The following is a 54,853-nucleotide window of genomic DNA, read 5'->3' on the forward strand; positions in this document are numbered from 1 at the left end:
TGTCGTGCTTCTTGTGGTCTTTTAAGACCAACCGCTGCTGATGGGTGGGCGGGGCGCCGGGGCGGGGGGGGGCGGGCGCGGGGTGCGGCCCGCCGGCCCGCGGCGGACCCCTCCGGCGCGGACGACCGATCTGGGCCGACCGCGTTCGGAGGCGGCCCGCCGGGTGGTGCGCCGCCTGGACGCGGGGGTCGACGACGCGGCACGCGCGGGGCTGGTCGCCGCGCTGTGCGAGGAGTACGCGACGGCGCACGGCAGCGTTCCGCTCGGCTTCGTCGCCGTCTGCCGCCTCGGGCCGCCCTACGTGGACCACACCCTCAACCTGCTGGGCAGCATCGTGCGGCACTACGGCCCGACCGAGCCGATGCCGGCGCCCTTCGAGTCGGCTCGGATGCTCGTGCGCACCGGCGCCTATGCCTGGGTCGAGGTGTTCGACGACGGGCTGCTGCTGCCCGTGCACGAGGACGGTCAAGTGGTGGGGGCGCGACGCGGACCCGGGGGCGGGGCGGGACGATGACCGTACGGGTGGAGGAACGATGAGCGAGGTGGACCACGTCCTGCGGGCCCAGGTCCGCGAGGTCAACAACCGGGTGTTACGTCTGGGCGAGCAGGTCAACCTGGTCTCCGGCCAGGTGTCCGCGGTGGACGCCAGACAGGCGCAGACCCAGGACGAGTTGCATCGGCTGCGCGCCGACTTCCTCGCCTTCGTCCAGGAGGCGCAGCGGGCGAGCAACATGCAGCGGGCCGAGACCCGGATCGGCGTCGTCAAGGACGACCTGGAGCACACCTTCGGGCACCACAAGGTGGTCCGCCGCACCGCCGTCGGCATGCTGCAGGCCTTCGACGTCGGGCTCGTGTCGGAGCAGGCGGTGCGGTCGGTCAGCGAGGAGCTGATGCTCAGCGCCCCGCGCTACTGGCTGGCGCCCGTGCTGGTCGCGCTGGCCGCCTGGGCCGCGGACGAGAAGGACCTGTGCGCCCGCGCGGTGGACGAGGCGTTCCGTCGTTCCGCCGGCCGCACCTCGCTGTTCTTCGCGCTGGTCCTGCGCCGCCAGGGCCGTCAGGAGGCCGCGACCCGCTGGCTGCGGCACTTCCTGAACGCACAGGACCCGAGCCGGCTCGGGCGCGAGTTCGCGGTCATCCTGGAGTCCATCTCCCAGGGCGCGTTCGGCGGTGCCGGCCGCGAGATGCTGCGCGAGCGGACGCGGACCTGGCGGGAACGGCTGCTCACCGACGAGACCACCGCCGCGGGGCAGGTCGACCTGTGGCGCGCGGAGATCGAGTCGCTGCGCGCGCCGAGCGCCGCGGCCGACTTCCCCCGGCTCGCCGCCCTGTCGCCCGAGTGGGGCGCCCTGGACGCGGTGTTGAGCGGCGCGCGGGCCCAGCGGGCGTTCCAGGACAAGTACCGCGCCGTGATGGACCGCGAGGTGACGCCGATGGACCGGCTCGAGGACGCGGTGGACGACATCCTCGACCGGCTGGTCTCCGAGTACGACACCGAGGAACTGCCGCTCCGCCGCGACCTGGCGTTCAACGAGGCGATCATCGACGCGGGCGGCGACCTGGCCGCCGCGCGGGCCGCCGTCGACCGGGAGTCGGCGGCACTGGGAACGACGCTCGACTACCTGACCGTCCAGACGACGTCGGCCCTCAGACCGGACAGCATCGGGGTGTCGCCCGCGACCCAGCGCATGGCCGTCGCGGCCTGCCACCCCTTCGTCTCGCAGGCGTTCGACGAGTTCGGCCTCGCCTACCGCAGCGCCATCCCGGCCGACGTCCGCGTCATCTTCAGCGCCTCGCACACGGTCGGTGCGCGGACGTTCGCCCTGCCGCCCTGGACGGGCTCCTTCGTCCAGCCGCTGGAGGCGCTCCAGGCCGATCTCGCGGCGCACTGGGACCGACACGGCCAGCCGTTCGTCGAGTCGCTCCGCTACCAGTGGCGGGGGCCCGCGATCGCCCTGGGCGCCGCCCTGGTCCTGATCCTGTTCGGGATCGGCCAGTTCAGCCTCGGCTTCGCCGCGCTGCTCGCCGTCGGGGTCGGCGCCGCGGGAGGGCTGGTGCTACGGGGGCGTGTCGACCGGGCGGCGAAGGCCCTTCGCCTCGCAAGGGAGTTGTTGGACAAGGCCAAGGGCGAGTCGCTGCGGCAGCTCACCGAGGCGCGAGCCGAACTGACCGACTGGCAGTCGCGGTTCCAGGCCGCCGACGCGGTCGGCGCGGAGGTCAGGGCGTTCATCGCCTCGCTCCCGACCGCCGACCAGGCGCCCACCCCGTTCGAGAAGCGAACCGTCACCTCTCCGCAGGGAGCCGGCCGATGACCTCGCCCACCACACCCCGCCGCCCCGCGGCCAACGACACCTGGGCCGCCGGGGCCACCCGGGCGTCGTCCGGGGCGCCCGAGGAGCGCCTCACCAGCCGGCTCCGGCGCGTCGTCGACAGCCTGCCCGATTGGTCTCCCGCACCGCCCGGCGAGATCCTCGTGCGCCGACCGGGAGCGGACGACGCGTGAGCGAGCTGTGGGGACGCGGTGGCGGATACCAGGCGTGGGCCGACCACCTGGAGCAGTGGGCGCGTGGCGCGCGGCCCGACCCGGACCGGCTTCCCGCCCTGGCCCGCGACGACTTCACGGCCGGCACCTGGGCGCGGCTCGCCAACCGACTGACCGAGGCGATCTCGACCAGCCTGCAGACCTGGGCCGACGGGTTGACGGCGGCCATGAGCGCGGAGACCGACGAGTTCGCCGTGGGCCGGGCACTCGCCCAGGCGCGGGAAGGGCTGCGCGGGGTGCGGGCGCTGGCCGCGCACCCCGGGCTGCCCGCGGAGCTGCGCGAACGCCTCCTCCGCTTGGTGGACGGCCAGGTGGCTCGCCTCCAGGAGGAGTTGGAGCGCGACCTGGCACGCCGCCCCGAGACCGCGACCGAGCCCCGTTGGGTGGAGGCGCGGTTGCGGACCCTGCGCGACAACCCGCTCACGGCCGTGCTCGCCGAGGACACCGACCGGCCGTCGGCCGCGGCGGGCTGGACCTACGACCCGGCGGCGCCGACGCGCCGTCGGGTGATCCGTCCTTGATCCCGGGGCGCCGGCCCAGGGAACCACACATGACGTTGGAACGAAGGCGACGATGACCAACTACGCCGAGAGCCGGCGCGATCTCGACAGCTTCCTCAACGCCCGGGTGCCGGTCATCGGCGTCCGCACCATCGAGCAGCAGCGGGCCCTGCGGCTGGTGCGCGAGGTCGCCACGGACAGTCGTCGTGGGGCGATGCCGTTCTGGATCTACACGCGGGCCACGGGCCTGCGTGACCTGCGGTCCAACGCCACGGTGCAGGACGACCGTTCGCTCACGGGGGCCATGGAGTTCGCCGCCGCCCAGTTCACCAGTCGCCCGAACGCCACGCTGATCCTCGTCGACCCGGACGATCTGGACCTGGACACGCAGTTCACCCGGCATGTGGCGGAGCTGGCACGGCTCGCGGACGCCAACGCCGGCAGCCTCGTGCTGATCACGGACAAGCCGATCTGGAGCGGGCTCCAGCGGCTCGGCATGAGCATCCAGCTCGACCTGCCGGACGCCGACGAGATGTACGGCACGCTGCGGAGCTTCCTCGACGACCACGAGGGTGTCGTGCCCATCGAGTGGGACGAGCAGGACAGGCGTCGCGCCGCCGAGTTCCTCCGGGGGGTGACCGAGGCGGAGGCGATCAACCTCGTCGCCACCATCGTCTCCAAGGGCGCGGTCACCAAGGACGACGTGCTCACGGTGGCCCGGCACAAGGACCGCATCTTCAGCGACCTGGCCGGGCTCGAACGCATCCACCTCCAGGAGGCCGACTACCAGGTCGGCGGGCTCGTCAACCTCCGCACCTGGTTGAGCAGGAAGCACGAGCTGATGCACGCCGACCTGCGCGGCACCGGACTCCGCCCGCCGCGCGGGGTGTTGTTGGTCGGTGTGCCCGGATGCGGCAAGTCCCTGTCCGCCAAGGCCATCGCCACCGAGTGGCAACTGCCGCTCTACCGACTTGACATGGCCAGCATCCACGGCAAGTTCCTCGGCGAGTCCGAGGGGCGGATGCGGGAGGCTCTGCAGACCGCGGACCGGGTGGCGCCGTGCGTCCTGTGGATCGACGAGATCGAGAAGGGCCTGGCGGGGCGCGACGACTTCAACGGCGTCAACCAGCGCGTGGTCGGGCAGTTCCTGTTCTGGCTCCAGGAGTCCACCTCCCGGGCGTTCGTGGTGGCCACCGCGAACGAGGTGCGCAGCCTGCCGCCCGAGCTGCTGCGCAAGGGCCGGTTCGACGAGCTGTTCTTCGTCGACCTGCCGGACGAGCAGGACCGGGCCGAGATCATCGAGCTGTACTACCGGCGTTATGTCAGGACCGAGCCGGACCCCGAGCAGGTGGCTCGACTGGTGGACCTGTCGGAGGGGTTCGCGGGCTCCGACATCGAGTCGGCGCTGCACGACGTGGGCGCCGAGGTGTTGCTCGGTGGTGGTCCCGAACAGCTGCGCCCGTCGTTCGTGGAGGACACCTTCGCCAACACCTCGCCGCTCAGCCGCACCAACCCCGAGCAGATCGAGGAGATCCGCTCCTGGGGCCGTGATCGCGCCGTGCCGGCCGGCCGTTCCCGGGGGCTCGCCTCGGCCGGCGCCGCCCCGGCCACGACGCGCCGGGTGGTGCACTGGGCGGACTGACCGGCCCGCGGTGTTCGGTTCTGTGCGAGTCCTTGCGCGAACAATCTTGACCGTGGTCATTCAGTTCGGATACTGAGCGGTATGCCCCCCACACGACGGTCGTCCCGGCTCGGCGCCGCGTTCGTCGGCGCGTTGGCGTTGATCGCCACCCTGCTCGCCCTCCCCGCACCGGCCCAGGCCACCTCCGAGGCCGAAGAGCCGTACGCCGGCTACCTCTTCACCTACTTCACCGGCGAGGGCACGGCCGACGGCGAGCAGGTGTACTTCGCCCTCAGCCGTGGCAACGACCCACTGCGCTGGCAGGAGTTGAACGGCGGGAACCCGGTGCTCAGCTCCACGCTCGGCGACCTGGGGGTGCGCGACCCGTTCGTCATCCGGGCGCCGGAGGGCGACCGGTTCTACCTGATCGCCACGGACCTGCGGATGCACGGCGACGGCGACTGGGACCGGGCGCAGCGGCACGGCAGCCGGTCGATCATGGTGTGGGAGTCCCGCGACCTGGTGAACTGGTCCGCGCAGCGGTCCGTCGAGGTCGCGCCGCCGACCGCCGGCAACGTCTGGGCGCCGGAGGCGTACTGGGACCCGGAGCGGGAGGCGTACGTCGTGTTCTGGGCGTCCAAGCTGTACGCCGAGGACGACCCGGACCACACGGGCGACACCCACAACCGCATGATGTACGCGACGACCCGCGACTTCACGACGTTCAGCGAGCCCGCGGTGTGGCACGACCCCGGCTACTCGGTGATCGACTCGACGGTGATCGAGGAGGACGGCGTCTTCCACCGCTTCACCAAGGACGAGCGCGACCCGTCCTCCGCGAACCCGTGCGCCAAGTTCGTCACCCAGGAGTCCTCGACCGATCTCCTCGACCCCGCCTGGGACTTCGTCGCCGACTGCCTGGGCAGCGGCGCGCTGGCCCGGGGCGAGGGGCCGACCGTCTTCCGGTCCAACACCGAGGAGAAGTGGTACCTGTTCATCGACGAGTTCGGCGGGCGCGGCTACGTGCCGTTCGAGACCACCGACCTGGCGTCCGGGCGGTGGACCGAGTCCGCCGACTACCGGCTGCCGGCCTCGCCCCGGCACGGCACCGTGCTGCCGGTCACCCAGGCCGAGTACGACCGCCTCGCCGAGCGCTGGGGCGTGCCGCCGGTGCGGGCCGACGAGGAAGGACTGGTCGCGCACTGGCCGCTGGACGGCTCGGCGGCGGACGCCTCGGGGCACGGCTATGACGGCACCCTCGCCGGTGACGTGAGCTGGGCGGACGGGGCACTCGCCTTCGGCGGCACGGACGGGCACGTCCGGCTGCCCGACGACCTGCTGGCCGGCGTCGACGCCGTCACCGTCTCCGCCGACGTGTGGGTGGACCCCGCCCAACGCACCCCCTACTTCCTCTTCGGCCTCGGCAACACAGCCGCCGACGGGCGCGGCGACGGCTACCTCTTCGCCACCGGCGGCACCGAGGACGGCGGCTTCCGCGCCGCGCTCTCCGACGGCGACTGGACCCGCGAGCAGCAGGCCGCGTCCGACGGCGGCCTACCACGCGGCCGTTGGGTGAACGTCGCGTACACGATCGACGGGACGAGCGCCGTGCTCTACCGCGACGGCGTCGAGGTGGCGCGCAACGACGCGATGACGCTGCGCCCCTCCGACATCGCCGGCGGCCGCACCACCGCCAACTACCTGGGCCGCTCGCTGTACACCGCCGACCACCGCTTCACCGGCCGGATGCGGGACGTCCGGCTCCACAACCGGGCCCTGTCCGCCGACGAGATCGCCGCGCTGCCCGGCAACGCGACCGCCGTGCGCGCCGTCGACCTCCGCCAGCTGCGGGTGCCGGCCGTCATCGACACCGCGAGCGACACCGTCACCCTGCCCGTGGTCCCCGGCACCGACCGGCGGCGGCTGCGCCCCGAGTTCACGCTCGCCCCCGGCGCGCGGATCTCCCCGCCCGGCGGCCGGCCGGTCGACCTGCGCGAGCCGGTGACCTACACCGTCACCTCGGCCGAGGGCGCCACCCGGCGCTGGACGGTGCGCGCCGTCGAGATGCGGAGCCCGGTGCTGCCCGGGTACACCGCCGACCCCAACATCGTGGCGTTCGGGGACCGTTACTACCTCTACGCCACCACCGACGGCTTCCCGGGATGGGGCTCCACCACGTTCAGCGCCTGGTCCTCCCGGAACCTGGTCGACTGGCGGGACGAGGGCGTGATCCTGGACCTCGGGCCCGACGTGTCCTGGGCCGACTCGCGGGCCTGGGCGCCGACGATCGCCGAACGCGACGGCCGCTACTACTTCTACTACTGCGCCGACGCCAAGATCGGCGTGGCCGTCGCCGACTCCCCGACCGGCCCGTTCGTCGACTCCGGCGCGCCGCTGATCGCCGCCAACCCGGACGGCGGCGGCCAGCCCATCGACCCGGCCGTCTTCACCGACACCGACGGCCAGCCGTACCTCTACTGGGGCAACGGCTCGGCCTGGGCGGTGCCGTTGAACGACGACATGGTCTCCTACGACCCGAACCAGGTCCGCCGGATCGAGGGACTGACCGACTTCCGCGAGGGCCTGTTCGTGGTCGAGCGCGACGGCCGCTACCACCTGACGTACTCGATCGACGACACCCGCAGCCCGAACTACCGCGTCGGCTACGCCACATCCGACAGCCCGCTCGGCCCGTTCACCTCGCGTGGCGTGATCCTGCGGCGGGACGACTCGCTGGGCGTCCTCGGCACCGGCCACAACTCGGTGCTCAACGTGCCGGGCACCGACGACTGGTACATCGCCTACCACCGCTTCGCGATCCCCGACGGCGACGGCACCCACCGCGAGACCACCCTCGACCGCCTCACCTTCTCGCCGGACAACCTGCTCAAGACCGTCCGCCCGACGCTGGAGAGCGTGCGCCCGCGGCGGATCGAGTAGCCGCACGGCCCTCCGTCGTCGAACGGGTCAGGCGGCCGGCTCCGGCGCCTCGGCCGACCACCGCCACCCCGCCGACCCCCACGCCGCCCGCCGCCCGATCCGGCCGGGCTGCGCGACGACACGTTCGCCCGCTCAACCGGCGTCGGACGCGTACCACTCGGTGCCGCCGAGCGGGAAGGCCCACTCGGGCTGCCCGCTGGTGGCGCTGGTGTGGAACGGCTGCCCCTCGTCGTCGATCACCAGCACCCCCTCGCGTTCGCCGCTGGTCCACGCCAGCTCCAGGTACCACTCCACGTCCCGGGTATCGGTGTGCGCGGTGACGTACACGACGAGCGGGTCCGTCTCGTCCACCCAGAGCGGCAGTTCCGGCTGGCCGCCCGCGGCGGTGGCCTGGGGGGTGGCCGCGTCCAGGTCGACGTCGTAGGCCGTGGTCTCGACGGGGCCGCCGCCGCAGGCGCTGTACCCGGTGTACAGGTTCCAGGGCAGCGGGTCGCCGGTGCGGGTCACGCGGACGCTCAGGTCGCGCAGCACCACCGTCTCGTCGGCCGCGGCCTGGACGGTCAGCTCGATGTACTGCTGCTCGGCCGAGACGGCGCCCATCGCGCGGGCCCAGCCGGGGGCGCCGGGCTCGTCGGGCGGCGGCGGGACGGACTCGGGCTCCGCGTCGACCAGGTAGTGGTTGCCACAGGGGTTCTCGAACGCGTGGGCGCGGGTGGCCACCGTCACCGGCGCCGGCCCTTCGCCGCCGGGGGGTGGCTGCTCCCCCGCCGGATCCTCCGTGCCCTCCGCGTCCTCCGCGTCCGCCGCGTCGTCCGGGCCGGTGGGGGCCGCCGCCGTCTCCTCCGGGCTCGCCGCCTCCGTCGGATCCGCCGGCGCCGTCTCCCCGGTCTCCGTCGTCTCCGTGGTCTCCGTCGTCCCCGCCGCGTTCGTCCCGTCCGACTCGTCGTCGCCGCCGGCGGCGAGCAGCAGCCCTCCGCTCACGGTCAGGGTCGCGGTCAGGGCGAGGGCGCCGGCGACGAGGGCGGGACGCCAACGCCGCCGGGCGGATGGCGCGGGCGGCTCCCGCGGCGCGGGTTCCTCGGCCACCACCGGCGCGACGGCCGGGGACTCCTGTGCGGGGACCCGCTGTTCGCGTTCCCGCTCGCGCGCGGTGTCGGCCGCGATCCAGCGCCGGTGCAGTTCGACCAGCTCCTCCGGCCTCGCCTTGCAGAGCCGCGCGAACCGCTCCACCGTCGCGAACTCCGGCGGCAGCCCGTCCCCCTTGCAGTAGCGGTGCACCGTCGAGGCGCTCAGGTGCAGCCGCTTGGCGAGCGTGCCGTAACTCAGCCCCGAGCGCCCCTTCAACTCCTCGAGCAGCGCGGCCAGATCGGCGATCTCCGTGTCCGCGGACATGTCTCCCCCTCGTTCCACCGTCCCGGCGGGCCATTCGATGCGCCTCACATCCTCCCAGCTCACCGGGGGTTCGAACGTCCCATCCCCCCGTCCCGGCCATCGTCGCTGGTGGGCGGGACGAAGACCGGCAGAAGCTGTGGTCGTCCGGCGGGCCACCCGCCGGGATCGAACGACAGACCACACGAGAAAGCAGCACCCACATGAACGCCTTCACGCTCCGCCGCCGCACCCGCACCCTCGTCGCAACCGTCGCCGCCGTGGCCGCCCTCTCGCTCACCGCCTGCCAGGACGACGAACTCGTCGGGGGCGGCGACGCGGGTCAGGAGGAGTCCGGCTCCTCCGCGGGGCAGGACAGCACCACGGGCGGCGCCACCGGCGGCACCACCGGCGGCGGCAGCGACCAGGTGGGCGACGGCGACGGCACCGAGGACGGCGAGGACCTCGTCGAGGGCGGCGGGCAGGGCGAGGACGGCGAAGCGGGCGACGAACTGGCCGTCATCCCCTGCGCCGACCAGAACACCCAGGTGACCGTCTCCCCGGTCGAGCGGCCCATCAACCACCTGCTGCTCACCGTCACCAACACCGGCGACGAGCGGTGCGAGGCCTTCAGCTACCCCCTCCTGGGCTTCGAGAACTCCCAGTCCACGCTGCCGTTCGTCGAGGACAGCGTTCCGCAGGCCGTGGTCTCGCTCGAGCCGGGTGACTCGGCGTACGCGGGCGTGATCACCTCGGCCGCCGACTCGGCGGAGGGCTACACCTCGACCTCCCTCAGCCTCACCTTCATGGACATCAACGGCAACCCGGTGGGCGAGCTCGTCGACCTGCCGCTGCCGGGCGGCGAGGTGTTCGTCGGCGACGCGGCGGCCGTCACCTACTGGCAGACCGAGATGGACGCCGCCCTCATGTGGTAGCCGGCCCGAGGGGGTGGTCGGGGGCACGCGCGAAGTGCCCCCGGCTCGGCCGGCCGAGCCCGGTTGTGCTTCCCGTTCCAAAAACACCGTTCTCGAAGTTCGGTACCGTTTCCTCATGGTGCTCAACCGCGCAGGTGCCGAGAAAACCCCTCTCAGCAGCCTGGAACCCTCGCTGTCGCGAGTGCAGCGGCCAACAGGGAGGTCTCATGCGCACTGCCAATGCGCATTACCCGTGGCGTCTTCGACTGCTCTAACGTCCTTTCAGAGCCGACACCGAACGCGTGTGGCAGGAAGGGCATGTCGATGAGTGAGTCGGGCCATGAGGAGCGGTTGATGACCAGGTCGGAGATCGCGAGGGTCGCCGGCGTCGGCCGGCCAACGGTCACCAACTGGCAGCGCCGTCACCCGGGCTTCCCGCGCCCTGAGCGCAACGGCGATGACGAGTACTTTCACCGGTCCGCCGTACTGAGCTGGTTGGACTCCCGGGTGGTCCCCATCCACCTGCGGGCGGAAGAGGACGCGCCTGGCGGCACCTACGGTGATCGGGCCCGCCGCGCGATGGGCCTGGCGGTCACGCTCTCGCCGGCGCATGAGACGAGCGGGCCCGAGACCGTCGTCACGGATCCGGAACCACAATCGGCTCAGTCGGCGAACGAGCAGGCCGTGGCGGAACTGCTGGGCGGGCTGGCCGACCGAGTGCGTGGGCCCGCGACGATGGTCGACTACCTCAGCCTGCTCCTGTCGCTCAACTTCCTGTGTGCCAAGGGCGGCCCGCCCTGGGCCACCGTGGAGACGCTCGTGGACACCGGATCGGGCCGGGATGGCGCTACCGCGCTGCTCCGTCACATCGGGACCGCGACTGACGGCGAGTTGCGTCGGATCGGGGTGTTGCCCGGTATGGCCCAGGTGTTTTCCAGGCTGGAGCCCCGGTCCATGGGTGATCTGGTTCGCGCCGTGCGCCTCGTTGAGCGGTGTGGTCGGGGCGCCTTTCGGTTGATCCTGGACGAGTACGAGGGGCAGGCCGGGCTGCGAAGCACACAGTTCTTCACCCCACGGGGCGTCGCACAGTTGATCGCTGACCTGACGGTGGCGGGCTGGCACGGCCCCCCGCCCACCTTGTACGACTTCTACACACGCGGAGGTGAGCTGCTGGCCGAGGCGACCGCGCGCCTGGTGGCCAAGCCAGGATCCCCAGCGCCCGTCGTGGTGGGAGACAGCCCACACCAGGACACCCTGCGCCTCGCGACCATGAACCTGGCGTTGCAGGGGGCCCGTCCGCGCCTGCAGTTCACCCGAGATTCCTGGCGCCCTCACACGCGGGCACGGGTGTCAGCGGACCTGGTGCTGACCAACCCGCCCTTCAACATGAGCGACTCGAGCGGGGAGGCCAGGGACGGCGCGGACTGGGCCTACGGGGCGCCGCCGGTCGGCAACGACAACTTCGCCCACGTGCAGCATGCGTTGGCGGCGCTTCGCGAAGGCGGGCGAGCCGTGATCGTGATGCCCAACAAGGCCGGGAACTCGGTAAACCGGGCGGAGCGGTTGATCCGCGGGAACATGGTCGAGGCCGGAGTGGTCGAGTCCGTCCTGGCGCTGCCGCCGCGGCTGTTCTCCAGCACGGACGTGCCGGTCTCCCTCTGGTTCCTCCGGCATCCCGCTCAGCCCCGCGACGAGGTGCTGTTCCTCGACGCCCGTGACCTGGGCACGCGGCGGCGAGGTCGGAACGTGCTGGCGGAGGGGGACAGGGAGGCCATCGTCGCCGCGATGCGGAGACGTGGTGGGGAGGGCGTCGTGACCGGCGGAGTCGTCGGGCGGGGACGCCTCCGCGAGCAGGGCTACTCGCTGACGCCGTCGGATTACACGTCGGTGACCCGGCAGCCGCCCGCCCACTCCTTCACCTGTAAGCCACCGACCCCCTCCCGGAAACCACCTCTGACCGAGGCACTGGACGAGGTGGCACGCCAACAGGCCCACGCGGCGGAGGCCGACCGGGAGGCGGCGGACGCTGGTGTCCCGCCCCTCGAACTGATCCTCCCCCCGGAGGGCCAGCGAGTCGGGCTGCCCCGTGGCTGGAGCAGGGTGGAGCTCAGGCAGCTCTGCCACATCAAGGCCGGCCCGTCCTACACCCGGCTGCCCGCCGACAGGCGGATCGCCCATGGTGACGTTCCGGTCGTGTTTCCGAGGCACTTGAAAGGCGGGCGCATCAGCGACACCGACCAGGTCCGGGTGTCGGCCGAGGACGCCCGCAGGCTGGACGGCTTCCGGCTGGTGACCGGGGACATCCTGTGCGTCAGGACCGGGTCCCTGGTTCCGCCGGCCATGGTGCGGTCGGCACAGGACGGCTGGCTGCAGAGCACCAACCTCCTGCGGCTTCGCCGTCATGACCACGCTGAAGTGGACCCCGGCTACCTGCTGGACTACCTCGCACGCCCCGACGTCATGGAATGGATCCGGAACCGCTCAGCTGCCACGGCCGCGCCGTCCATCAGCGCCGACTCGCTCGGACACCTGCCCGTCCTGCTGCCACCCCTGGCCGCCCAAAGGGACATCCGTCGGTCGCTCGCCAGCCTGGAGGCCCAGGCCCGGGCACACCAGCGGCTGGCGCTAGCCGTGCGCCACGCCCGCTTGACACTGGCCGAGCAGTTCGTCGCTGGTGGGCTGGGGCATGAGTGACGCACAGCCGCCCGGACGGGCGGGAGAGAGCGTGTCCGATGCGGTCGCCCGCCGGACCACGAGCCACGCATGGGTGCTGTGGATGCTGATCGTGGGACTGTTCTCCCTGGTGGTGGCACTCTGCGCCGGCATCCTCAGCTCGGCGGACGGAGCGTCCCTGGCGCGGGCCGTGCTGCACGGTGGTGCGGCGTTCGCCAGCACGGCCGGGTTGAGCCTGGGGGCGCTGGGGGCGGCGTCCACCCTGCGGAGAGCGCGGTAGGTGAGGGCGGACGTGGGCCGGGATGCTTGGTCGGCACCGGTGATGGGCTCACAGCCTCACCGGCGCGAGGCCGGCCAGCACCCTGGACTTACGGGCCAGCACCTCCGGGATCTGGCTGAACTGTCGGTGCAGGGCCGCCTTCTCCGGCGAGACGTACCCCATGAGCTCAAGCAGGGTCTCAAAGTCCATGTCAAGGTGGCGGTGACAGACGCGTTCGTGGTGGCCGATCCGGTTGCGGAACCGGCGAACGTGGTCGAGCTTGCGTTGAAGATCGCCGCGCCGGCCCCGGTAGCCGCGAAACGCGTGGCGCAGCGCGGGGTTCCAGAACTGCATCTCGTAGTTCTGGCCTCGACCGATCAAACCGACCCAGAAGCCCAACGTCAGCTTGGCGACCATGTCGCTCGGCCCGAACGCTGACCCGTGCTCCCGTGCAAGAGACTGCTCGGCGCCGCGTACCTGCTCGCGGCCTTTGAAGGTCAGGTGGACGCGAGGGGAGGCCCACCAGTCGGGTTGGCCGTAGCGCCCTGCCAGCTTGGCGTGCAGCGCGTTCCGCAGCGCGACCTCGAAGTCGCGGAGCAGGCTGAGGAAGGCGCGGGAGGCCTCGCCGTCCCAGCAGTAGAGGCGCAGCGCCACCAGGGGATCCCCGCCGCACTCGTCGAGGAAGGGGCGGAACCGCTCGGCGGAGATCGCGTCGATGAGCCGCTTGGCCTCTTCTGCCGTCACCATCGCCGCTCCCTCGATAGACGGTCCGTGTTACTTTGGGGGAGTGCGCCCCGGAGTACTGTCACTGCTTTGCACACAGCCCGGGGCACAGCTCTTTTCACGTGCGACCGGATGAGTCGCGTCTCCTGGTGCGTCACGACTGGCGCTGCGCGAGCTTGTCGCGCAGGTCCTCCAGGCGGCTTCCGCTGCGGACGTGCGTGTACTGACTCCAGCCGTTGATGGCGTTACCGGTCTGCTCCTGAAGCGCGGGCGACGGCCGGGGGAAGACCTGGCCGTCGGGGAGTTCGATCCAGCCGTCGGCGGTGATGGTGGCTTCGTGGGTCCGCTTCAGCCGCGACTGGTGGTGGCGGAGTGTGTCTCCGGCGGCGACCAGGCCGGCGTCGATGAGGGGCTTGAGGGCCCCGGCCCTGCGGCCGCCCGTGCCGTCGCCGGTGGGCTTTCCGCTGTTCAACAGTTCGCGGCGCAGGACGTCGTTGGGGGTGTCGACAAGGGGTTCACTGCGGCTTTGCAGGTAGGCGAACACCTCATCGTCGACCTCGATCGTTCGCATGGACTTGGGCATGTGGCACCTCCACCGGAAACTCTACACTCCAAGTCTGCCAGTTTGGAAGTGTAAGTTTGGGAGGGGCGCCCGGTTGCCTCGACGGGGGTGGTCGGGGGCGTCCCGGGAGTGCCTTAGACTAAAGGGATGTATGCCCACTGAGGGCTAGTAGTCGTTGCAGTATCAAGGCCGGTCCCGTACGGAGAGTAGTCGAATGTCTAACCGTTGCGATGTGTGCGCCAAGGAACCCTCCTTCGGCAACAGGGTCTCCCGCCTCGGCAAGAACGCCATCGCGCGTCGGGTCAAGGCGCGGTCGCCGCGTAAGTTCACCCCGAACATTCAGTCCGTGCGGGCGGTCGTCGACGGCACCCCGCAGCGCGTCAAGGTCTGCACCTCGTGCCTGAAGAGCGGCAAGGTCACCCGCCGCCCGCAGGCCGCCTGACCGCTCCCGGGACACGGACCTCACGCCGTGTCGATCCGGCCGCCCGGTTCCTCCGGGCCCCCGGATCGACACGGCGTTTCGGCGTTCCCGGCTAACCGATCACGGTCGCGGCCGCCGGCATGACGCTCTGGATGCGGCCGAGGGCGAAGACGCGGTCGTCCTCGCGCAGGTGGCACCAGGCGTAGAGGAACGGCGGGTCGAGGTCGAGTTCGCTGAGCGTGCGCACCGTGTGCGCCCCCGCGCCCGAGACGTACGCGATCGTGACGGCCTCGCCCTCGTGGATGGCGTGGGCGAGCTGACGCCGGTCGGCCAGGGACAGCTGCTCGGCGTTGCAGGCCAGGAGTTCCGCGGTGTCGGAGTCGTCGGGCAGCTCCCGGTCCTGGTCGGGCTGGGGCGCGTCCACCGGGCCAGCGAGCAGGCCGGCGGTCAACGCGCGCAGCTCGGGCCCGCCGACCTGGGCCGTCCGAGCGCGGGGCAGCGGTGCCGGCGCCCGCTCGGCCGGAGCGCGTTCGACGCGTAGGGAGCCGGCGGCGGTCTCGGCGACCGGCGCGTAACCCTCGGCGCGCAACGCGGCCAGCGTGTCCTTCGGCGTGGCCTCCGCCACCACCACCGTCGGAGCCACTCGGCGGAGGCCGAGCTTCGCGAGCCGGCGATGGGCGGCGATCTCCGCGACCAGTCCAGGTTCCTCGCCGATGACGACGCAGAGCGCGGAGACCACGCGCAGCTGTCCGTGCCTGCGGGCGGTGTCGGCGATCAGATAGGTCAGCGGCTGCGGCAGCGGCTGATCGGTGATGGCCGCCAGGTCGCCCTCGATCTCCGCCGCTCCGTGTCCGGCGTCCATGGCCCGGCGGACGCTCGCCGGGCTGAACCGCCACAGCGAGGCCGTGCCGTCGGACTCGCGGTCGGCGACCGAGTCGAGCAGCGTCAACAGCCGCGTCGACGGCGTGCCCATGGCCACGGCCGTGAGATCGGACCCGAACCGGACGCGGGACACGGCGGGTGGCAGCAGCCGGCCGGCCCGCTCCAGGAGCTCCGTCGGATCGTCGTCGAGGAGCGCTGACCCGAGGGGGGAGAGCGCCCCGGCGGCGAGGACGCCCAACGTCGTCGCCTCGCCGATGAGGGAGGCGAACGGTGTGGCGTCCTGCGGGAGTTCGTCGGCCATCGGTCGGTGCCAGGGGATCAGCGTGCCGACCTCGGCCGGCCGCGCCGCCCCGTGCCCCGCCGGTAGCCCGCGCAGCGCGTCGTACAGACCCCGGCGTGCCTGCGCGCAGCCCGCGCAGGAGACGAAGGGGGCCAGTGCCGGCACGGCCCTGCCCTCCTCGTCCCGGGCGCCGGTCGGGGTCATGGGGAGCCCCCACCAGGCGCGGAGCAGCGTGACCAGCCGGTCGGCCGGCTCGTGCTCCGCCCACGCGTCGTACGCCCTGGTCGCCACGACCTGGTTCCCGGTCCTGGACAGCAGCCCGGACGCGTGCGCGCACTCCAGGACGAGCCGCACCACCGGCTCGTCACACCGCGTGGCCTTGGCGAGCCGGGCCAGCTCCCGGACGCCCACGCCGCCCGACTTCAGGACGGCGAGCGGCCGGTCGGCACACTCCTTGAGCACCGAGGCGGCGCGGGCCGTGAACGCCCCGGCGGTCGCCGCGGCCTCCCGCGCCACCTCCTCGTCGCCGACCGGGACCAGGTCGACGGCCGGCGGCTCGGCGTCGAACGGCGCCCGCCATTCGGGGCCGCGCAGCGCGAGCGCCACCTCGGCCGGCATCCGGGGCCGCCCGTACCCGTGACGCTCGCGCAGGAGCAGGCCACGCTCCTCGGCCCAGCGGGAGTCGGCCCCGGGTACCGGATCGGGGGAGCCGAAGATGATCCCCCGGCGGGCGGCCGGCGGGCCCGCGGCCCGCCGCTCCAGCAGTCGCCGGGTCCCGGGCGGCGCCTTGGCCACCACCGCGAGGATCCGCTCGGCGGAGCCGTAGTGCTCGCGCAGCGCCGCGAGCCGGGCCGCCTTGGTGTCGCCGGACGCCTTGACGCCGAGCTTGGCCAGCATGGCGCGCAGGTCCTCGGACGTCGCCGCCGAAAGCAGTGCCTCCAGCGGCTGGTCGAGGCCGAGCGGGGTCGCCCACACCTCTCGCAGCGCGGTCGCCATCCGCAGCTCGCCGGAGTCCGCCGGCCAGACCAGCGCGTGGTCCGCCAGCGTCGTCAGCATCTCGTCCAGGCGCCGGACGGCCCGCTCGGCACGACGCCCCAACAGCGCCGCCAGGCCGGCGCGACCGCCGCGCTCGCCGAGCGCCGCGACCGCCTCGGCCACCTGCAGCGCGGGCAGCGGCAGCCGAGCCACGGCGAGGGCCACGGACCCGGGGCGCTGGAGGCGCTCCGCCAACTCCCCCAGGGCACGCGGCTCCGGCGCCGCCGCGGCGTCCGGTCTGTTGCGGAGCACTCGGTGCAACCGCCCCTCGTCGAGGGTGCTCAGCCATGCCGTCAACGAGGACCGTCGTGCCTTGGGCATGGGCGCCCGCTCACCTCTTCACCGAGTCGCCGGTGCCGCCGGTGCCGGCTCGGCGGACCCGGCGGCCTTTCGCTCCCCACGGTAGAGGCGGTGGACGCACGGTCGTGGCCGCTCGGCGGAGAACCGTCAGCCGAAGGCTCGGCGTAGCCGGCGCAGGCCTTCCGCGATCTCCTCGGGGGTGTGGGTGGTGAACGACAGGCGCAGCGTCGTCGGGTCGGGCTCGCTTGCGTAGAACGGAGCCCCCGGCACGTACGCCACGTCGTGCGCGATCGCCGTCCGCAGCAGCGCGGTGGCGTCGTGCCCGGCCGGGAGGCTCGCCCAGACGAACATGCCGCCCTCGGGGCGGTTCCAGGTGCTGCCGGGCGGCAGCGCGGCCGGCAGTCCGGCGAGCAGCGCGTCGCGGCGCTCGCGGTAGGCGGCGCGGACCCGGGTGAGGTGCGCCCCCAGGTCGCTGTCGGCGAGGTAGCGGGCGGCCGCGGCCTGGTCGACGGCTGAGGAGTGCAGGTCGGCGGCCTGTTTGGCGATCACGCAGGCGCGTCGTAGCGCGGCGGGGGCGCGCAGCCAGCCGAGGCGCATCCCCGGGGACATGATCTTGGAGAAGCTGCCGAGCAGCACCGTGCGGTCCTCGACGCCGGGGAACGAGGCGAGCCACGGTGCGGGATCGCCCTCGAAGCGCAGCTCCCCGTACGGGTCGTCCTCCACGATCCACAGCCCGTGCCGCTCCGCCGACTCCGCGACGGCGCGCCGCCGTTCGACGGGCATGGTGCGGCCGGTCGGGTTCTGGAAGGTGGGGATCAGGTACAGCAGCTTCGGCCGTTCGGCGGCGATCAGCCGGTCGAGCGCCGCCGGGTCGACGCCGTCCGCGTCGCACGGCACCGGCACCACCCGGGCCCCGGCGAAGCCGAAGCACTGGAGCGCGGCCAGGTACGTCGGCTCCTCGACCAGCACCACGTCGCCGGGGTCGAGCAGCGCGGTGGCGACCAGGGTCAGCGCCTGCTGCGAGCCGGCCGTGACCAGCAGTTCGTCCGCCCCGGTCGGCAGGCCGCGCTCGGTGAGCCGCCCGGCCACGGCGGCGCGCAGCGCGGGGTCGCCCTCGGTGGTCGCGTACTGCAGCACCCGGCGTGGCGCCTCGGCCAGCACCCGGTCGTAGGCCGCGCGTATCCGCTCCGCGTCGAACAGTTCGGGGGCCGGCAGCCCGCCCGCGAAGGAGATCACCTCGGGCCGCGCGGTCAGCGCCAGGATCTCCCGCACCGGCGAGGCCCCTACCTCCGCGACCCGCCCGGCGAGCGGCGGCAGGGGGGCGCGGGTGGTGAGGGCGTCGATGCTCATGGAGGCAGGGTACGGCGGATCGTTGTAGATGCCACCTACTTTCCGGCATCCGGGCAGGCGGTCAGCCGGCGGCCTGCCGGTCGCGGACGGCGAGGCGCAGGGCGGCGTCCGGGCCGAGGACGGTCAGGGCGCGGGCGGTGGCGGGCAGCGGGACGTCGGCCAACAGGTCCCGGTCCTCGCGCCGCCACTCCAGCGGTCCGCGCGCACCGTCGGGGAGCCCTTCGGTGATGGGGTCGAAGCGGTCGGGCGGCCCGTCGACCGCGCTGTTCCAGGCGGCCCAGGCGGTGAGGCCCGCGTCGTCGGCGCCCGGCTGGACGTCCACGACGAGGGTGTCGGCCCAGGCGGGCACCTGCTCCAGGTGCTCGCCGAGGTGGAGGCGGCCGCCGTCCTCGCGCAGGGAGAACACGCGCAGGGTGAGGGCGTAGCGGAGGCGGTCCCGGTCGAGCAGGAAGGTGCCGGCCACCGGGACGGCGACGCCGGCCCCGCCGCTGCCGGCTCGGCGGCGGATCTCGTCGCCGAGTTGGACGGGACACCAGTGGGCGGCGCTCTGCTCGGTCATGACGATGGGCAGGCCGCGGATGACGAGGCGCGCGTCCGCCTGCCAGACGGGTTCCTCCGGCAGGTCGCCCGGCAGCCCCGCGAGGTCGAGGCGGACCTGCCAGCGGCCGAAGAGGAAGCGCCGCAGGTTCTGGTAGCCCTCCTCGGAGTTCACCTCCCCGTACGTGCCGGAGTGGGACCGGTAGACGTAGGCCCGGTGGGCGCCCCGGACATAGGCGCGCTCGATGCGGACCAGGCCGTCGCTCCTGGGGCCGACGGGCACCCGGGAGAGGCCGTAGTCCCTGGGGTCGGTGCCGATCAGGCAGAACACGTCGTCGGTGTCGAAGGCCTGCTCGGGGAGGCGCTGCGGGTCGAAGTCGGCCGAGCGCGGCGGCAGGTCGCCGAAGCGGGCCTTGGGCTCCAGGTAGCCGTACATCTTCTCCGGCGCGAAGATGTCCGAGCCGGCCGGGCCGAAGACCTGCTCACCGCGGTCCAGGGCCGCCAGGCGGAAGGCGATGCCGCCGTGTGGGGTGCCGTAGGTGAAGAACCGCGCCACCAGGTCCTTCGCCGGTGAGCGGGGGTGTCCTTCCGCGTCGGCCTGGAAGCAGACCTTCTGCATCATGCAGCGGACCACGAGCCCGCCCATGGAGTGGGCCACCAGGAACACCCTGGGCGCCCCGGTCTTCCGCCGGATCAGCTCGACGAGGTCGTAGAGGCCGGCCGCCGCCGACTCGATGTCGAAGCCGTCCGCGGTGACCCGGCGGTGCAGCTTGCCGAGCAGCCGCTCCGGCAGGCTCTCGTGCGGCGGCGCGGCGAAGGTGGTCGCGGCCTGGTCGTAGAAGCGGTACACCCAGAGCGAGGCGGGCGGCACGCTGGCGTCCTCGGCGCCCCGCAGGTACTGGTGCTGGTCGCCGCGGACCAGCAACTGGTAGCCCTCGTCGGTCATCAGCCGCAGCAGCGGCCCCTCGAACTGGTAGAACGTCGGGTCGCCGTCGCCGCCGACGCGCACATGGGTGGCGCCCCGGTTGAAGCCGTAGAAGGGATCGTCCACCTGCTCGTTGATCCCGGCGGTCGGCCCGGCGTACCCGCGCACGTAGACGATCGGCAGCCGATCCATGGGAGCCCTCCTCGGGGTGTCGCTGCCGACCAGTCTCGGGACCGGCCGCCGCGCCACGAGGGAGGAACCGGCCCGCGCGGCGCGGAGCTCACCCGGACGGACGGGGGTTAACCCCACCCCCGGTCCTGGGGGTCGTCGGATCGTGCACACACCCCTGTGCACAGGAGTCTGTGCGCATGACGTTCACCCCCTCCCTCGACGGGCTCAAGGCACTCGCGCACCCCAGGCGGTTGCGGATCCTCGAGTGGCTCGGCGTACACGGCCCGGCCACGTCGGCGCGGGTCGCGCGGGGGCTCGGGCTGAACTCGGGGGCGACCAGCTACCACCTGCGGGAGCTGGCGCGGCACGGGTTCGTCGTGGAGGCGGCCGGGGCCGGGCACGGACGGGAGCGGTGGTGGCGGGTCGGGGCGCGGGACCTGCGGTTCCCGGCGGGCGGCGGGGCGGACGCGGAGACCAGGAGCGCCGTCGACGAACTGAACCGGCTGGCGTACGTCGCCGACCTGCGGGCCTTCGAGGCGCTGCGGGGCCGGCCGGCGCCCGAAGGCTGGGCGGACGCCCTCCCGTACTCGCGCGGGACGGTGCGGCTGACGGCGGACGAACTGCGGGAGCTGTTCGAGGCGTACATCGCGCTGCTCAACCGCTACAAGCGCCCGGCGGACGAGACGCCGCCGGGGGCCCGGACGGTGTACACGCGGTTCCTGGCGTTCCCCGACGCGTTCGCCGAGCCGGCCGACGACCAGACAGACCAGGCAGGCCAGACAGGAGAGACGGCGGAATGAACGGCGAGATGACGACCGTGGCGGCGGTCCGGTTGGACGGCGTCAGCAAGGTGTACGGGCGGAACGGCTCGGCCGTGCGGGCCCTGGACGGGGTGAGCGTCGCGATACCGCGCGGCAGCTTCACCGCCGTGATGGGGCCCTCCGGCTCGGGCAAGAGCACCTTCCTGCACTGCGCGGCGGGGCTCGACCGGGTGACGGCCGGCCGTGCCTGGCTCGGGGGCGTGGAGATCAGCGGGCTGGACGAGCGGCGGGCCACCGAGGTGCGGCGGGAACGGGTGGGGTTCGTGTTCCAGGCGTTCAACCTGGTGCCGGCGCTGACGGTGCGGCACAACGTGACCCTGCCGCTGCGGCTGACCGGGCGGCGGATCGACCGACGGCGGGTGGAGGCCGCGTTGGAGCGGGTCGGGCTCGGCGGGAAGGCCGACGCCAGGCCCGCCGAGTTGTCCGGTGGTCAGCAGCAACGCGTCGCCATCGCACGGGCGTTGATCACCGAGCCGGACGTGGTCTTCGGCGACGAGCCGACCGGGGCGCTGGACACGGTCACCGCGAAGTCGGTGCTGGAACTGCTGCGCGGGATCGTGCGGGAGAGCGGCCAGACGGTGGTGATGGTGACGCACGACCCGGTGGCGGCCTCGTACGCCGACACCGTGCTGTTCCTCGCCGACGGGCGGCTGGTCGGGGAACTGGGCGAGCCCACCGCCGAGCGGGTCGCGGACCGGATGACGCGGATGGGGGCGTGGGCCTGATGCTGCGCTATGCGTGGTGGACCCTGCGCGCCCGGCGCGCCGGCTTCGTCGGGGCGTTCCTGGCGCTGTGCTGCGCGGCCGCCCTGGTGACGGCGTGCGGCGGCCTGTTGGAGACGGGGCTGCGGGGCGAGATCGGGACCGAGCGGTACGCCGCCGCGCCGGTCGTGGTGGCCGCCGACCAGAACGTGCGCCACGAGACGCGGAAGGGCGACAAGGTCAAGCACAAGGCGAAGCCGGTGAGCGAGCGCGCCTGGCTGCCGGCCGGCACCGCCGGGGCGGTGGCGGGCGTGCCGGGGGTCGGCCGGGTGGTGCCGGAGGTCACGTTCCCGGCGGCGGTGGTCGGCGCCGCGAGCGGGCCCGAGTCGCTGGGGCACGCGTGGAGTTCTGCCGCGCTCACGCCGTTCATCGTCCGGGACGGCGGGCGGGCGCCGGCGGCGGGCGACGAGATCGTGGTGGACGCCGGTCTCGCGCGGCGGGCCGGGATCGCCGTCGGGGACGCGGTGACCGTGCAGGCGACGGCCGCGCCGGCCGGGTACACGGTGGTCGGGGTGGCCGAGGGCGCCGTCACCGAGCAGTCCGCGGTCTTCTTCGCGGAGGACGAGGCGCGGCGGCTCGCCGGACACGACGGGCGGGACACGGTCCTCGGCGTCTTCCCCGCCGAGGGGGTGACGGCCGACGAGCTGGCCGCCCGGCTCGGCGAGGCGCTGCGCGACATCTCGGCCGTGGTGCGCACCGGCGGCGAGCGCGGCGAGGTCGAGTTCCTGGACGCTGCCCAGGCACGGGTGCGGCTGGTCAGCATGGGCGGCGCCATCGGCGGCACCGGGCTGCTGGTGGCGGTGCTGGTCGTGGTCGGCACGTTGACGCTCGCCACCCAACAGCGGCACCGGGAGCTCGCGCTGCTGCGCGCCATCGCCGCGACGCCGCGTCAGACGCGGCGGCTCATCGGCCGCGAGGCGCTGATCGTCGGCCTGCTCGCCGGCGGGTGCGGCGCGGTGGCCGGGCAGCCGCTGGCGGCCCTGCTGCACGCCAGGTTGACCGAACTCGGCACGGTGCCCGAGACGTTGGAGCGGGTGGCGAGTCCGTTCCCGGCCGTGGCCGCCGTGCTGGCCACGCTGTTCGCCGCCTGGCTCGCGGCCAGGATCGCCGCGCGGCGCACGGCGCGGATCAGGCCGGCCGAGGCGCTGACCGAGTCGGCGGTCGACGTGCGCGGGGTGGCGTGGGGCCGGCTGCTGGCCGGCGGCCTGGTGCTCGCCGGCGGGGTGGTGCTGCTCGTGGTGCTGTCGGCACTGCGCACCGAGCCGGCGGCCACGCCCGTCACCTATCTCGCGGTGCTGGTGCTGTGCGTGGCGGTGGCGCTGCTCGGACCCGTGCTGGCCAGGGGCGCGTTCGCGGTGCTCGGCGTGCCGCTGCGGCTCTCCCGGGTCTCGGGCCATCTGGCCGCGCACCACGCCCGGGCCGGCGCGCGCCGGTTGGCGGCCGTCATCACGCCGTTGACGCTGCTGGTGGCGATGGCCGCGGTGATCGTGTTCAGCCAGCCGACGCTGGGCGCGGCGGCCGAACGGCAGGCCAGGGACGGGGTGGTGGCCGAGCACACCGTGGTGTCCGACGGCGGACTCGGCGTGCCGACCGTCGTGGGGGACCGGCTGCGGTCGGTGCCCGGCGTCACCGCCGTCACCGAGGTGTCGCACACGGAGGTCCGCACCGCGGGGCTCGACCGCTACCGCACGCAGGGCGTCACGTCAGGGCCTGGGCTGGCCGAGACGCTCGATCTCGGCGTCGTCGCCGGCTCGTTGGCCGACCTCGACGAGGACGGGGTGGCGGTGAGCGAGCTGGTGGCGGACCGGCACGGGCTGCGGCCGGGGGACGCGTTCCCGCTGGTACTGGGCGACAACACGCCGGTGACGCCGACCGTGGTGGCCGTCTACGAACGCCGGCTCGGCTTCGGTGAACTGACCCTGGACCGTGGCCTGGTGGCCGCGCACGTGGACGACCCGCTGGCCGAGGCGACGCTGGTGGCCACGGACGGCTCCGTCGACGCGGCCGAACTCGCCACAGCCGTCGGGGAGTTCCCGTGGCTCGCGGTGCGCGACGGCGGCGCGTTCGCCGACCGGGTGGCGGAGGGCCGGCGGGCCGACGCCGAGGTCGCGTTCCTCGGCATGGGCCTGGTGCTCGCCTTCACCACCATCGCCGCCGTCAACACCCTGGCGATGGCGACCGCCGACCGGGCCCGCGAGTTCGCGCTGCTGCGGCTGATCGGCACCAGCCGGCGGCAGGTGCTGCGGATGCTGCGCCTCGAGTCGTTGACGGTGGCGGCGACGGCGGTGCTGCTGGGCACGGGCATCGCGCTGGCCACGCTCGCCGCGTTCAGCGGCGGGATGACGGGCCGGGTCGCCCCGGCCGTCTCGGCGACCGGCTACGCGCCGCTGGTGGCGGCGGTCGTGGGCCTCACGCTGCTGGCCACGGCGATCCCGGCCCGGGTGGCGCTGCGCGCCGCCGCGGTCCGGTTCAGCTGACCCGGGTGCGGCCGATGTAGACGTTGCGGGCCCGGTAGTAGGTGTCGGACGTCGGGCCCGAGTTGCCGGACGAGCCCTCCATCTGGAGGTTGTAGATCAGCCACAGCGGCTTGCCGACGAAGCCGGCGCCGCGGTGCGCGGCCTTCCAGGTGCCGTCCAGGTAGTAGTGGATGTCGACGTCGGTGTTGTTGACCTTGGTGATCCAGGCCCGGTAGCCGTGCCAGCTGCCGGGCGAGGAGACCGGGACGATGGTGCTGGAGACGTCGGACGAGGTGCGGAAGGTGTTGAACCAGTTGCGGTTGTCGCCCTTGAACTCCAGGATGTCGCTCTCCGGCGGCCAGCTGTTGACCCCGGTGAGCCAGAACGCCGGCCACGTCCCGGGCGCGCTCGGCGCCTGGAACTCGCCCTTCACCTCGTAGTTGGGGAACTGGTTGGTGACGGTGATCTGGTGCTTGGCGTGGATCGCGCCCGAGTGGTAGCGGATCGGCAGGTGGGGCGTGGAACTGCTGGTGCCCTCGTCCCAGTTGATGCGGGTGGCCAGCAGGGTCAACACCCCGCCGCCGGAGAGGAAGACGTGGTTGTGGTCGCTCGGGCTGGCGTACATGCGGGCGCTGCCGTTGTGGTCCGAGCCCCACGGGTAGCGGTAGTTCCAGTTCGCCTCCAGGGACTGGTAGCTGGCGAACGAGTCCGTGTTGAGCACGGTCTCCCAGGTCTCGGCGGCGTGGGCCCGACCGGCGGCCCCCAGGCCACCGGCCGCCGCCACGGCGGCGACGGTCGCACCCCCGGTCAGCAGCCGGCGACGGCTCAGCGCGTTGTGCTCGGTCATCGTTGACCTCCAGGCGAATGACGCGGCGAAGGAACAGAAGCGAACAACACCTCCCAGCTTCCATCAGACTTCCCCTCTGACCCGCCCATGTCAATCCACCGGCCACCAGGTCGCGGTCACCGCTCGTCGGTCGCCAACAGCAGGAGGTCGAGCAGCCGCTCCAGGTCGCGCTCGGCCGGGGATCGGCCCGCCGCCCCGGCGATCGCCGTCAGCGCCGCGAGCACGCGCGACTCCCCGCCGGGCAGCGAGGCGACGACGGCCCGCGCCCGCGGCGTCCGAAGCAGCCGCCGCGCCTCCGCCGTCTCCTCGTCCTCGGTGCCGGCGTCGGCGAGCGAGACGTCGAGCCGCGCGCCCAGCGCTTCGGCCAGCCTGGCCAGCGCGGCCAGCGTCGGATTGCCCCGCCCGTTCTCCAGGTTGGCGATGTAGGGCACCGAGAGCCCCGCGTCCGCCGCCACCGAGGCGATGGTCCGCCCCGCCGCCCTGCGGCGGGCCCGCAACTCCTGGCCGAGTTCCACGCCGTCCATACCGCCGCCTCCTGAACCGAGCTGTCTTCACAGAACACTCTTGCCAAAAAATATTCTACAGAGATACTTTCTGTCGGGTGAGAGTCCCTGTCCCGCGCCACCCCGCGTTCCGGCTGCTGTTGGGCGGCAGCGTCGTTGCCGCGCTCGGCAACTGGCTGCTGATCGTGGCCATCCCGGTGCATGTCTTCCACCTCACCGGCTCTGCCACGGCCACCGGGCTCGCGATCGCCGTCGAGGCACTGCCCGGCCTCCTGGTCGGCCCCTGGGCCGGCGTGCTGCTCGACCGGGTGAGCCTCACCCGCGCCCTGTGCCTGGCCCAACTGGCCTGCGCGGCCGCCGTTGCACTGATCTTCCTGGTCGACGACGCGGGCGAGGTCTGGCTGCTCTACCTCGCCGTCCTCGCCGAGAACACCGCCGCGACCGTCCAACGCCCCGCGGTCCGCGCCCTCACCCCCGCCGTCGTCGGCACCGGCCAGCGCGAACTCGCCGCCGCCAACGCCCTGGAGCTGACTGCCGGCAGCGTGCTCAGGCTGGGCGCGCCACCGCTCGGCGCCCTGCTGCTCGCCGGGCCTGGCATCGGCGCGGTGCTGGCCATCGACGTCGCCGGCTACCTTGCCTCCGCCGCGCTCTTCGCCCTCCTCGGCCGAAGGGTCCCGACCGCACGGACCATCCCCACCCGGGGCGGGCTACGCGCCGGCCTCGCCGCCGTCGCCGCTGACCGGGCGCTGCGCGGCACGCTCGCCGCCAACACTCTCTTCCTCACGGCCAACGCCGGGCTCACCGCGCTGCTCGTGCCGCTCCTCGTCACCCGCCTCCAGGCACCGGGCCACGCTCTCGGCTATGTCGTCTCCGGGCTCGGCGCCGGCTTCCTGCTCGGTGCGGCGCTCGCCGGCCCGGCCCTGGCCCGGTTCGGCACCCTCCGGGTCCTGGCCGCCGCCAGGATCGGCACGGGCGCCGCCTTCTTCGCCCTGGCCAACGCCCCGGGGCTGCCGGCCGCCGTGCTCGCGGCGTGCCTGGTCGGCGTGCCCGGTAGCCTGCTGCTGACCGTCGTCCAGACCCACCTCCAACACACCGTCCCGGTCGCCATGTTGGGTCGCGTCACGGCCCTCTTCCTGGCCGCCGACGCACTGGCCGCCGTCGTCGGCGGCCTGGCCGCCCCGACCCTGGCCGCGAGCCTCGGCCTGGTCACCGCGCTCAACGCGCTCGCCGCCCTGGCCCTGCTGCCGGCCGTCGTGGGGTCGGCGGTGAGGTGGTGCCGTCAGGGCGAGAAGACGGGCGGGATGTCCTGATCGCCCGGCGCGCCGAGCCAGGCGGCCAGGGGGATCAGGTCGGTGGGCGTTGTGGTCCCGGCGAGGGTGGACCGGAGTGACTCGTGGACGTCCCGCACGAGTTCCGGCCGGTGTACCAGAGCTCGTGCGGCCGGGGAGCTTGGCGCGGCGGCACGCAGGGCCAGACCGAGGCGCAGCCATGCGCCCGGGTCGGTCGGCCGTTCACGTTCGACCGGGCCGAGGAGGCCGTCCGGCTGGGCGTCGTCGACGGCTGCCCGTCGATATGGCGAGACCGCGGAGTTCAGATCTGTGGCTTCCGTGGCCATAGGTCGGAGTAGCGACGGTGATCGGCTGACGTATTGAGCAGGTGGACGGCCTGCGCGCCAGGCGTCGGTGAGTTCGGCCACCACCGACGGCGCGGCGCGCAGATGGTGCAACCGCCAGAGGGCGCGATGCGCGACGACCGCCTCCCGCGCGAGCTGGACGACGTCCGTGGGCACCGGCTCACGCCGCCACTCCACGGCGCCTTCCGACATTTCGCGCAGGAACCGTCGGCCATCGGCAGTGAACCGCCGATGGGTGCGCAGTGCCGTGAACGTGTCCCAGGTCTGGATTCGCCAGTAGGCCAGCTCGAACCGGGCCCGACGCAGACTCCGTTCATCGCCTGCGGACCGGCTGACGTGAAGCCAGAATTCGGTTACGCCGAAGAAGGCGAAGATTCCGTGGAACACGCCCTCCAGAGGGCGTGGGTCGTTCCGCCATGGAGCGTAGAACAGAGCGTCGCGAGCTACGGGGCGTTCGAGGAACTCGGTAGTGTCCAGCATCGCGTTGAGCCGCATGTGCTGGAACTCGTGCACCAGCGTCTCCGCCAGCTGCACCGGGTCAGCCGGCATGGTCAGCACCACTCCGCCGAACGCTTCGCTTGAGGACAGCGACGTCACGCCGCCGTCGGGGAGTGCCGCCTTGGGAGTCAGCGAGCTCAAGGCTGTGGCGAGAGACGCCGCCTGCGCGGCATCGAGATCGACGATCAGCCGCCATGCGCCCTCGATCAGGCGTCGCCAGCGGGTTACCTCCCCTTCCGGGAGGGGCATGGGCGCGGTCGGGGGATCGGCATCCCGGAAGGTGTCGAGGTCGTCAACGCACAGCGTCAGTTCCCTCGTCCCAGACTCGGCCGTGACTCGCCTGAGCGGCAGCCAGCCGGGGGCTGTGGGGCCGGGGACGGCGACCGAGGCCCGGCCGTGGCTGATGACGCCATGACCGTTCGCCGCGCTGATCTCCGCCGCCACCGTGCCCACGTCCCCGAGCCGTGCCAGGCCGAGCGTCGGCAGGAGGACCGCGCCCTCGCGCGCTGGCGCTTGGAACGCGAAGTCGAGGTTGGCCCTGATGGCGGCGGCCGAGGCGATGGCGTGCAGGTGCCCCAGGTCGACCCAGAACGGTACCGGGCCCTCGTCGGCCGCGTGGAGCCGGCGTAGCACATGGCTGAGCCAGCGACCCGTGCTCGGGTAAAGGAGGATGTTCGCCACCGCTGCCGGCGCCGCCCGGTCCGCGTCGACCAACAGGTCGCGCGCGTCGGCGATCGGTGGCAGCGGTCCCGTGAGTGTGACGTCGCCCGCCGCCCGCAGGAGTTCTCCCAGCATGAACCGCCGAATGCCGTGCTGTTGGTGGCGGAGCGTGTCGATGCCGGGCTGGGGCTCCCGCCCGGCTCCGGGGGCGACGACCGTCGCCTCGCCGGACGGGCGGAGAGCTTGATCGTCCGGGTCTTCCTCGTCCTGACGGTCCTCCGGCTTCTTGTCCGCGCCCTGCGGAGGCGGGGCGTAACTGACGGCGGGCAGCTCGTCGTCGTTGGTCGCGGGGGTGTGGCGCCCCCACGAGTAGCCGCCCGAGGGCGGCGCCGCGCTGTCACCCCGACTCAGCCAGGGGCGCGTGAACCTCGCGCGTACGCGTTGGGCGACGACGTCCTCCTCGGGGAGCTCCACGGACAAGGCGCTGTCCAGCGGGAGGTCGGCCACTTCGGCGATATCGGAGATCTCGGTGACGGCGCGGTCACGTTCCAGCATGCGCATGCCCTCCCATATCGGTCTCGCCAGCGCGGTCGGGTCCTGGCCACTCCGGCTCCCGCAGCACCAGGGCCAGGTTGTGGCGAGTTGCCCGGACGGCGGGATGGTGTTCGTCGTAGTGCTCGCGCACGGCCGCCAGCACGGCGTGGAAGTGGGCCGCGGCCTCCTCCAAGTGGCCGAGTTGGTGGAGGACGCTGGCGAGCTCGTGTCGGCTGGCCAGGGCGCCCGGGTGGTTCGGAGCGAGACGCCGCCCGTAGGCGTCACCGATCTCCGCGAACCGGGCCCTGGCCTCTTCGAGCCGCCCCTGGTCGCGGATCACCCGGGCGAGCTCGTGCCGGGTGACCAGCGCGTCCGGATGCTCGGACCGTCCCGCCTTGTCGTGCTCCGCGACGATGGCGCTCCCGATCGCCTCGGCCTCGTCGAACCGGCGGGCATCACGTAACGCGCGGAACAGTCGGGTGCCAGCGCCCAACACCAAGGGGTGGTCGTCGGCGTACCGCTGCCGCGCTACCCGTTGGATGTCCTCCAACTCACTGATGGCCTCGTCGAGTCGTCCCCGCTCATGCAGGACCGAGGCCATGTCGTAGCGCGTGCGGAGCAGTGGCAGATGGTTCTCGGGCTGGCGTCGTCGGATCTCCAGAACAGCACGGAGTTCGGTCTCCGCCGTCGCGAGATCGCCGAGTTCGCGCAGTACACGAGCGCGGCCGCCACGAGCCGACTGGATGATGCGGTGATCGGCCGGCACGCCCCTGTCCCGGCAGCGGGCGACGGCGAGGTATTCGGCCTCCGCCTCGGCGAACCGGCCGGCGTAGCGCAGCGACAGGGCGTGTGCCAGGCGGCCGTCCAGGGTGGCCGGGTGCTCGGCGCCGAGGCGGTCACGCCGCAGGTCAACCACTCTGCGCAGCTCCTGCTCGGCGTCCGTGTAGAGGCCCAGTTCGTGGCGGTACTGGCCGGCGCGCAGGGCGGGATGAGTCGCCGCGACGACCTGGTCGGGTGACACGTCCGCGCTCGCGTCCAAGGAAAGGAATGGGGCGGTGCAGTGCGGGGCCAGGAGTCGCCAACGGGGCCAGTCGGCGCGGTCCTCCGGCGTGTGGAGCGGGGCGACCGCCCGGTTCAGCAACTCCGTAAGGGGCGTGAGCAGCGCGGGTAGCAGCCGAAGATAGTCCGCCTGCTGCCTGTTGCTCGCCCTGACCAGTGGGTGCACGTCGATGATTCGCCGGAGCCCGGCAGCGCTGTCGGAGCCGTCGACGCGAGCGTGCTCCAGCTTGATCAGCCGGAGCCCGGCAAGACCCCTGAGGGCGTCGCCGAGCTGCGAACGACTCGTGCCGCCACCGAACAGCCCACTGCCGAGCAGTACGTCCGGGTCGAGTAGTCCGAGCGGCACGGGGGCCTGGCCGAGGCTTGACAGGAGCCACAGCAACGTCTCAGCCGCGGCGTGGCCCTGGCGCTTCAGCAGGGCGAGCGAGAGCTGCCAGGTGGTGCCGATCGCCCTGCGTTGGCGATCGGGTTCCCCGAGGAAGGCGTCCTGGTCGGCAGCCAGTTCGTCGAGCCGCTGGTCCACGCTGTCACGGTAGGCGGTGAACGTCCCCGGCGTGTCGGGGCTCGGCCACAGCTCCTCACGCGCGCGGGCCAGATAGGAACCCGCGAGGTCCAGGGCCAACGGCAGGCCGCCCAGATGCCGCGCCAGCTCCCTGGCCTCCCGCTCATCGCCGGCTCCCGGGGCCAGGTCGAGCAGCACCCGGGAAGCGTGGTCGACGTTCAGCACGTCCATGGCCTTGATGTGCGCCCAGGGCGCCCACCGCTCCGGACGGGACTCGCGGCTGGTGATCAGGACGATGCCGCAGGCCCGCTTCGGCGGGCGCAGCCAGCCGACGGCCTGTGCCAGGGGCCGGCCCGGCGCGGCGAGGTCTGCGGGCTCATCGATGTTGTCCAACACCAGCAGCCACGGCTCGGCCAGGTCGTCGAGGCGTCGCCACAACACGTCGGCCGGATGGCCGTGCCCGAACTCGCCGTCCTGAGCGCCGGCCTGGTAGGCCACGGCCTGCAGGGCCCCGGAAAGCCCCTGTCGGTCCTCAGCCGAGGTCCACCAGAGGTGCCGCATCGCGGGGGAGAGACGGTGTGCGATCTCCAGGGCGACGGTGGTCTTGCCACATCCGCCGAGGCCGGAGAGCACCCACACTCCTGGGACGTCAGGACCGCCCCTGACCCGCCGCCCGATCGCCCCGGCGACCTCGGCGAGCAGCTTGTCGCGGCCGCGTAACCGGTCGACCGGGACCTTGCGCTGCGGGACTGCCAGAGGCGGGAAGGGACTCGCGGCCGTCCGTGACGGAGGTCGTCCCACGGCTCTCCCCCGTCGGCTCGTCTGCTGGCAGGGTAGGCGATACCCGCGCGTCTGGCTGCCCGGTCTGTCAGAATCGCCGCTGATCATCGAGAACTTGACACGAAGGAGGCCAGCGGTGCGGCCGACCACGCCTCCCCTGACGGACAACCCCGTCGCACGACTCGATGATGACGAGTACGGCTTCCGACCATATGTGGAGGTGCTGGCGAGCACGGTCGCGGCAGCCGCGCCGCTTCCCCTCACCGTGGGCATCTTCGGGCCCTGGGGCTCCGGCAAGTCGAGCTTCCTCCGGATGTGGCAGGACCACCTCGGCCCCGACACCCGCTCCGTGTGGATCAACCCCTGGAAGTACGCCCAGAAGCACGAGGTGTGGAGCGCGGTCATCACCTCGGTTCTCGCCGAGATCCAACGGAACGAGCGTACCCGGGCGAAGGCACTGCGGTTGGCCCGGTCCATCGCTTGGCTCACGGTGCGTGGCACGCTCGGTCAGGTCGGCGCGATGGCCACCGGGGGACTGCTCGGCAAGGAGACGACGGAGTCGGCGCTCGACCAACTAGCGGAGAGCGATGCCGAATTCCATCGCCACGTGAACGTCTTCGAGCAGGACTTCGCCGATGCCGTCGGCGAGTTCGTCGGGGACGGCGGCCGCCTGGTCGTCTTCATCGACGACCTTGACCGCTGTGCTCCCGAGGTCGCCGTGACCGTGCTTGAGTCGCTCAAGCTGTTCACCGGCGACTCGCGCTGCGTCTTCGTGCTGGCGATGGACTACGACTTGCTGTCCGACGTCGCCGCCCGGAAGTTCGGCGCTCGGGCGCCGGTGGCCGGAGCCGCCTACCTGGAGAAGATCGTCCAACTGCCCTTTTTCCTCCCAGAGGTGAACGACTCAGCGCTGCGCGATTCGCTCGCGGGGCACGTCCGCCCGGAGCTCGCCGACGACGACCCGTTCTGGTGGCTGGTACGCGTCGGCCTTGGCGCGAGTCCGCGGAAGGCCAAACGGTTCGTGAGCGTGCTGAACCTGACGGCGTCCGTGCTGGAGCGGATCGGGGACCGGCCGCTCGACCGCGAGGGACTGCTGCGGCTGGCCGAGCTGTTGATCCTGCGAAGCGAGCACCGGGGGTTCTACACACGGCTGGTCGACGAGCCGGACCTGTGGGAACGGTTGAAGGCGGTCGCTTGGGGCCGAGTACAGCCGGACCCGTCGCTCGGTGGGCTCGAGCAGGACCAGGCGCTCATGCGGCTGCTCGCCCTCGGGGCGGACACGGACCTGCCCGACTTCTCCACGGCTCCCGGCCCCGTGCAGGTGACGCGTATGGTCGCCACCGTGCGGACGACCACCCCCGGTTCCTAGGGCCTGTCTGACAATCCCCGGCGGGCTCGCGACGGCTAGCATCCCGCCTGGCTGCGTTGCCGAATCGCGCGAGTACGGCCAAGTACGAGCTGCGATCCGGCGCCTTGCCAGCCGGGCGCCATCCGCCGCTCGCTGATCCACCGGGAATTATCAGACAGACCCTAGCCGCGCCCTACGTGCCCCCGAGAGCCGTCGTGCGCCGGCGATGAGAGGGGGTGATTCGCGGGTATCTCTCTCCTGCCGGCTCGCGCCGATCCGGGTGGAAGTGGGAGGGCTGTGGCATGAGGGGGGTCGAATGGGGTGGGGCGCATGAGACGCCGGAGTTCGACCGGCTTACGCCGGCGCAGCAGATGGGGATCGCCTGTGTGCGCTGTGGTCGCCGGCTCGGGGCCTCGGGGCGGCGGGTGGGGACGTTGCGGGACCGGTGGGGGCACAGCTTCGTGCTGTGGATCTGCGCGCCGCACTGTCCGCTCAGGCGGTGACGGGGAGGCGGGCCAGCGCGTGTGAGCGGAAGTTGGTCCGCCAGCGTGCCGACCCGGTGTCCAGGCGCGGGAAGCGCGGCAGCAGGGTGGTCAGGGCGACCTCGATCTCCAGGCGGGCCAGCGGGGCGCCGAGGCAGTAGTGCAGCCCCGCGCCCAGGGCGAGTTGGGCCGTCTTGGCGGGGCGGGTGACGTCGAACGCCTCGGGGTCCGCGTGGCGGCGCGGGTCGCGGTTGGCGGAGGCCAGGCAGAGGAGGACGGTCTCGCCGGCGGGTATGGCGGTGCCTGCGACGTCCAGGTCCTCGGTGGTGAAGCGGCGGATGGCCGTCAGGTTGGGGTGCGCGTACCGCAGGAACTCCTCGACCGCGCCCGGCAGCAGCGCGGGGTCCGACCGGAGCGCGGCCAGCTGGTCCGGGTGGCGGGAGAGGGCGAACAGGCCGGCCGAGACGGTGTGCTGGACGTTCTCGATGCCCGCGCCCAGGATCAGGAAGGCGAGCGAGACGAGTTCGTCCTCGGTCAGCCGGTCGTCCTCGTCGCGCGCCGTGACCAGCGCGGACAGCAGGTCGTCGCCGGGGGCCGCGCGGCGCCCGGCGACCAGGTCCACGAGGAAGCGGTGGACGGCGGTGATCGCGGCCACGGCGTCGCGGGGCGCGGGCGGCGTCAGCATGGTGGTGATCCAGCGCGCGAACGGCGCCCGGTCGGCCTCGGGGAGCGCGAACAGGTCGCCGAACACGGCGAGCGGCAGCGGGGTGGCGAAGTCGGCGACCAGGTCGGAGCCGTCCGGGGTCAGCGCGGCGGCCAGCCGCTCGGCCGTGGCCGTGATCGCCGGCCGCAGCGCCGCCACCCGGCGTGGGGTGAAGCCCTGCGAGACCAGCCGGCGCAGCCGCAGGTGGTCGGCCCCGTCGACGTTGAGCAGGTTCCGGTCGAGCGCGGGCGGCAGCGAGAAGCCGGTGTAGCCGGTCCTGGAGTGCCGTTTGTCGACCGAGAGCCGCCGGTCGTCGGCGAGCAGCGGGCGCACCTCGGCGTCCCGGGTGACCAGCCAGGCGCGGCTGCCGTCCGGGAGCGTGACGTGGTGCACGGGCGCCGCCTCGCGCAGCCGGGCCAGGGCGCGGTACGGGTCGCGGGCGAAGTCGTCGGTGAAGGGGGCCGTGGTCTGGGGCATCCGCGGGATTCGCCTCGTTCTCGCAGGTCGTGGGCGGGCGGTCCGCTCGCCGTGCCGATCGTCCCACCGCTGACTAGCGTGGATACAGGGGTGTGAGTGACAGGAGAGGCCAACGAGATCTGGGGGAGAAGGGGAACGAGGCATCATGACTGGCTACCCCGAGGGCGCGCCCTGCTGGGCCGACGTCACGCTGCCCGACCTGGAGGCCGGCAAGCGGTTCTACGGCGAACTGTTCGGCTGGACCTTCCAGACCGGCTCCCAGGAGTACGGCGGGTACACGCAGGCCTACGCGGACGGCAAGGCCGTCGCCGCGCTGGCCCCGCAGATGCCGGGGCAGAACGACGTGCCGCCGGCCTGGACCGTCTACTTCGACACGCCCGACGTCTCGGCGACGGCGGGCCGGGTCAGGGACCACGGCGGCGAGACGCTGATGGGCCCGATGGAGGTGGCGCCGTTCGGCAGCATGCTGATGGCCCGCGATCCCGCGGGGGTGCGGTTCGGCGTGTGGCAGGAGGGTACCCACCACGGCTTCGAGAAGCGCGACGAGCCGGGTGCCTTCTGCTGGGCCGAGGTGCACACCAGGGACGCGGCCAGGACGGACGAGTTCTTCACCACCGTCTTCCCGATCGACGCCAAGCTGCTGGAGAGCACGGCCGAGATGGACTACGCGGTGTGGATGATCCACGGCGAGCCCCGCACCGGCCGCTACCGGATCCCCGACGACGCGCCGGCCGAGATCGCGCCGCACGTCGAGGTGTACTTCGCGGTGGCCGACTGCGACCAGGCGGTGGCAAGCCTCCAACGGCTCGGCGGGCGACTGGTCCGGGGACCGATGGACAGCCCCTACGGGCGGTTCGCCGCGGTCACCGACCCGATGGGCGCCACCTTCACGCTGATCGACCCGGAGACGACGATCGGCGAGCCCGCCGGCACGGTCTGACCGGGCGTCAGCGGGCCCCTCAGACAGGCCCCCAGCGGGGTCTCAGGGCGGGGTAACCTTTCGCCGGCCATCACTCGAACGAGTGGGGTAGGCGGGGTACTCCCGCCCGAATTCAGGGGCGAACGCCGGCCTCGCCACGTCCGCTTGACGACGCTCTTACGAGCGGCGGGGCTAGGTTGGGGATCATGGCCAAGCCCCATGTCATCAGCGTCCGTTTCGAAGGTGGTCCCCGGCACGGGCGCACCGTCGACCTGGTGATCACCGGGCAGGCGCTGCTGCCCCTGATGCTGGCCGCCCGGCAGGAGGGCGCCGAGGCGACCTCCTCCGGCCTCTACGAGCTGCGGACCACCCAGGGCGGCGGCACGCGCTACACGTGGATCGAGGATCTACCCGTCCGCGCCTGAGCGGAGGAAGGCCGCGAGGCCCGGCAGGTCGTCGGTGTTCAGGTGGTCGACGTCCGCGGCCACCAGCTCGCGCCAGACCGCTTCCCTGGCCGGTCCCGGGACGTCCGGGGTGGCCCAGAAGCGCACCCGCTGCCGGGCGGCGTGCGCCCGGCCCACGATGTCACGCAGCAGGCGGCGTTCGGCCGGCGGTATCGGGCCCTCGCCGAGCCAGCCGAAGCTGCTGGTCCAGTTGGAGCTGATCAGCGGGACGAACGAGGCGGGCGCGGCGGTGCCGAGGTCGTCGAGGCGGCCGTCGTAGAAGGCGTGGCGGACGCGCTCCTCGGTCATCGGCACCCGGGCGGCGCGGTCGCCCGAGATCACCGCCGTGACGGCCCTGGTGTGGACCCGGCCGCCGGTCGCCGAGCTGAGGATCGAGTGGTAGGGGCGGAGCCGGCGGGAGAGTTCGCGGTAGGTCGGGTCGCCCGCGGTCTTGATGTCGATCAGCAGTTGCAGCGGGGCGCGGTGCCCCGCGTGGACCGAGCCGCCGTTGGCCCGCACCCGCGCCAGCAGCGGGTCGAGGTAGAGCGCCTCCAGGGTGCGGGCCGGGTCGAGGTCGACGGCGTCGTGGGCGACCAGCAACTCGCCGTCCACCAGCCAGATGTCGGCCTCGACGCTGGTGAAGCCGTGGTCGAGGGCGTCGAGCAGCGGCCGCGGGTGCTCGTAGTCGTTGTGCGCGTGGGCGCGGCGCAGCGGGGCGGGGCCGGTGCCGGGTCGGCCGTGGGCGGCGGCCGGGGTGGCGACGAGGCCGGTGGTGAGCGTGGCGGCGGTCAGGGCCAGCGTGCCCGCCGTGCCGAGGGCCTGGCGGCGGCTGAGGTGCGTCACGATTCCTCCCGAGACGGTGTCGCGGTGAGTATCGAGGGAGGCGGCGGGAATTGGCAGGGGCTGCGGCGGTCGGCGGGGAAGAGTTCGCCCAGAGATCACCGGCGCGTGGCCGCGCCGCCGAGGACCGCGTCTGGTATGCGGCCTACGGGTCGAACATGTCGTTGGCGCGGCTCGACCGTTATCTGCGGGGCGGCGTCGCGCCCGGCGCGGCCCGGGCGCACCCCGGCTGCCGCGACCCACGGCCGCCGGAGCGGTCGGTGCCGGTGACGCTGCCGGGGCTGCTGTACTTCGCCACCCACTCGCCGGTGTGGGGCGGCGGGCGCGCGTTCTACGACCCGGGGGCGGCCGAGGAGGAGACGCCGGCCAGGGCACACCTGTTGACGCTCGGTCAGTTCTCGGACATCGCCGCGCAGGAGATGGGCCGGGCGCCGGGCCAGGACCTGGTGCTGGCCGCCGAACTGCGGCGGCCGGGCGGCAGCGCGCGGCTCGGGCCAGGGCGGTACGAGACGCTGGTGTGCGCCGGCGAGGTCGCCGGGCTGCCGGTGCTGACGTTCACCGCGCCCTGGGGGAGCGGGGACGTGCCGTGGCGGGCGCCGTCCGCCGGCTACCTGCGGCAGCTCGGCACCGGCCTGGTGGAGGGGCGCGGCTGGTCGGCGGCGCGGGCCGCGCACTACCTGGCCTCCCGTCCCGGCGCGCGCGGCCACTGGGACCCGGCCACCGTACGCGAGCTGATCGAGTAACGCGGCACCACTAGCCGGAGAAGTCGGAGCCGAGCTCGGGTGGGTACTGGCCGGTGACGGCCAGGCCCGTCCCGGCGGCGCCGACGCCGACGGAGCCGGTGGTGGTGATGCCGGTCGCGGTGGCCGGCAGCCACATGAAGCCGCCGGCACCGTCGTCCTCGCCGGGCACGCCGATGGCCAGGTCGGCGCGGCCGTCACGGTTGCGGTCGGTCAGTGAGACGGCGTTGCCGAGCCGGTCGTTGGCCTCGGCGCCGCCCGGGACGCCCGCCGTGTTCTGGTGCAGGGAGTAGGAGGTCGTGGTGGCGAGCCCGGCGGCCGAGCCGTGGAAGACGGTGACGGCGCCGGCCTGGAGCGCCTCGCCGATGTTCTCCTGGTCGGCGCCGACCGCGAGGTCCGCGTAGCCGTCGCCGTTGATGTCGCCGAGCGCCACGGAGGCGCCGAACTGGTCCTCCGGCTCGGCGGCGCCCGGCACGCCGGCCGTGTTCTGGTGGATGACCACCGGCGCGCGGGAGGTGGCGAGGCCGCCGGCCGCGCCGTAGGTCACTGTGACGTTGCCGCCGCGCGAGGTGCCCTGGAACACGCCGTCGGGCTCGCGCGGGTGGCCGGTGACGACGTCGGCGCGGCCGTCCCCGTCGACGTCGCCGACGGCGGCCGAGGTGCCGTGTCCCGCGAGGCCGGCGTAGACGCGGCGCGAGGCGGAGCCGGGGGATAGGTAGACGGCGTTGCGGAAGTAGTCCCGGGCGGTGAGGTTGTCCCCGCCCACCACCAGGTCGTCGGTGCCGTCCCCGTTGATGTCGCCCGCGGCCAGGGTGGCGACGCCGGCGACACCGTCGGTGAGCGCGGTCGCCTCGAAGCCGGTGGGCGCGGCGGGGAAGCCGCTGCCGCCGCGGTAGATCCAGACGTCGTTGACGCCCTGCTGGCCGACGGCCAGGTCGTCGACGCCGTCGCCGTCGAAGTCGCCCGCGGCCAGGGTGCCGCCGAAGCCGGTGAGCCCCGGGGTGGTGGGGGTGGCCAGCGCGGTGCCGCCGCCGAGCCCGCCGGTGCCGCCCCCCAGCACGATCACCGCGCCGACGTCCACCCCCTGCCCGGTGTCCTCGCCCGGGGCGCCGACCGCCAGGTCGGCGCGGCCGTCGTTGTCGAAGTCGCCGGCGGCGACCGCCGCGCCCCAGGCGTCGCCCGCCTCCGAGGCGCCGGGCACGCCGGGGCTGCTCTGGGTGATCACGGCGGTGGCGGCGGCGCTCGGGGCGGCGGCCGAACCGGGCACCACGACCACCGCGCCGGCGTACTCCTGGCCGTCGACCAGGGCGTGCGGGGCCGCGACGGCCAGGTCCCGGTAGCCGTTCCCGTCGAAGTCGTCGCGCACGCCGGGTGGCGCGGCGCCGGCCGGGGTGGCGGCCAGCGGGACGACGCCGGCCGCGGCGGCGACGGTGGCGGCGGCGAGGACGAGGGTGGCGCGGGCGCGGGGACGCGACGACGTACGCAACGGGCGGCCTCTCGGTCGGCGGGCCATGGCGGCGGTCGGGACGAGCGCGTTCACTCGCTTCACTCGGGATCACCCGAGGTTCACCCCACGGACGGTCAGCGTGTCAGACCGACGAGGCGGGCGGGAGGTTGCCCCCGTCAGGCCCCGGGCTGGAGGTAGGGGCGTATCTGGTCGGCGGTCAGCACGTATCCCGTGTCCGAGTCGGTGACCGAGCGCGCGAACACCATCCCGTAGACCTGGCCGTCCGTGGTGAGCAGCGGCCCGCCGGAGTTCCCCGGGCGGACGAGGCCGCGGATGGTGTAGATGTCCCGGACGACGACGCTCTCGCCGTGGATGTCCTGACCCTGGGCGTTGGTGCGGCCGGCCACGGTGGCCGCGCGCACGTCGAGGCCGCCGTTCTCCGGGTAGCCGGCGACCACCGCCGGGTCGCCGCTGCCGGCGTCGTCGGCGAGGGTGAGGGTGGGCGCGGTGAGCCCGGGGACGTCGAGCACGGCCACGTCCACGTCCGGGTCGGAGAGCACCACGGTGGCCGGCAGGTCGGGGCCGACCCCGCCGATCTGCACCGAGACGGCGCTCGCGCCGTCGACGACGTGCGCGTTGGTCAGCACCCGCTGGTCGGCGAAGACCCAGCCGCTGCCCTCCTGCCCCGTGAGCCCCGAGGAGGCCGCGATCTTGACCGTGCTGTTCTGCGCGGCGGCCACGGCGGCCTGCGTGACGTTGTCCCCCGAGGGCTCGGGCACCTCGGCCGTCGGCGCGTTCTCGAACGGGTTGAAGACCTGCGGGAAGCCGGCCTCCGTGAGCGCCCCCGTGGCCCGGCTGAACCAGGTGGGCGCCTGGGACGGCATCCGGTCCTGGACGCCGCCCAGCACCCGCGACTCCGTGACCGCGCGGTTGAGCCCGGGCGATGGCGTGGGGATCAGAGCGCTGGCCGCGATCCAGGCGACCAGCAGCAGCGCCACCGCGTTGAACGCGGCGCCGCCGACGCCGTCCACCCAGCGCGCCGGCGCCCAGCGCAGCCGGTCGCGCAGCCGCATGGCCAGGGGCCAGGCCAGCGCCTGGCCGAGCGCGGCCGGGACCAGCACCACGAGCAGCGCCAGCAGGGTGGCGGCGGCCGATCCCGGCTCGACCGCGTCCACCACGAACGGCAGCAGCCACACGCCGAGGACGGCGCCGCCGACGAAGCCGGCCAGCGAGATCACGCCGGCGATCAGGCCGCGGTGGTAGCCGGAGACGGCGGCCAGGACGGCGCCGAGCAGCAGCACCACGTCGAGCAGATTCACCTGGCACCCCCCTCCGCCGTGGACCGGCGAGCTTCTTCGTCCCGTTCGTCGGGATATGGAACGTCGCAGGGTCAACGTGGGAGGGGCGCCGACGGTTCCCGGCCTGGTGGATCGGGAGGGCCGGTCAGAAGGCCGGGCCGGTGAGGGTGAGGCCGAGCCGGTGGCCGGCGATCGAGAAGAGGCCGAGCAGCATCAGCGCGGCGCCGGCCAGGGCCAGGTCCTTCATGAAGTGGATCATGTCGTTCTGGCGGGCCGCCGGGTCGCTCTCCTTCCAGAACGCGTGCATCAGCAGCGCGGTCGGTACCAGGAAGACGAGCAGCAGCAGCGCGCCGAGGTCGGCCCAGATGCCGAGCAGCACGCTGATCGAGCCGAGCAGCAGCAGCACGCCGGAGCCGAGCACCGCCGGGTGCGGGGACGGCACGCCCTTCGCGCCGGCGTAGCCGGCCATGGCGCGACTCTGGGTGAGGTGGCCGAACGCCGAGTTCAGGAACAGGGCGGCGAAGAGGATCCGGCCGATGAGGACGATGACGTCCATGGAGCACCTCCGGACGGGAGATGGTTGACGAGGGCTGGACGGTTCTGTGGCGGCCAGGCCGGTCGCCCTCCCACTGTCCTGCGGCGGCGTGCGCCCGGCAACCGGACCGTCACACGTCGCGGCGGTGGAGCAGGGCGGTGGCGACGAGGAGGGCCAGGGTCGTGTAGCCGGTGACCAGGAGCAGCGAGGGCCAGGCCGAGAGGGAGCCGACGGCGTCGGCCGTGGCGTCCGAGGTCTGGATCAGCTTCTCCAGCGCCGCCGTCGGCGAGACGCCGGCCACCCAGCGTTCCGCGTCGCCGAGGAGCGGGCCCAGCATGGACGGGAGCAGCAGCAGGGCGAGCACCGCGGTGATCGCGCCGGCCGAGTGGCGCAGCAGGGTGCCCACCGCGAGCCCGAGCAGGCCGGCGACCGAGAAGGCCGCGGCGACGCCGAGCAGCGCCGGCATCGGCTCGCCCTGCGCGTACTCCTCGCCCAGCATCGCGTCGCCCACCAGGTAGGCGGCGGTCGTGGCCGGCAGTGCCAGCGCGTACAGCGGGGCGGCGACCAGGGTCGCCTTCGCGGCCAGCACCGTGCCGCGGCGCGGCACCGCGGCCAGGGTGACGCGGATCGTGCCGCTGCCGTACTCGCCGCAGACCACCAGCGCGCCGAGCACGGCGGCCAGCATCAGCGCGGGCACGCTGAAGGTGAGGCTGCCGCCGAGCACCGTGTCGTCCGTCTGGAGGCTGCCGGTGGCGGCGACGAACGCCGCGCCAGGCACCGGCAGCGCGGCCGCCGCCACCGTGGTCCACACCAGGGACCGCACGCTGCGGAACTTGATCCACTCGTACGCGAGCGCCCTGCGGAACGTCGTCGCGGTCACTTCGCCACCTCCGTGCGGTACTCGGCGGCCGGCGCCGCCATCGCGGTGTAGACGTCCTCCAACGACGAGTGACGCGGCGTGAGTTCGTGCAGCGCCAGCAGATGCTCGCGGGCCAACTCGCCGATCGCCGGCGCGTCCAGGCCCTCGACCAGCCAGCCGCCGCGCGCGTCGAGCCGTACCGTGGCGCCCGCCGCGGCCAGCACGTCCCGCAGCCGCTCCGCCTCGGGCGCCCGAACCAGCGTCCCGGCACGGGAGTTGGACTCGATGAACTCCCGCATCCCGGTGTCGGCGAGCAGCCGCCCGCGGCCGATCACGATCAGGTGGTCGGCGGTCAGCTCCATCTCGCTCATCAGGTGGCTGGAGAGCAGGACCGTCCGGCCCTCGGCGGCCAGCGAGCGCATCAGTTCCCTGATCCACCTGATCCCCTCCGTGTCCAGGCCGTTGACCGGCTCGTCCAGCAGCAGCACCTCGGGGTCGCCGAGCAACGCGGCGGCGATGCCGAGGCGTTGGCCCATCCCGAGCGAGAAGCCCCTGGTCCGCCGGCGCGCCGTGGCCGGGTCCAGGCCGACGGCGGCCAGCACCCCGTCCACCCGGCGGCGCGGGATGCCGTTGCTCGCGGCCAGGCCGGCCAGGTGGGCGTGGGCGGAACGGCCGCCGTGCACGCCCTTCGCGTCCAGCAGCGAGCCGACCACGCGCAGCGGCGCGGCCAGCTCCCGGTAGTGCCGGCCGCCGAGCCGCACCGTGCCCGAGGTGGGCGCGTCCAGGCCGAGCATCAGCCGCATGGTGGTGGACTTGCCGGCGCCGTTCGGCCCCAGGAAGCCGGTGACGCGCCCGGGTCGGACGACGAAGGTGAGCCCGTCGACGGCGGTTCGCTCGCCGTAGCGCTTGGTCAGTTCGAACACTTCGATCACGCCGCCGACGCTAGGAGCCGGCGGCCGGCCCGTCGTCCGCCGGCGGGAGTCGGCCGCTACCGCGCCGGGAGTAGCCGCTCGGCCGCCGGCACGGCGGTCGTTCGCAAGACCGGCGGCGGTTTCCGCCATGTCGCCCGAATCCGTCCCCGAGTGAATTGTCTTCGCCTGGACCGTGGCATTCTTCCGGGCTCCTTCTCGACTTCTCCCACCCTGAAACCCGCGACGGGCACCACGGTTCCCATAACTGTTCGGCAGCCGAAGAGGTTTACTTTTCCCCGGCATTCCGGCGAGGTGGGGAACCGTCCAGCGCCGCAGGTGAGGCATGGTTGCCACGGGTGAGACGCGGTTCCGCTCTGGAATACTCGGCGCGACGGAACGGCGGAACGACGAAAGGGCGGAACGCGCATGCGGTGGAAGACATTCGGCGAGCGTGAGATCTACACGAACCACTGGCTCAACGTGTGCCTTGTCGATGTCGAGTTGCCGGACGGCCAGCGTTTCGAACACCACGTCGTGCGGCTGCGGCACCTGGCCGTCGCCGTGGTGGTGAACTCCCGCCGCGAGGTGCTGATGATGTGGCGCCACCGCTTCATCACCGACGCCTGGGCCTGGGAGTTGCCGATGGGCCTGGTCGAGGCCGACGAGGCGCCGGCCGAGGCCGCGGCGCGCGAGGTCGAGGAGGAGACGGGCTGGCGTCCCGGGCCGATGAAGCCGCTGCTCTACGCCGAGCCGGCCAACGGGATCACCGACTCCCAGCACCACATCTTCCGGGCCGAGGGCGCCACCCACATCGGGCCGCCCACCGAGCTCAACGAGTCCGACCGCATCGAGTGGGTCCCGATCGAGCGGATCCGCTCCCTGATCGACCGCGGCGAGATCGTCAGCGGCGCCACCCTCAACGGGCTGCTCTACCTGCTGATGGACGAGGGCGTCCGGTAGTCACCGCCCGCCGGGGCGCACCAGTCCCGTCTCGTAGGCCAGCACCACGAGTTGGGCGCGGTCCCGCGCACCGAGCTTGGTCATGGCGCGGCTCACGTGCGTCTTGGCGGTGAGCGGCGACATCAACAGGCGGGCACCGATCTCGTCGTTGGACAGGCCGCCGCCCACCAGGGCCACCACCTCGCGCTCCCGCGCGGTCAACGGCGCGAGCCGGTCGGCGCCCTCGGCCAGCGGCGTGCGCAGCCGGGCGAACTCCTCGATCACCCCCCGGGTCACCGAGGGCGACAACAGGCTCTGGCCGGCGGCCACCGTGCGGATCGCGGACCGCAGTTCGGCCGGCTCGATGTCCTTGAGCACGAAGCCGGCGGCGCCGACCCGCAGCGCCTCGAAGACGTACTCGTCGGCGCCGAAGGTGGTCAGGACCAGCACCCGGACGTCCGCCAGCGCCGGATCGGCCGCGATCCGGCGGGTGGCGGCGAGGCCGTCGAGGCGCGGCATCCTGATGTCCATCAGCACCACGTCAGGCCGGGTGGAGCGCACCACCTCCACCGCGAGCGCCCCGTCCGCGGCCTCGGCGACGACCACCAGGTCGTCGGTCAGGTCGAGCAACGCCCGGAAGCCGGCCCGCACCACGGCCTGGTCGTCGGCGAGCACCACCCGGATCATCCGGTCACCTCGCCGGAGAGCGCCGGCAGGACGGCCCGCACCCGGAAGCCGCCCGCCGGGTGCGGGCCGTGGTCGAGGGTGCCGCCGACCGCGGCGGCCCGCTCGCGCATGCCGAGCAGGCCGAACCCCGGCCGGTCGGCCGCGTCCGGCCTGCTCGGCCCCTCGTCCAGCACCTCGACCGTGAGCCGGCCGTCCTCCCCGTCGACGACCGACACGGCCGCGTGCCGCGCCGCCGAGTGCTTCACCACGTTGGTCAGCGCCTCCTGCGCGATCCGGTACGCGGCGAGCTCCACCATCGGCGGCAGTGGACGCCCCGCCCCGGAGCGGCGCAGCGTCACGCTCAGCCCGCCGCCCGCCAACCGTTCGACCAGCTCCGGGAGTTGGTCGAGGCCGGGCGCCGGGCCCACCGGGGCGGTCGCGTCCGCGTCGCGCAGCACCGTCACCGTGGCGCGCAGCTCGGCCACCGCCTCCCGCCCCGACTCCCGCACCTGCCGCAGCGCCGCCCTGGCCACCTCAGGGCGCCGGTCGAGCGCCTCCAGCGCCACCCCGGCGTGCACCGTCATCGCCGAGACGGTGTGCGCCACGATGTCGTGCAGCTCGCGGGCGATGCGCATGCGCTCGGCGCGCACCCGGCGCTCCGCCTCCCGCTCCCGCTCGACCAGCGCGTGCCGCACCAGCTCGCGCCGCCCGCGCACCACCTCGCCGAGCAGTAGTGGCACCAGCGGCACCCCCATCTCGAGGACGGGCGAGGGCACAGGACGCGCCTCCTCCTGCCCCGAGACCACCGCCGCGGCCCCGGCGACCAGCGCCGCGAGGACCGCCACCCGCACCGTGCGGCGCCGGTCCCCGCCCAGGGCCACGAAGTAGAGCGACACCATCGCCGGCAGGTTCAGCAGCTCGCCGACGTGCCCGTGCAGCGTCCAGGCGACGCAGCCGGCGCCGGTGACCACGGCCGAGAGCCCGGGACGCACGCGGTGCGCCAGCAGCCCGCCGAGGGAGACCGCGTACACCAGCCAGCTGAACCAGTCGTCCTCCCGCGACCCCGGCACGTTGGACGCGAGGTCGGCCGCGGTGAGGCAGCCGACGCCGAGCGAGAGCGCGAGGGGATACGTGAACGTCCGCACCCGCCCCACGGTAGGCGGGCCGGGGGCGCGGCGCGTACGACGACGGGAGTAGCTGGCCGGTCCTACTCCAGAACGCCCTCCGACCGCAACTCCTCGATCGACCGCTCGTCCTGCGCCCAGGCGGTGATCTCCCGCTCGGACTCCCGGAACAGCACGTTGGAGACGCAGGTGCCCGGCACGTCGTCGGACAGGTCCACGGTCCAGCCGGTCAGGCCGTGCTCCACCTGGAGCCGGTCGACGAGCGCGGGCAGCTCCGTCATCGGGAGGCACTCGCCCTCCCCGAACACGATCGAGTTCTCCACCGCCAGCCGGAACTCGGCCAACCGCCGCTGCTCCTCCGTCACGCCGACGTAGCGCACCTCGTCGTTCTCCGCACAGACACTCGTCGCGCCCGGGCGGACCACGATGAGGCCCTCGTCGTTCACGCACGGGGTGACCGGGATGTCGGCCAGCACCGACTCCCCGGACGCCTCGGTCAGCAGGCCCCGGCAGATCTCGACGGGGTCGTCCGTGGCGGCGTTGAAGTCGGTGTTGATGTAGGGAAGCGGGTCGAGTTCCGGCAGCGCCTGGAAGCCGCCCTCCGGCGCCACGCAGCGCACCAGCGTCGAGTCCGTGACCGCGCCCTCGCCCGTGGCCAGCACCACGGCCGCCGTGGCGGCGCCGACCGTCACGGCGACCGCCGTCGGGATCACCACCAGCCGCCGCAGCCGGCTCCGGCCGGCGCGGCGCCGCGCGGTCGTCAGCAGGCGCAGTCCCGCCGGCCCCTCCGGGTCCGGCAGCCGCTCGTCCCGCACCGGGTCCGCGGCCCGCAACACCGTTTCGAATTCTTCATCGCCGAGCATGTGCGAGCTTCCCTTCGCTGTCGTGGGGGGCGTGGTCGAGGGCCGTCAGATGGGGCCTGAGCCGCTGCCGCGCCCGGTGCAGCCGGGTGGCGACCGCGCCGGGCGTGATGCCGAGGTGGTCGGCGATGTCGTCGTGGGACAGGTCGTCCCAGTAGGCGAGCCGCAGCACCTCACGGTCGCCCTCCGACAACTCCGCAAGCGCCGCGTCGAGATCGGCCACGCCGGTGTCGAACACCGGCGCGGCTACGGCCCGTTCAGCGGCACGACGCAGCAGCCGCAGCCAACGCCGCTGCGAACGCGCCTGGTTCGCCAGCACGTTGCGCGCGACACCGAGCAGCCACAGCAGCGCCTGGTGGTCGTCGTCCGGCAGCTGCCGGCGGCGTCGCCAGGCGACCGCGTACACCTCGGACACCGCGTCGTGAGCCGCCGACTCGTCGGTTCTGCGCAGGCAGTAGGCCGTCACCCGGCGGAGCGTCGACCGGGCCAGCCGGTCGAACCGGTCGGCCAGTTCGTCTGAGTCCATGCCCGGCAATGTCCGGCACCCCACCCCTCATTACAGGTCCGTGGCACCACACGCCGATGGGCCGCCGGTCCCCCGGCGGCCCACCTGACAGCGGAGCGTCCTCACATGTTGATCATGTGCCCCGCCAGGCCGTGGATCGCCTCCTTGACGGCCTCGCCCAGCGTCGGGTGGGCGTGGACGTTGCGGGCGACCTCGTGGACCGTGAGGTCCCACTGCTGGGCCAGCGTCAGCTCGGGCAGCAGCTCGGTCACCTCGGGGCCGATCAGGTGGGCGCCGAGCAGTTCGCCGTGGGTGTTGTCGCTGATGACCTTGACGAAGCCGGTCGGCTGGCCGAGGCCGTGCGCCTTGCCGTTGGCGGTGAAGGGGAACTTGGCGACCTTGACGTCGAAACCGCGCTCCCGCGCCTGCGCCTCGGTGTAGCCGAAGCTGGCGACCTGCGGCTGGCAGTAGGTGGCGCGCGGGATCATCACGTAGTCGAGTTCCATCGTCTCGGCGTCCGCGATGGTCTCGGCCGCGATCACGCCCATGGCCTCGGCGGCGTGCGCCAGCATCAGCTTGGCGGTGACGTCGCCGATGGCGAAGATGTGCGGCACGTTGGTGCGGCAGCGCCCGTCCACCGCGATGGCGTTGCGCTCGGTGAGCGCGACGCCGGTGGTCTCCAGGCCGTAGCCGGTGACCCGGGGCGCGAAGCCGATGGCCTGGAGCACCTTGTCGGCCTGGAGGAGCTGCTGCTCGCCCTTGGCGTTGGTCACGGTGACCCTGACCGGCTGGGCCGGGTCGGAGTCGTCGATCGCGTCGACCCGGGTCGAGGTCAGCACCTCGATGCCCAACTTCCGGTACTGGCGGGCCAGTTCCTTGGAGACGTCGGCGTCCTCCAGCGGCACCATCCGGTCCAGGAACTCGACGATCGTCACCTTGACGCCGTAGTTGTGCAGCACGTACGCGAACTCGACGCCGATCGCGCCGGCGCCCGCGATGATGACGGAGCCCGGCAGTTCCTCGGTGAGGATCTGCTCCTCGTAGGTGACGACCCGGTCGCTGAGGCGGGTGCCCGGCAGCAGGCGGGTGGTGGCGCCGGCCGCGATGACGCAGTGGTCGAAGGTGACCGTCTCGGTGCCGCCCGCGCTGAGCGCGACCTGGAGCGTGTTCGGGTCGGTGAAGGTGCCACGGCCGTCGTACTCGGTGATGCCGTTCTTCTTCATCAGGTAGTGCACGCCCGCGACGCGGCCGTCCGCCACCTTGCGGCTGCGCCGGAACGCCTCGCCGTAGTCGAAGCTCACACTGCCCTCGACCCGGATGCCGAAGGTGTTCGCCTCGTGGGTGAAGGTGTGGGCCAACTCGGCGTTGCGGAGCAGCGCCTTGGAGGGGATGCACCCGACGTTCAGGCACACCCCGCCCCAGTACTTCTCCTCGATGACGGCCGTCCGGAGACCCAGCTGGCTGGCGCGGACGGCGGCGGTGTAGCCGCCGGGCCCCGCGCCCAGGACGACGACGTCGTAGTGCGTGCTCATGAAACCTTCACGCCTCTTTCGCGCTCTCAACGGTTCGGGTGGTCGGGACGGTGATTCTGCCCCTCCCATGACACCACGCTGCCGTCCGGCCGCCCGCGCCGCCCGGGGCGTGACCGCCAGCCGGCCACCCTGAGGAACACCCAGGTCGCGCCGAGGAACAGCGGGTAGGTGATGGCCATCAGCGAGAGCGTGCCGGTGAAGGCGTGCCAGACGAAGGTGGCGTTGTGCCGGGCGATGCCGCCGTAGTAGCCCACGATCACGACCATCAGCAGCAGCCAGCCGCCGACGAAGGTGCGGGCGAGCTGGCGGGCGAACTCCGGCCAGCCCCACCGCTCCGGGTGTCGCCGGTGTGGCCGGCCCTCCGGCTCCTCGCGCAACAACCGCACGCCCACCCGGAGGTAGATCATCACCAGCACGTAGATGACCGCGACGGAGATGACGGCGATCCAGTCTCCCATGGCGGCCGGCTAGCCCACGGGGCCCGGGCCGCGGAGCAGGAAGTGCCAGTTCTGGACGAAGGCGTGCCAGCCGAACCACAGCCACGCGGTGAACAGGGCCCAGCGGCCGAACTGGTGGCGCATCGTCGCGCCGAGGGCCTGGCTCAGGGTGGGGTAGGAGTCGACGGGGTGCAGCAGGCCGATGCCCTCCCATGCGAAGAGGGCGGCGAACAGGATGGCCCAGACGATGTATCCGACCTGGGCGTGATGTGGCATTTCGGACATGGTGGCATGGTGCTCCACTCGACCCCGGGTGAGTGGGATTTACGGCCGCCGCCGCCGCGTTGCGCCGCTCCCGGGGCCTCGGGTGCGCTACCGCCAGTCCTGGGGCGAGCGGGACGCGGGGCCGCGCGGCGCGATGCCCTTGACCAGCCGCAGCGAGGGCGAGATCTCCATCCGCTCCACGGCCGGCAGGGCGGCGATCCGCGTCGTCACGTACCGGTAGAGCGAGGCCAGTCGGCGCAGTTGACGGAGGCGAAGAGGTTGCTCTCGCCGGTGATCGCCGCGCAGAACTGCCACCTCGGGGTGGGCCGCGAGCGCGGCCCCGGTCTCGGCGAGCCGCGCCGGCGAGACGGTCAGCCACACGCACACCCGGGCCGCGAGCCCGAACAGCCGGAAGTCGGACTCCAGGTCGAAGTAGAGCATGGCGTTGGCGCGTAGCCCGGCGAGGTGAGCGAGGGCGGGTGGGCACGGCCGGCGCGTCGGCGCCCGGCGGCGAAGCCGCCACGGGCGGCGCGCAGCGCCGCCACCCGGGTGGCCGGCGGCCACCCCCGCGCGGAGCGCGGAGAAGAGCGGGTGGGTGGGGAACAAAAGCCCGGTCAGCCCAGCGCCGTGCCGACGGCCACGCCGGCGAACGTCGCGGCCAGGCCGAGCGCCACGCTGAGCAGGACGTTCGCCGTCGCCAGCGTCCACGCCCCCGCCTCGGCCAGCCGCAGGCACTCGTAGGAGAACGTCGAGTACGTCGTCAACGCCCCGCAGAGACCCGTGCCGAGCAGCAGCCGCAGCTCATCCGAGGGGGCCGCGCCCGTCAGCGCGCCGAGGATCAGGCAGCCGGTCACGTTGACCGTCAGCGTCCCCCAGGGGAAGACCGAGTCGTGGCGCCGCTGGACCGCACGGTCCGTCAGGTAGCGGAGCGGCGCGCCGACCACGCCGCCCCCGATCACCAGCAGCCAGTGCACGATCGGCTCACCGCCCCACCACCTCGACCGCCTCCACCGTCGCCAGGCCGCGCCCGGCGAGCAGCTCCGTCAGCTCGGGCAGGAACGCCCTGACCCGTTCCTCAGCGTCCACCACGATCACCGCCACCGGCAGCTCCTCGCTCAGCGAGAGCAGCCGCGCCGTGTGCACCACCGAGGAGGCGCCGAAGCCCTCGACGCCCTTGAAGACGCTGGCCCCGGCCAGCCCCGCCCGGTGCGCGCGGTGCACGACCTCGGTGTAGAGGGGGCGCCGTCGCCAGGTGTCGTCCTCGCCGAGCAGAACGGTCAGCCGCAGGGTTCTCATGCTCGCCTCCCCAACCGGCGGGTCGCGGCCGTCGTGCCCAGGACGGCGGCGAGCGCGCCGACCAGGGTGAGCAGCAGGTAGCTCACGGCGGTGAGCGCCCGACCTTCGGTCAGATGCCGTTCGATGTCCTGCGAGTAGGTGGAGAAGGTGGTGAAGCCGCCGAGCACGCCCGTGCCGAGGAACGGCCGCACCAGCCGGTGCGCCGGCGTCGCCCACACCTCGGTGACCAGCACCATCAACACCCCGATCGACCCGCAGCCCACCACGTTGACCAGCAGCGTGGTCCAGGGAAAGCCGGCGCCCTGCGTCGGCCAGAGCAGGCCGGCACCGTACCTGGCGGCCGTGCCGAGGCCGCCGCCGAGCGCGACCACCGCCACCACGGACCACTGCCCGCGCCAGAACGACGGCGCGGGCGGCGGCGGTGGCGGTGGTGGGGTGCGGGCGTCGTCCATGCCCCGGCATCGTAGGCGGGACGGCCGGCGGCGGCCCCTCAGGCCATGCTCGTCGGCTCCGGCATCGGGTCGACGAGACTCTCGTCGAGGCCGGCGCCCGTGGAGGTGCCGGACGCCTTCCCTGACGCCTTGACCTGGCGTCTGAAGCGCCGCTTGAGGTCGCCGCCGCCCATGCCCGACTCGTGGCGCCTGAAGTTCGGCTCGGCGATCTCCCGCTGCCTGAACCGGCCTTCGAGCATCGCGCCCAGGCCCATGACCGCGCAGAGTCCCGGCTCCTCGGCCACGTTCACCGGCATCCCGGTCGACTGGCGGATCATCTGGTCGAGCCCCGGCAGCCCGGCCGCGCCGCCGGTGAGCATCACGCCCCGGTCGCCGAGGTCGGCCACCAGGTCGGGCGGGCAGCGGTGCAGCACGGCGCGGATGGTGTCGAGGAGCGCCGTGAGCGGCGGGGTGACGGCGGCCCGCAGGGACCTGGGGTCGATCGTGACGGTGCGGGCCAGGCCGGTGGCCACGTCCCGGCCGGACACCTCGGCGACCTGGTCGACCGGGTCGGCCAACGCCTCGTGCAGCGGCCGCACGGCCTGGCTCGGCAGCAGCAGCTCGTGCTCGTTGCGCAGGTACTGCATCAGCGCCCGGTCCACCGTCTCGCCGCCCATCGGCACCTTCTCGGCGGCCACGATCGCGCCGAGCGACAGCACGGCGACCTCCGTGGTGGCCGCGCCGCACTGCACGATCATCGTCGCCTCCGGCTCCTCGACCGGCAGCCCGCAGCCCACCGCCGCCGTCACCAGGCTGTCCACCAGCTCGACCCGGCGGGCGCCGACGCCGACCAGCGTCTCGAGCGCCGCCCGCCGCGCCAGCGGGTCGGCGTCGTGCGGGATGCAGACGGCGGCGCGCAGCAGCGGCTTGCGCCGCCAGGCGCGCCGCAGCTTGTTGCCGACCATGGCACGCAGCATCCGCTGGGCGACGTCGATGTCGACGACGGTGCCGCCGGTGATCGGGCGGATCACGCGGATGTTGGCGGGGGTCCGGCCCGACATCCGTTCGGCCGGGGCGCCCACCGCGATCAACGCGCCGGTCTGGGTGTTGACGGCGACGACGGACGGCTCGTCGACGATGAGTCCTGACTGCTTGAGGTAGACGCGGGTGCGGGCGGCACCGAGGTCCACGGCCAGGGTGCAGCGGCGAAGATGATCAAGGCTGAGGGTCATACTGATCATCTTGTGTGCAGGTGGGTGGTGATGCCCGTCATTGTGCGCCGACCGGAGTAGACGGCGCGTCAGACGGCTGACGCTCCGGCTCGGCGAACTGCGTCGCATGCAGTTCGGCGTACCGGCCGCCGGCCGCCAACAGCTCCTCGTGGGTGCCGCGTTGGACGATCCGGCCGTCCTCGACGACCAGGATCTGGTCGGCGGCCCGAATGGTCGAGAGCCGGTGCGCGATCACCACCGAGGTCCGGCCGGCCAGCGCCTCGGTCAGCGCCTCCTGCACCGCCGCCTCCGAGGTGGCGTCCAGGTGCGCGGTCGCCTCGTCCAGGATCACCACCCGGGGCCTGGCGAGCAGCAGCCTGGCGATGGTCAGGCGCTGCCGCTCCCCGCCCGAGAGCCGGTAGCCCCGCTCGCCGACCACTGTGTCGAGGCCGTCCGGCAGCGCCGCGACCAGCTCGCCGAGCCTGGCCCTGCGCAGCGCGTCCCACAGCTCGGCGTCGTCGGCCCCCGGCCTGGCGAGGCGCAGGTTGGCGCGGATGGTGTCGTGGAAGAGGTGGCCGTCCTGGGTGACCATGCCCAGCGTCGCCCGCAGCGAGTCGGCGGTCAGCTCGCGCACGTCGACGCCGCCGACGCGCACCGTGCCGGCGTCCGCGTCGTAGAGGCGGGGGAGCAGCTGCGCGATGGTGGACTTGCCGGCGCCCGACGAGCCGACGAGCGCCACCAGCTGCCCCGGCTCGGCGCGGAACGAGACGCCGTGCAGCACCTGCTCGCCGCCCCTGGTGTCCAGCGCCGCCACCTCCTCCAGCGAGGCGAGCGAGACCCGGTCGGCCGCCGGGTAGCCGAAGTCCACGTTCTCGAACTCCACCCCGACCGGGCCCTCCGGCACCGGACGGGCGTCGGGCGCCTGCCTGATCAGCGGCTCCAGGTCGAGCACCTCGAAGACGCGCTGGAAGCTGACCAGCGCCGTCATCACCTCGACCCGGGCGCTGGCCAGGGCGGTCAGCGGCGCGTAGAGCCGGGTGAGCAGCAGCGCCAGCGAGACGACGGCGCCCGGGTCGAGACTGCCGCGCAGCGCGTGGTAGCCGCCGACGCCGTAGACCAGGGCGAGCGCCAGTGCCGACACCAGGGTCAGCGCGGTGACGAACGCCATCTGCAGCATCGCCGTGCGGATCCCGATGTCCCGCACCCGGCCGGCCCGCAGCGCGAACTCCCGCGACTCCTCGGCCGGACGCCCGTACAGCTTGACCAGGGTGGCGCCAGGCGCCGAGAACCGCTCGGTCATCTGGGTCGCCATCACCGCGTCGTGGTCGGCCGCCTCCCGCGAGAGCCTGGCGAGGCGCGCGCCCATCCGACGGGTGGGCAGCACGAAGACGGGAAGCAGGAGCAGCGCGAGCAGGGTGATCTGCCAGGAGATGGAGACCATCACGCCGAGCGTGAGCACCAGCATCACCAGGTTGCCCGCCACCCCGGAGAGCGTGTCGCTGAACGCCCGCTGCGCGCCGATCACGTCGGAGTTGAGCCGGCTCACCAGCGCGCCGGTCCTGGTCCTGGTGAAGAACGCGATCGGCATCCGCTGGACGTGGTCGAAGACGGTGGTGCGCAGGTCGAGGATCAGCCCCTCGCCGATCCGCGCCGACAGCCAGCGGGTGAGCAGCCCGAGCCCGGCCTCGGCGACGGCGATCCCGGCGATCAGCAGCGCCAGCGTGACGACGGTGCGCCGGTCCTGGCCTCCCGTGATGGCGTTGACCACCCGACCGGCCAGCACCGGCGTGGCCACGCCGAGCGCGGCGCCCGCGACGCTGAGCACCAGGAACCAGCCGAGCTCCCGGCGATGCGGCCGGGCGAACGCGCCGATCCGGCGCAACACGGCGCGTGAGAAGGGGCGTTGGTCCTCGGCCGCGTGTCGGGCGTTGTAGAGGGCGTGCCAGGCGGTCATCTCCATGCTCATGGCACCAGAGCCTAGAAGTTCAATATTCCTTGAAGTCAACCCCGCGGGGCGCCGGCACGTCAGGGCGGCGTCAAAAGCGGGGGAGATGGAGAACCTTTACTCGCTTTCCCGATCGTTGGGACAGTTAATGCTTCAACGAGTGACGCGCCGTGGAAAGCCGGGCCTATGGTCGAAGGCGACCAGGCGGGGCAGCCGAAGGGGGAAATCGTGTCCGAGGTCGACGCGGAAAGCGCACAGGTCATCCATGTCGTCGCGGGTCCCACGGGGACGGGGAAGAGCGCGGCGGCCACCGAGCTGGCCCGCGTCACGGGGGCGCCGATCGTGATGGCGGACCGGATCCAGTGCTTCACCGACCTGGCGACCACCAGCGCCCGGTCGGGAGACGAGGAGGCCGGCGTCGAGCGGGTCTGGCTGGCTGAACGGACCGTGGCGGACGGGGACTTCTCCGCCGACGATGCCCTGGACTCGTTGATCGGAACCCTGCGCGCGCTCGGCGAGCGGCACCCGTTGCTGATCGTCGAGGGCGGCTCCATCTCCCTGCTGTGGGACTTCGCCGAGCTGCTGCCCGAGCTGGGATTCCGGGCGACGGCGCGGCTGACGCACGTCGGCGACCGCCAGGAATACGTGGCACGACTCACCCGCAGGGCACGGCGCATGCTGATTCCGGAGGGGCCGGGAACCAGCACGCTCGAAGAGCTCGCCATCGCCTGGAAGAACGTCGACCAGCGGTCGTTCGTGGCGTCCGTCAACGGATTCGGGGCGATTCTGGAATGGTGCGCCACCCATTCCGTGGCCGTGGAGTCGCTGGCCTCGGCGGCGTTGAGGGAGGAGCAGGTGGACGAACTGGCCCGGCTGATCGCCATCCGGCACGCCGAGCACGGGGTGCTCCAGGACCGGATCTTCTCCATGGTCTTCGACGCCTTCGAGCCCCTGACGCCGGTGGCTTGACCTCACGTTCGCTTGAACTCCTACGGTCGGGGTGTTCCGCGGTGGAGCGACGAGAGGAGCGTCGGAGATGGCCTCGATCAGGGAGTACCCGGCGGATGAGGTGGCCGCCCAGCCCATCGGGTGGTGGAGCGGCGAGGTGTTCCGCCGGGTGGTCGGGAGCATCCGGGAGGCGTTGGCCGTGGAGGGGCTGACCCAGCCGCACTGGTGGACGCTCAACCACGCCGCGGGGGAGCCGGGACGCTGGTCGCGGGCGGCCCTGACCGAGCGGCTGCGGGTCTACGACGACCAGGCGACCGACTTCGACGCCGTCTACGACGACCTCGTCGCGCGCGGCTGGCTGGCCGAGGACCCGGGCGGCATGCGGCTCACCGCGGAGGGCGAGGCCGGTCGCCTCCGGGCCCGGGAGCGGAACCTGGCGATCCACCGCCGCACCCACGAGGGCGTGTCCGAGGCGGACTTCGTGACCACCGTCAACGTGCTGCGGCGGATGGTGGCCAACCACGGCGGGGAGGGGAACCTGCCGGACTGAGGGCCGTGGGGGGGGGGGGGGGGGGGGCCCCCCCCCCCCCCCGGGGGGGGGGGGGGGGGGGGGGGCGACCGGGGGGGCGAGGGGTGGCC

General features: G+C 73.2%; 51 protein-coding genes. 21 read left to right on the forward strand and 30 right to left on the reverse strand.

What is annotated here, in order from left to right:
* Nucleotides 1-163 precede the first annotated feature (163 nt).
* The 6 genes from ACFWI8_RS08455 (at nucleotide 164) to ACFWI8_RS08480 (ending at nucleotide 7,600) form a co-directional block, all read left to right on the forward strand.
* A complete protein-coding gene (locus tag ACFWI8_RS08455) occupies nucleotides 164-514 on the forward strand; it encodes a hypothetical protein (protein ID WP_387087299.1) in 351 nt (116 codons plus the stop codon).
* A gap of 19 nt (nucleotides 515-533) precedes the next feature.
* Entirely contained in the window at nucleotides 534-2,309 is a 1,776-nt protein-coding gene (locus ACFWI8_RS08460) for a hypothetical protein (protein WP_387087301.1), read from the forward strand.
* On the forward strand, nucleotides 2,306-2,500 hold the full coding sequence (locus ACFWI8_RS08465; protein WP_387087303.1) for a hypothetical protein: 195 nt from the start codon (nucleotides 2,306-2,308) through the stop codon (nucleotides 2,498-2,500). The genes ACFWI8_RS08460 and ACFWI8_RS08465 overlap by 4 nt, the downstream gene beginning before the upstream one ends.
* Entirely contained in the window at nucleotides 2,497-3,060 is a 564-nt protein-coding gene (locus ACFWI8_RS08470; RefSeq protein ID WP_387087305.1) for a hypothetical protein, read from the forward strand. The genes ACFWI8_RS08465 and ACFWI8_RS08470 overlap by 4 nt, the downstream gene beginning before the upstream one ends.
* A 52-nt stretch (nucleotides 3,061-3,112) precedes the next feature.
* Nucleotides 3,113-4,681: an ATP-binding protein gene (locus ACFWI8_RS08475; RefSeq protein WP_387087307.1), complete on the forward strand. Its 1,569-nt coding sequence runs from the start codon at nucleotides 3,113-3,115 to the stop codon at nucleotides 4,679-4,681.
* Nucleotides 4,682-4,762: 81 nt separating this feature from the next.
* On the forward strand, nucleotides 4,763-7,600 hold the full coding sequence (locus ACFWI8_RS08480) for a family 43 glycosylhydrolase (protein ID WP_387087309.1): 2,838 nt from the start codon (nucleotides 4,763-4,765) through the stop codon (nucleotides 7,598-7,600).
* Nucleotides 7,601-7,732: 132 nt separating this feature from the next.
* On the opposite strand, the gene ACFWI8_RS08485 is transcribed toward ACFWI8_RS08480, so the two are convergent.
* Nucleotides 7,733-8,992: a helix-turn-helix domain-containing protein gene (locus tag ACFWI8_RS08485; protein WP_387087311.1), complete on the reverse strand. Its 1,260-nt coding sequence runs from the start codon at nucleotides 8,990-8,992 to the stop codon at nucleotides 7,733-7,735.
* A 200-nt stretch (nucleotides 8,993-9,192) separates the two neighbouring features.
* Here ACFWI8_RS08485 and ACFWI8_RS08490 point away from each other — a divergent pair, with 200 nt between their 5' ends.
* From ACFWI8_RS08490 to ACFWI8_RS08500, 3 genes are all read left to right on the forward strand, one after another.
* Nucleotides 9,193-9,903, forward strand: a complete 711-nt coding sequence (locus ACFWI8_RS08490) for a DUF4232 domain-containing protein (RefSeq protein WP_387087313.1) — start codon at nucleotides 9,193-9,195, stop codon at nucleotides 9,901-9,903.
* A 219-nt stretch (nucleotides 9,904-10,122) separates the two neighbouring features.
* Nucleotides 10,123-12,576: an N-6 DNA methylase gene (locus ACFWI8_RS08495; protein WP_387087315.1), complete on the forward strand. Its 2,454-nt coding sequence runs from the start codon at nucleotides 10,123-10,125 to the stop codon at nucleotides 12,574-12,576.
* Between the two features lie 31 nt (nucleotides 12,577-12,607).
* Nucleotides 12,608-12,835 carry a hypothetical protein gene (locus ACFWI8_RS08500; RefSeq protein WP_387087317.1) on the forward strand — a complete coding sequence of 76 codons (228 nt, stop codon included), beginning with the start codon at nucleotides 12,608-12,610 and terminating at the stop codon, nucleotides 12,833-12,835.
* A 48-nt stretch (nucleotides 12,836-12,883) separates the two neighbouring features.
* Here ACFWI8_RS08500 and ACFWI8_RS08505 read toward each other — a convergent pair whose 3' ends face one another.
* Together ACFWI8_RS08505 and ACFWI8_RS08510 are read right to left on the reverse strand one after the other, a co-directional pair.
* Nucleotides 12,884-13,561, reverse strand: a complete 678-nt coding sequence (locus tag ACFWI8_RS08505) for a hypothetical protein (RefSeq protein ID WP_387087319.1) — start codon at nucleotides 13,559-13,561, stop codon at nucleotides 12,884-12,886.
* Between the two features lie 130 nt (nucleotides 13,562-13,691).
* Nucleotides 13,692-14,120 (reverse strand): hypothetical protein, encoded by a 429-nt coding sequence (locus tag ACFWI8_RS08510; protein WP_387087321.1) that lies wholly within the window; start codon nucleotides 14,118-14,120, stop codon nucleotides 13,692-13,694.
* 193 nt (nucleotides 14,121-14,313) lie between these two features.
* On the opposite strand from ACFWI8_RS08510, the gene rpmB reads away from it, so the two are divergent.
* Nucleotides 14,314-14,541: a 50S ribosomal protein L28 gene (gene rpmB / locus ACFWI8_RS08515; RefSeq protein WP_311596171.1), complete on the forward strand. Its 228-nt coding sequence runs from the start codon at nucleotides 14,314-14,316 to the stop codon at nucleotides 14,539-14,541.
* 91 nt (nucleotides 14,542-14,632) lie between these two features.
* On the opposite strand, the gene ACFWI8_RS08520 is transcribed toward rpmB, so the two are convergent.
* The 3 genes from ACFWI8_RS08520 to ACFWI8_RS08530 form a co-directional block, all read right to left on the reverse strand.
* Nucleotides 14,633-17,038, reverse strand: a complete 2,406-nt coding sequence (locus tag ACFWI8_RS08520) for a helicase C-terminal domain-containing protein (protein ID WP_387087323.1) — start codon at nucleotides 17,036-17,038, stop codon at nucleotides 14,633-14,635.
* A gap of 126 nt (nucleotides 17,039-17,164) precedes the next feature.
* Nucleotides 17,165-18,367 carry a PLP-dependent aminotransferase family protein gene (locus ACFWI8_RS08525; protein WP_387087325.1) on the reverse strand — a complete coding sequence of 401 codons (1,203 nt, stop codon included), beginning with the start codon at nucleotides 18,365-18,367 and terminating at the stop codon, nucleotides 17,165-17,167.
* Between the two features lie 61 nt (nucleotides 18,368-18,428).
* Nucleotides 18,429-20,021 (reverse strand): hypothetical protein, encoded by a 1,593-nt coding sequence (locus tag ACFWI8_RS08530; protein WP_387087327.1) that lies wholly within the window; start codon nucleotides 20,019-20,021, stop codon nucleotides 18,429-18,431.
* 176 nt (nucleotides 20,022-20,197) lie between these two features.
* Here ACFWI8_RS08530 and ACFWI8_RS08535 point away from each other — a divergent pair, with 176 nt between their 5' ends.
* Genes ACFWI8_RS08535 through ACFWI8_RS08545 form a run of 3 tightly spaced genes read left to right on the forward strand, consistent with a single transcriptional unit; the run spans nucleotide 20,198 to nucleotide 24,059 of the window.
* On the forward strand, nucleotides 20,198-20,800 hold the full coding sequence (locus ACFWI8_RS08535; protein WP_387087329.1) for an ArsR/SmtB family transcription factor: 603 nt from the start codon (nucleotides 20,198-20,200) through the stop codon (nucleotides 20,798-20,800).
* Nucleotides 20,797-21,546, forward strand: a complete 750-nt coding sequence (locus tag ACFWI8_RS08540) for an ABC transporter ATP-binding protein (protein ID WP_387087331.1) — start codon at nucleotides 20,797-20,799, stop codon at nucleotides 21,544-21,546. Before ACFWI8_RS08535 ends, ACFWI8_RS08540 begins: the two co-directional genes overlap by 4 nt.
* Nucleotides 21,546-24,059 carry an ABC transporter permease gene (locus ACFWI8_RS08545; protein WP_387087333.1) on the forward strand — a complete coding sequence of 838 codons (2,514 nt, stop codon included), beginning with the start codon at nucleotides 21,546-21,548 and terminating at the stop codon, nucleotides 24,057-24,059. The genes ACFWI8_RS08540 and ACFWI8_RS08545 overlap by 1 nt, the downstream gene beginning before the upstream one ends.
* On the opposite strand, the gene ACFWI8_RS08550 is transcribed toward ACFWI8_RS08545, so the two are convergent.
* Both ACFWI8_RS08550 and ACFWI8_RS08555 read right to left on the reverse strand, forming a co-directional pair.
* A complete protein-coding gene (locus ACFWI8_RS08550; protein WP_387087335.1) occupies nucleotides 24,052-24,885 on the reverse strand; it encodes a glycoside hydrolase in 834 nt (277 codons plus the stop codon). The two genes, ACFWI8_RS08545 and ACFWI8_RS08550, sit on opposite strands and share 8 nt — an antisense overlap.
* A 116-nt stretch (nucleotides 24,886-25,001) precedes the next feature.
* Nucleotides 25,002-25,409 (reverse strand): helix-turn-helix domain-containing protein, encoded by a 408-nt coding sequence (locus ACFWI8_RS08555; RefSeq protein ID WP_387087337.1) that lies wholly within the window; start codon nucleotides 25,407-25,409, stop codon nucleotides 25,002-25,004.
* 77 nt (nucleotides 25,410-25,486) lie between these two features.
* Here ACFWI8_RS08555 and ACFWI8_RS08560 point away from each other — a divergent pair, with 77 nt between their 5' ends.
* On the forward strand, nucleotides 25,487-26,698 hold the full coding sequence (locus ACFWI8_RS08560; protein ID WP_387087339.1) for an MFS transporter: 1,212 nt from the start codon (nucleotides 25,487-25,489) through the stop codon (nucleotides 26,696-26,698).
* Here ACFWI8_RS08560 and ACFWI8_RS08565 read toward each other — a convergent pair.
* Together ACFWI8_RS08565 and ACFWI8_RS08570 are read right to left on the reverse strand one after the other, a co-directional pair.
* Complete coding sequence (locus tag ACFWI8_RS08565) at nucleotides 26,668-28,734, reverse strand: HEXXH motif domain-containing protein (protein ID WP_387087341.1); 2,067 nt, start codon at nucleotides 28,732-28,734, stop codon at nucleotides 26,668-26,670. The genes ACFWI8_RS08560 and ACFWI8_RS08565 overlap by 31 nt on opposite strands.
* Nucleotides 28,721-31,075 carry a tetratricopeptide repeat protein gene (locus tag ACFWI8_RS08570; RefSeq protein ID WP_387087343.1) on the reverse strand — a complete coding sequence of 785 codons (2,355 nt, stop codon included), beginning with the start codon at nucleotides 31,073-31,075 and terminating at the stop codon, nucleotides 28,721-28,723. Before ACFWI8_RS08570 ends, ACFWI8_RS08565 begins: the two co-directional genes overlap by 14 nt.
* A 115-nt stretch (nucleotides 31,076-31,190) precedes the next feature.
* Here ACFWI8_RS08570 and ACFWI8_RS08575 point away from each other — a divergent pair, with 115 nt between their 5' ends.
* Nucleotides 31,191-32,423, forward strand: a complete 1,233-nt coding sequence (locus ACFWI8_RS08575; RefSeq protein ID WP_387087345.1) for a P-loop NTPase fold protein — start codon at nucleotides 31,191-31,193, stop codon at nucleotides 32,421-32,423.
* 471 nt (nucleotides 32,424-32,894) lie between these two features.
* Here ACFWI8_RS08575 and ACFWI8_RS08580 read toward each other — a convergent pair whose 3' ends face one another.
* Complete coding sequence (locus ACFWI8_RS08580; RefSeq protein WP_387087347.1) at nucleotides 32,895-34,064, reverse strand: cytochrome P450; 1,170 nt, start codon at nucleotides 34,062-34,064, stop codon at nucleotides 32,895-32,897.
* A gap of 145 nt (nucleotides 34,065-34,209) precedes the next feature.
* Here ACFWI8_RS08580 and ACFWI8_RS08585 point away from each other — a divergent pair, with 145 nt between their 5' ends.
* Both ACFWI8_RS08585 and ACFWI8_RS08590 read left to right on the forward strand, forming a co-directional pair.
* On the forward strand, nucleotides 34,210-35,004 hold the full coding sequence (locus tag ACFWI8_RS08585; RefSeq protein WP_387087349.1) for a VOC family protein: 795 nt from the start codon (nucleotides 34,210-34,212) through the stop codon (nucleotides 35,002-35,004).
* 185 nt (nucleotides 35,005-35,189) lie between these two features.
* Nucleotides 35,190-35,408: a hypothetical protein gene (locus ACFWI8_RS08590; RefSeq protein WP_387087351.1), complete on the forward strand. Its 219-nt coding sequence runs from the start codon at nucleotides 35,190-35,192 to the stop codon at nucleotides 35,406-35,408.
* On the opposite strand, the gene ACFWI8_RS08595 is transcribed toward ACFWI8_RS08590, so the two are convergent.
* Complete coding sequence (locus tag ACFWI8_RS08595) at nucleotides 35,391-36,269, reverse strand: phosphatidylinositol-specific phospholipase C/glycerophosphodiester phosphodiesterase family protein (protein ID WP_387087353.1); 879 nt, start codon at nucleotides 36,267-36,269, stop codon at nucleotides 35,391-35,393. The genes ACFWI8_RS08590 and ACFWI8_RS08595 overlap by 18 nt on opposite strands.
* 155 nt (nucleotides 36,270-36,424) lie before the next feature.
* Here ACFWI8_RS08595 and ACFWI8_RS08600 point away from each other — a divergent pair, with 155 nt between their 5' ends.
* On the forward strand, nucleotides 36,425-37,009 hold the full coding sequence (locus tag ACFWI8_RS08600) for a histone deacetylase (RefSeq protein WP_387087355.1): 585 nt from the start codon (nucleotides 36,425-36,427) through the stop codon (nucleotides 37,007-37,009).
* A 10-nt stretch (nucleotides 37,010-37,019) separates the two neighbouring features.
* Here the strand turns inward: ACFWI8_RS08600 and ACFWI8_RS08605 are convergent, their stop codons facing one another.
* The 5 genes from ACFWI8_RS08605 to ACFWI8_RS08625 all read right to left on the reverse strand — a co-directional run bounded on the left by ACFWI8_RS08605 (nucleotide 37,020) and on the right by ACFWI8_RS08625 (nucleotide 42,077).
* Complete coding sequence (locus tag ACFWI8_RS08605) at nucleotides 37,020-38,492, reverse strand: FG-GAP-like repeat-containing protein (RefSeq protein ID WP_387087357.1); 1,473 nt, start codon at nucleotides 38,490-38,492, stop codon at nucleotides 37,020-37,022.
* Between the two features lie 137 nt (nucleotides 38,493-38,629).
* Complete coding sequence (locus tag ACFWI8_RS08610; RefSeq protein WP_387087359.1) at nucleotides 38,630-39,772, reverse strand: MarP family serine protease; 1,143 nt, start codon at nucleotides 39,770-39,772, stop codon at nucleotides 38,630-38,632.
* A 124-nt stretch (nucleotides 39,773-39,896) separates the two neighbouring features.
* Nucleotides 39,897-40,307, reverse strand: a complete 411-nt coding sequence (locus tag ACFWI8_RS08615) for a DoxX family membrane protein (RefSeq protein ID WP_387087361.1) — start codon at nucleotides 40,305-40,307, stop codon at nucleotides 39,897-39,899.
* Between the two features lie 109 nt (nucleotides 40,308-40,416).
* The gene (locus tag ACFWI8_RS08620; protein WP_387087363.1) at nucleotides 40,417-41,166 is read right to left on the reverse strand and encodes an ABC transporter permease subunit; all 750 of its coding nucleotides are present in this window, start codon (nucleotides 41,164-41,166) and stop codon (nucleotides 40,417-40,419) included.
* On the reverse strand, nucleotides 41,163-42,077 hold the full coding sequence (locus ACFWI8_RS08625) for an ATP-binding cassette domain-containing protein (RefSeq protein WP_387087365.1): 915 nt from the start codon (nucleotides 42,075-42,077) through the stop codon (nucleotides 41,163-41,165). The genes ACFWI8_RS08620 and ACFWI8_RS08625 overlap by 4 nt, the downstream gene beginning before the upstream one ends.
* Nucleotides 42,078-42,482: 405 nt before the next feature.
* Between ACFWI8_RS08625 and ACFWI8_RS08630 the strand changes: the two genes are divergently transcribed.
* Nucleotides 42,483-43,016 carry an NUDIX domain-containing protein gene (locus tag ACFWI8_RS08630; protein ID WP_387087367.1) on the forward strand — a complete coding sequence of 178 codons (534 nt, stop codon included), beginning with the start codon at nucleotides 42,483-42,485 and terminating at the stop codon, nucleotides 43,014-43,016.
* Here the strand turns inward: ACFWI8_RS08630 and ACFWI8_RS08635 are convergent, their stop codons facing one another.
* The 13 genes from ACFWI8_RS08635 to ACFWI8_RS08695 all read right to left on the reverse strand — a co-directional run bounded on the left by ACFWI8_RS08635 (nucleotide 43,017) and on the right by ACFWI8_RS08695 (nucleotide 53,287).
* Nucleotides 43,017-43,682: a response regulator gene (locus ACFWI8_RS08635; RefSeq protein WP_387087369.1), complete on the reverse strand. Its 666-nt coding sequence runs from the start codon at nucleotides 43,680-43,682 to the stop codon at nucleotides 43,017-43,019.
* Nucleotides 43,679-44,806: a sensor histidine kinase gene (locus ACFWI8_RS08640; RefSeq protein ID WP_387087371.1), complete on the reverse strand. Its 1,128-nt coding sequence runs from the start codon at nucleotides 44,804-44,806 to the stop codon at nucleotides 43,679-43,681. The genes ACFWI8_RS08635 and ACFWI8_RS08640 overlap by 4 nt, the downstream gene beginning before the upstream one ends.
* A 62-nt stretch (nucleotides 44,807-44,868) precedes the next feature.
* The gene (locus ACFWI8_RS08645) at nucleotides 44,869-45,648 is read right to left on the reverse strand and encodes a hypothetical protein (RefSeq protein WP_387087372.1); all 780 of its coding nucleotides are present in this window, start codon (nucleotides 45,646-45,648) and stop codon (nucleotides 44,869-44,871) included.
* The gene (locus tag ACFWI8_RS08650) at nucleotides 45,635-46,171 is read right to left on the reverse strand and encodes an RNA polymerase sigma factor (protein ID WP_387087374.1); all 537 of its coding nucleotides are present in this window, start codon (nucleotides 46,169-46,171) and stop codon (nucleotides 45,635-45,637) included. The genes ACFWI8_RS08645 and ACFWI8_RS08650 overlap by 14 nt, the downstream gene beginning before the upstream one ends.
* A gap of 101 nt (nucleotides 46,172-46,272) precedes the next feature.
* Entirely contained in the window at nucleotides 46,273-47,682 is a 1,410-nt protein-coding gene (gene lpdA / locus ACFWI8_RS08655) for a dihydrolipoyl dehydrogenase (protein WP_387087376.1), read from the reverse strand.
* A gap of 26 nt (nucleotides 47,683-47,708) precedes the next feature.
* A complete protein-coding gene (locus ACFWI8_RS08660; protein WP_387087378.1) occupies nucleotides 47,709-48,140 on the reverse strand; it encodes a DUF6256 family protein in 432 nt (143 codons plus the stop codon).
* Nucleotides 48,141-48,149: 9 nt separating this feature from the next.
* Nucleotides 48,150-48,404, reverse strand: a complete 255-nt coding sequence (locus ACFWI8_RS08665) for a DUF6186 family protein (protein ID WP_387087380.1) — start codon at nucleotides 48,402-48,404, stop codon at nucleotides 48,150-48,152.
* A gap of 87 nt (nucleotides 48,405-48,491) precedes the next feature.
* Entirely contained in the window at nucleotides 48,492-48,824 is a 333-nt protein-coding gene (locus ACFWI8_RS08670) for a hypothetical protein (RefSeq protein WP_387087382.1), read from the reverse strand.
* Between the two features lie 173 nt (nucleotides 48,825-48,997).
* Nucleotides 48,998-49,357 (reverse strand): fluoride efflux transporter CrcB, encoded by a 360-nt coding sequence (crcB, locus tag ACFWI8_RS08675; protein WP_387087384.1) that lies wholly within the window; start codon nucleotides 49,355-49,357, stop codon nucleotides 48,998-49,000.
* 7 nt (nucleotides 49,358-49,364) lie between these two features.
* Nucleotides 49,365-49,679: a DUF190 domain-containing protein gene (locus ACFWI8_RS08680; protein ID WP_387087386.1), complete on the reverse strand. Its 315-nt coding sequence runs from the start codon at nucleotides 49,677-49,679 to the stop codon at nucleotides 49,365-49,367.
* A complete protein-coding gene (locus tag ACFWI8_RS08685; RefSeq protein WP_387087388.1) occupies nucleotides 49,676-50,131 on the reverse strand; it encodes a fluoride efflux transporter FluC in 456 nt (151 codons plus the stop codon). The genes ACFWI8_RS08680 and ACFWI8_RS08685 overlap by 4 nt, the downstream gene beginning before the upstream one ends.
* A gap of 38 nt (nucleotides 50,132-50,169) precedes the next feature.
* Entirely contained in the window at nucleotides 50,170-51,342 is a 1,173-nt protein-coding gene (locus ACFWI8_RS08690; RefSeq protein WP_387087390.1) for a rod shape-determining protein, read from the reverse strand.
* 37 nt (nucleotides 51,343-51,379) lie between these two features.
* Nucleotides 51,380-53,287, reverse strand: a complete 1,908-nt coding sequence (locus ACFWI8_RS08695) for an ABC transporter ATP-binding protein (protein ID WP_387087392.1) — start codon at nucleotides 53,285-53,287, stop codon at nucleotides 51,380-51,382.
* A gap of 207 nt (nucleotides 53,288-53,494) precedes the next feature.
* Here ACFWI8_RS08695 and ACFWI8_RS08700 point away from each other — a divergent pair, with 207 nt between their 5' ends.
* Together ACFWI8_RS08700 and ACFWI8_RS08705 are read left to right on the forward strand one after the other, a co-directional pair.
* A complete protein-coding gene (locus tag ACFWI8_RS08700; protein WP_387087394.1) occupies nucleotides 53,495-54,235 on the forward strand; it encodes an isopentenyl transferase family protein in 741 nt (246 codons plus the stop codon).
* A 67-nt stretch (nucleotides 54,236-54,302) separates the two neighbouring features.
* On the forward strand, nucleotides 54,303-54,764 hold the full coding sequence (locus ACFWI8_RS08705) for a MarR family transcriptional regulator (protein ID WP_387087396.1): 462 nt from the start codon (nucleotides 54,303-54,305) through the stop codon (nucleotides 54,762-54,764).
* Nucleotides 54,765-54,853 lie beyond the last annotated feature (89 nt).

The organism is Streptomyces sp. NPDC127098 (assembly GCF_042722465.1).
GTDB lineage: Bacteria > Actinomycetota > Actinomycetes > Streptomycetales > Streptomycetaceae > Streptomyces > Streptomyces millisiae.

Bases quoted from the DNA above. Each gene is read 5' to 3' on its own strand.
- ACFWI8_RS08460 (WP_387087301.1), top strand. From the start codon at position 534: ATGAGCGAGGTGGACCACGTCCTGCGGGCCCAGGTCCGCGAGGTCAAC.
- ACFWI8_RS08465 (WP_387087303.1), top strand. From the start codon at position 2,306: ATGACCTCGCCCACCACACCCCGCCGCCCCGCGGCCAACGACACCTGG.
- ACFWI8_RS08475 (WP_387087307.1), top strand. From the start codon at position 3,113: ATGACCAACTACGCCGAGAGCCGGCGCGATCTCGACAGCTTCCTCAAC.
- ACFWI8_RS08480 (WP_387087309.1), top strand. From the start codon at position 4,763: ATGCCCCCCACACGACGGTCGTCCCGGCTCGGCGCCGCGTTCGTCGGC.
- ACFWI8_RS08485 (WP_387087311.1), bottom strand. From the start codon at position 8,992: ATGTCCGCGGACACGGAGATCGCCGATCTGGCCGCGCTGCTCGAGGAG.
- ACFWI8_RS08490 (WP_387087313.1), top strand. From the start codon at position 9,193: ATGAACGCCTTCACGCTCCGCCGCCGCACCCGCACCCTCGTCGCAACC.
- ACFWI8_RS08495 (WP_387087315.1), top strand. From the start codon at position 10,123: ATGCGCATTACCCGTGGCGTCTTCGACTGCTCTAACGTCCTTTCAGAG.
- ACFWI8_RS08505 (WP_387087319.1), bottom strand. From the start codon at position 13,561: ATGGTGACGGCAGAAGAGGCCAAGCGGCTCATCGACGCGATCTCCGCC.
- ACFWI8_RS08510 (WP_387087321.1), bottom strand. From the start codon at position 14,120: ATGCCCAAGTCCATGCGAACGATCGAGGTCGACGATGAGGTGTTCGCC.
- rpmB (WP_311596171.1), top strand. From the start codon at position 14,314: ATGTCTAACCGTTGCGATGTGTGCGCCAAGGAACCCTCCTTCGGCAAC.
- ACFWI8_RS08520 (WP_387087323.1), bottom strand. From the start codon at position 17,038: ATGCCCAAGGCACGACGGTCCTCGTTGACGGCATGGCTGAGCACCCTC.
- ACFWI8_RS08525 (WP_387087325.1), bottom strand. From the start codon at position 18,367: ATGAGCATCGACGCCCTCACCACCCGCGCCCCCCTGCCGCCGCTCGCC.
- ACFWI8_RS08530 (WP_387087327.1), bottom strand. From the start codon at position 20,021: ATGGATCGGCTGCCGATCGTCTACGTGCGCGGGTACGCCGGGCCGACC.
- ACFWI8_RS08535 (WP_387087329.1), top strand. From the start codon at position 20,198: ATGACGTTCACCCCCTCCCTCGACGGGCTCAAGGCACTCGCGCACCCC.
- ACFWI8_RS08540 (WP_387087331.1), top strand. From the start codon at position 20,797: ATGAACGGCGAGATGACGACCGTGGCGGCGGTCCGGTTGGACGGCGTC.
- ACFWI8_RS08545 (WP_387087333.1), top strand. From the start codon at position 21,546: ATGCTGCGCTATGCGTGGTGGACCCTGCGCGCCCGGCGCGCCGGCTTC.
- ACFWI8_RS08550 (WP_387087335.1), bottom strand. From the start codon at position 24,885: ATGACCGAGCACAACGCGCTGAGCCGTCGCCGGCTGCTGACCGGGGGT.
- ACFWI8_RS08555 (WP_387087337.1), bottom strand. From the start codon at position 25,409: ATGGACGGCGTGGAACTCGGCCAGGAGTTGCGGGCCCGCCGCAGGGCG.
- ACFWI8_RS08565 (WP_387087341.1), bottom strand. From the start codon at position 28,734: ATGCTGGAACGTGACCGCGCCGTCACCGAGATCTCCGATATCGCCGAA.
- ACFWI8_RS08580 (WP_387087347.1), bottom strand. From the start codon at position 34,064: ATGCCCCAGACCACGGCCCCCTTCACCGACGACTTCGCCCGCGACCCG.
- ACFWI8_RS08585 (WP_387087349.1), top strand. From the start codon at position 34,210: ATGACTGGCTACCCCGAGGGCGCGCCCTGCTGGGCCGACGTCACGCTG.
- ACFWI8_RS08590 (WP_387087351.1), top strand. From the start codon at position 35,190: ATGGCCAAGCCCCATGTCATCAGCGTCCGTTTCGAAGGTGGTCCCCGG.
- ACFWI8_RS08600 (WP_387087355.1), top strand. From the start codon at position 36,425: ATGTCGTTGGCGCGGCTCGACCGTTATCTGCGGGGCGGCGTCGCGCCC.
- ACFWI8_RS08615 (WP_387087361.1), bottom strand. From the start codon at position 40,307: ATGGACGTCATCGTCCTCATCGGCCGGATCCTCTTCGCCGCCCTGTTC.
- ACFWI8_RS08630 (WP_387087367.1), top strand. From the start codon at position 42,483: ATGCGGTGGAAGACATTCGGCGAGCGTGAGATCTACACGAACCACTGG.
- ACFWI8_RS08635 (WP_387087369.1), bottom strand. From the start codon at position 43,682: ATGATCCGGGTGGTGCTCGCCGACGACCAGGCCGTGGTGCGGGCCGGC.
- ACFWI8_RS08645 (WP_387087372.1), bottom strand. From the start codon at position 45,648: ATGCTCGGCGATGAAGAATTCGAAACGGTGTTGCGGGCCGCGGACCCG.
- ACFWI8_RS08650 (WP_387087374.1), bottom strand. From the start codon at position 46,171: ATGGACTCAGACGAACTGGCCGACCGGTTCGACCGGCTGGCCCGGTCG.
- lpdA (WP_387087376.1), bottom strand. From the start codon at position 47,682: ATGAGCACGCACTACGACGTCGTCGTCCTGGGCGCGGGGCCCGGCGGC.
- ACFWI8_RS08660 (WP_387087378.1), bottom strand. From the start codon at position 48,140: ATGGGAGACTGGATCGCCGTCATCTCCGTCGCGGTCATCTACGTGCTG.
- ACFWI8_RS08665 (WP_387087380.1), bottom strand. From the start codon at position 48,404: ATGTCCGAAATGCCACATCACGCCCAGGTCGGATACATCGTCTGGGCC.
- ACFWI8_RS08670 (WP_387087382.1), bottom strand. From the start codon at position 48,824: ATGCTCTACTTCGACCTGGAGTCCGACTTCCGGCTGTTCGGGCTCGCG.
- ACFWI8_RS08680 (WP_387087386.1), bottom strand. From the start codon at position 49,679: ATGAGAACCCTGCGGCTGACCGTTCTGCTCGGCGAGGACGACACCTGG.
- ACFWI8_RS08685 (WP_387087388.1), bottom strand. From the start codon at position 50,131: ATGGACGACGCCCGCACCCCACCACCGCCACCGCCGCCGCCCGCGCCG.
- ACFWI8_RS08690 (WP_387087390.1), bottom strand. From the start codon at position 51,342: ATGACCCTCAGCCTTGATCATCTTCGCCGCTGCACCCTGGCCGTGGAC.
- ACFWI8_RS08695 (WP_387087392.1), bottom strand. From the start codon at position 53,287: ATGAGCATGGAGATGACCGCCTGGCACGCCCTCTACAACGCCCGACAC.
- ACFWI8_RS08705 (WP_387087396.1), top strand. From the start codon at position 54,303: ATGGCCTCGATCAGGGAGTACCCGGCGGATGAGGTGGCCGCCCAGCCC.